Here is a 57,671-nt window from a genome sequence, read left to right as displayed (position 1 = left end):
TGATGAGTTTGCTGCCGGCGATCGGCTTAAACTCTTGTTGTAACCAGGTACAAACCGCCTCGGTGTTGGGGGTGGGGACTTCTAAGTAAAGAATTTCTTTCATTTAAATGCTCTGTGGTTGATGATTGTTTGCGGGTGAGAAATTTTTGGCCGCGATTACCGGGCTGCGGTTGACAAATTGACAAACTGGTGTATAATCCCTATACTGAATTAAAAAATTTAACAAAATTTAACAAAAATCTCAGCTTCTTCATACTTGTATATCCTCTCAACTAGCCATGAATTATCCCATTCCGACGAGTATTCAAGAAATAGTCAATCTGCGGCAAAAACCTGTGAGTGAAGAGGTGATGCTCTGCGCGATCGCTGGAACCATTAAAATATCTCGCGAAGATGGCAAATCTTTAGAGGATATCACCGCTGAAGTCTTGGCGGAAGACAATTTTCTGGATCTGAGTATGAGACGCTGGCTGAGTCAAGCGGTGACTACGGTTTGGCATTTTCTGGAATCTGATGCTGCGGACAGTAGCGATCGCCATCGCGGTCACTAAAAATATCTCTGGCCACTGGTGACTTGGTTTATTGCTGATTGGTTAACTGTTATTTTTCACGTCTGGGAAAAACCTGTGGGAAAAAATAAAAAAATAAAAAAATAAAAAATTTCTGTGCCAATCTGCAAAACTTGTGCTATAGTGGAAAACGTGCAGAATTAAAGCGGATGCGGGCATAGTTTAGTGGTAAAACTACAGCCTTCCAAGCTGTTAATGCGGGTTCGATTCCCGCTGCCCGCTTAATTTATTAATTAAACCCTTATAGGCTATGGCTTATAAGGGTTTTTAATTTTAGGGACATTTATTGATTTGCTCAATGTTCGTGAATTAGGCTTTGCGATTTCCTCCGGGTGGATCCGTTTGAGCGATCGCGCTGCTGTTGTATGTGCATTGTTTATGAATTTCAGTCAAGGGATCTGTCTGGAAATTTTGATATTTTGTCAGGTACAAGGCTTAAAATCTGTGGTTTGCCCCCCATTTTGGGGCTGGTTTACTCTAGTTCAAGGTTACAATTGAGCCTAGTCGGCGATCGGCAGATTCGACTTTTGCATAATGACTGGAATTCAGCGAAAATTTTCCGGCGATTAAAGTAAATTAAAAGCCCAAAAATTTAGTTTAGACTAAATTTTTCAGGGGATGAATTTAATTGAAAAGTTACGGAAACAAGAAAAATTGTCGGTTTTATGATCAGGTAAAACTTTAATGGTGTAACTTTGGTCTAACTTTATTGATGAGTAGGGTTTTGCCGCATATATGAAAATACTTGAATACACCTCTACAAAATTAACCATCCAGCAAAATGATCCGGATAGACGTTGGATCATTGGGATGATTTTTATCCTGATTGGCTTGGTGGCGATCGCCGGGCCAGAACAATTGACCACTTTCAAGTGCGATCGCTTAAATATGAATCAAGGCAGTTGTGAATTAGTTCATTATAGTTTAATCACATCTGATGTCAAAACATTTTCTCTAGAAAATATTCAAGAAGCAAAACTTGAAACAAACTCCAACTCTCAGGAGCAAGCTTCGCGATTGATTTTAGTAACAAGAACCGAAAAAATTCCAATTATATCTGAGTATGGCTCAAATTTTGAAAATCAAAAAAATGCCATGCAACAAATAAATTACTTTTTGAGTACATCCACACAAGCTAGTTTAGAAATTGTTGAAGATTCGCGGATTTTTAGTTATTTTTTTGGCAGCTTATTTATCATTGCCGGATTAATCGGATCGGGACTAATGAATCAACAATGTACCTGTAACTTTGATAAAACCGTTGGTGCGGTCACTTTGACCAGAAAAGGATTCTTGTGGAAGCGTTCTCAAAAAAGAACGACGAGTGAAATTCTCGGATTACAAGTTGAAACCAACAAGAAACAATCTGATAAAAAGAAATATCGCCTGACCTTAGTCTTGACATCTGGGCAAAAGCTGAATTTAGGGCAACAATATGACCTAAGTCGATCGGAAACCCAGAAGCTTATTGATTGTATTACGACATTTTTAAATGTTGGGGTGACAAATATGTGGTAAGAGATATGTGGTAATAAATATAGCAATAATTCCCGCATATAGGGAGGAGAGAGGAGAGAGGAGAGAGAATATAGTAATTTCAATTAAAATTGATACAACCATCTAGTGGCGCAATGCTTGCGCCCCTACAGCAAATCAACAAATCAACATATATTCTAGAGGCGCAATACTTGCGCCCCTGATGTTTTATCGAAATCACAATTGAAATGACTATATCTTTACTCTTTCCTATTTACTCTTTCCTATTTACTCTTTCCTATTTACTCTTTCCTCTTTCCTTTTTGACAAAATAGTGACATTATAGTGATACCACAGACACCGATTTAACAGCCCGGTATCGGGTTACAAATTCTTATCTCTAACCACTAACCACTTAGCATCAATTTATGAAAGTGATATTCTTCGGCACTCCTCAATTTGCGGTACACACCTTGGAAAAATTACTCGCTCACCCCAATATGGAAGTTTTGGGAGTGGTGACGCAACCGGATAAACGTCGAGGACGTGGGAATGAATTAATTCCTTCTCCGGTAAAAAAAATTGCTTTGGCGCATAATTTACCCGTGTGGCAACCGGCAAGAGTGAAAAAACACACCAAAACCCTGACTCAATTAAAAGCAGCGAATGCTGATGTATTCGTGGTAGTTGCTTACGGGCAAATTTTATCCTCAGAAATTCTGGAAATGCCTCGTTTGGGTTGCGTTAATGTACATGGTTCGATTTTGCCCAAATACCGAGGTGCCGCACCGATTCAATGGTGTTTGTGTGCCGGTGAAACGGAAACAGGAATTACTACGATGCAAATGGATTCAGGGATGGATAGCGGCCCAATGTTGCTAAAAGCTTATACTTCTATTGGACTTGTGGATCATGCCTACCAAATCGGGGAAAAGTTGGCTATTCAGGGGGCAGAATTATTAATCGAAACCTTGTTAAAACTCGATCGCGGTGAAGTTTCCCCTATTCCTCAGTCTGAGGAGGAAGCAACCTACGCACCATTAATCCAAAAATCTGACTATTTGCTGGATTGGTCAAATTCCGCTAAAGCATTGCACGATCGCGTCCGAGGACTTTACCCCAATTGTGTGGCTACTTTTCGCGGCAAGGCTTTAAAAATTATGGCTACGGTTCCCCTGGGGGATGCCTATTTCTCCGCATTGCCCCCAGAATATAGTGGGATACATAGCGCGATCGCAAATAATTGGTCAACTTTATCGACTCTCACCGGCAGTCCCGGAGAAGTGCTGACCGTGATTAAAAATATTGGGCCAATTGTCCAAACCGGCGATGGGTTGCTGTTGTTAAAAGAAGTCCAGCTTACCGGGAAACGAGTACAGTCTGGCTGGGACTTTGCCAATGGGACACGGTTAAAACCAGGAGAAGCGATCGAAAACGGATAAACAGTTATTAGTTGTTTGTTTTTGGTTGTTTGTTGTTTGCTGTTTGTTGGGGAAAGGGGAACAGTTATCAGGAGCCACTGCGATCTTGGGGTCTCCCCAAGTCTAGCAAGTGGCGTGGAACGGAGAAAGTTAAAAGTTAAGAGTTAAAAGTTAAGAGTTAAAAGTTAAAAGTGAAAAGTGAAAAGTTAAAAGTTAAAAAAATATCACTATTCACTATTTACTCTCTCCTGTGCTCCTGTGCTCCTGTGCTCCTCGGTCGGTGAGCGAAGCCTGTCCTGAGCGCAGCCGAAGGGCCGAACCGCTGCTCCTCTGCTCCCTGTTTGTTGGTTGTTGGTTGTTTGTTGTTGGCGATAAATAACGAATAACAAATAACCAACAACCAACAACGAATAACATTAAGTTTTTGTTGCCCTGGGGTGAGGCATGAATCTGCGGATTTTTCTTAATATTTAATTAACAATTATATTAATAAATTAATGTTAAGATTATAAGTATAAAGTAAAGAATTAATCAGTTTTTTCTGTTTGAGATAAATGGCTGGAATTCTGGGGAAATAATTGTCGCGTCCCAGAGCAAACCGGCTTAAGTATTCAGTAGGCGTAGGGTGCGTTAGCAAAGCGTAATGCACCGTTTGATAGAACCAGCCTGCATTCTGAAAAAAGCATTGACATTAGCCGCACGGAGGCGACGAAAAATGTTTTTGAAACAAAAATTAACCGGCGATCTGATTGAGATCATACGAATCGAAGATTTATATGATCCCTGCTTGAGTGAAGTCATGGGGCGTTCTCACTTAGGTGAAGAAATGCAAGATCCGGCAATTTATGAAAAGGAACAATTAATCTTCCCTTCTGGAGAAATGCTTCCTCGGTGCTGGAAAGATCCGGATTATGGAATGGTTAAACCCCCTATACCCACCCAAGCAATTTTGGTTCGATGAGTTTTAAATTGAAATGAGCGAGGACTTTAACCAGAGAGGAACAGTGCGCGATCGCTGTTCCTCTCTGGTTTTTGCCTCGATCGCCAGTTTCACTCAATTCTGGATTTCTTGTGGTTTGTGGGCAATTGGTTTGTGGCAGTGGTTCCATGAGCGATCGCCTATATCATCATGTAACCGACGATGCCAAAAGCTGAAGTTTTCCTAAAACCTGCCTTAGATTGATGCGAGTTGAGTATTTTTTGGTTAGGATAGTAATATCAACAGGGTGAATTACACCAAAAACCTAGTCAGAGCGAAGCATATAGCCTGCGGCATGGCTGCGCTTACCGCGCAGAAACCTTCCGGTTTAAACAACAATACATCTACGGGAATGCTTCGCCCGTACAGCTAAGTCTTAATGTTGATTTTTTAATAAATTTTGATAAATTTTAATTTTTGTAAATTTCTGATTCATGTCGTTTCAGGATGAATTCTGAATTGGCGCATCAATCGGTAAAATTTTAATTTTTTTTTATTTTTGGGGATTTCTGAAAAGAATTTTCCCGATTTAGCGAGCGAATTGCTGAATCCAGGTGACAGCCTTGGATTCTTATTTTCAACAATTCGCTTATTTTTGGCAATTTTTTTGATGGCTGAACTTATGGTTTTTAATTGGTTTTTGCAGATTTCTCAACTCAAGGTTTTTCCAATGGAGCAATTATTATGGATGCTAATCGAAAAATTCAACAAATTCTCGATCTCGACATAAATAAAAGTAGAATAGATCGCATCGAAGCGGTGTATCGTCGAAAAGATTTAAATCATTTAGAGCGACGGCAACAGCAACGAGCTATTAGTAATGCGATGATTTCTGTGGCTTTACTGTATGGCAAAAAACGATTTAGCCGAGGGGCGATTATTTTTACCCTGAACGATCGCAACCTAAGATGGACTCCTTACGCTAAGTTTTCTGATGTATTGCGGGGGCTGCGGGTGGTCTGTCTGAGTGGTCCACCGGATGCGAAAGTTCTCACCGCTTACTGGCACAAACATACAAAACAGAAGGTGAGAAAATAGATAAGACGATTTCATTTTTCGGCAATTCCCTGGGAAAGTCAAAATCCGCTTCTCGATTGATTGCCCAAAGATTGATTTTGGTTCGGTTGTTTCATTTACCTCAAATAGACTTATGCACTTGGTATGATCAAAAGTGAAGCTGGCAAAGCTTCACTTTTTGCGTTTTAAGGGATGCTAAACCCTTAATCCATAAACCTGAATGATTGCCAAAGCAAAGAAACCGGGTTTCTGTGGTGAATATGTAGGGGCGAATGGCCATTCATTCGCCCGTAGGAACCGAGAAAAGAAACCCGGTTTCTGAAAGGGCGATCGCTTTTTCCGAGGGTATTTTGCTCCGCGTTTTCCCAAGAGATAATTTTTAGAGATAATTTTTTTGGGATTTTTGGCATAACATCGCCGCTTTTACTTAAAATTAAGGTAATCAATCAGCGCTACAGTAGGAAGTTAACGCAATGCAGTTTATTGATTTAGCCGAACTCCAAGTCATTGGTGGCAAGGGAGGCGATGGAATTGTGGCTTTTCGCCGAGAAAAATATGTGCCTGCGGGAGGACCGTCCGGTGGAAATGGGGGAAAAGGCGGTTCGGTGATTTTTGTGGGGGATGAAAATCTGCAAACTTTGCTGGATTTTAAGTATAACCGAATTATTAAGGCGGAAAATGGGGAACGGGGGGGCCCGAATAATTGCACTGGGGCTAATGGAGGCGATCGCATTGTCAAAGTGCCTGTAGGAACAATGGTCTATGATGCGACTACGGAAGAAATTATTGGGGATATTGTCGAGACAGGGCAAACTTTAATTGTCGCCCAAGGGGGTAAGGGCGGTTTGGGGAATAAGTATTTTCTGAGTAACCGAAACCGCGCCCCAGAATATGCCCTAGAAGGGTTAGATGGAGAAGAAAAATTTCTCCGTCTAGAATTAAAGTTATTAGCAGAAGTGGGAATTATTGGGTTGCCGAATGCGGGGAAATCTACCTTAATTTCGGCGGTATCTTCTGCCCGTCCCAAAATTGCCGATTATCCTTTTACTACGTTAGTGCCAAATTTAGGCGTAGTCCGCAAACCGAACGGGGATGGGACCGTGTTTGCGGATATTCCCGGTCTGATTTCAGGGGCGCATTTAGGCATCGGATTAGGCCATGAATTTTTGCGTCATGTTGAACGGACTCGCTTGTTATTGCATCTGATTGATATTACCAGTGATGACCCGATCGCTGACTATTCTAAAATTCAAAATGAGTTAGCGGCTTATGGTCGAGGATTAAGCGATCGCCCCCAAATTGTTGCCCTAAATAAAATTGATGCCAGCGATCGCTCTGATGAAGAGATTGCTGGCATGATTTCCGAGTTAAAATCTCTGGCAAAAACCCCGGTTTTCCAAATTTCTGCCGTTACCCGTTTGGGATTAGATCCATTATTACAAGAAGTTTGGCAAATCCTGGATCGAATGTTAGTCACGGTTGACGGTTAATTGTTGTTTGTTGTTTGTTGTTTGTTGTTTGTTGGGTAGGGATTCTTTGGTGGTTGGTTGTTGAACGAACAAATTGACAACAAATAACAATCAACAATGAACAAACAACAATTAACAAACAACAATGAACAAACAACAATTAACCATCAACCAACAACAATCAACAATCAACAATTATCAATTAAGTCAAAAGTGAACCTTCAATGTTATGGGGATAATGGCTATGTTCCCACCAATTTAGAAGCAGATAAAGAGGAATCCAAGTTAAGGAAAATAAGACGAGGAATGGGGAGTGGAGGAGAAAACCTAAGACCAACCAAAAAGTTAAGTCACTGATGACTTGGGATTGATAAATACTTTCATGGTTGCCTAAGATCGTCATGGGGATGGTTTTTTCTATCAGCGAACGCCACCAATAGTAAATGGATAACAATGCGATCGCGGTAGCAATGGCGGCGGAAACCCACCAACTCCAGGGGAATACTTGGGGAATTGACAGAGGAATTGGGTAAAGAAAATAGACTATATAGTTAATTCCCACTAGAGTCATTAGCAGTTCTGCCCAGGTTTGGTATCGGATCGAGTTTAAGCTTTGACTCTGATTATTTTGGCTGTCTAAGTTTTCTGGGTTGGCACTTTTGACATAAAAATATAAACCCAGAACGGTAGCGACCATTAAAATGATGACGTTAATCCAAGCAATCATCATGCCCTCCTTGATTTCTTATTTCAGGATTTTGTAGATATTTTCATAACGAATAACAACGAATAACATAGATCCGGCGCAGGGCGGATTTATCTCGACAAAAACGGTTGCATTTTCTGGTTTGTTCCAGGCTAATTTTTTTCTGGCCAACCATGCCCAGACATTTGTAATTACTTAATGGATAATGGATAATGCTAGGGATGCAGCAGATTATTTCCAGATTGCCTGTTTCCGGATGTAAATGACGAACGTGAATCGTTAAAACTTAATCTAGACTTAATTTAATTACAGCATAATTTTAATCAAGTTCAACTTTTTTGCATCATTTCTTAACAAAGTTGCTCACATTTAGCCGAATTCCCGCTTATTTTCGTTAGATTACATTAGAGAAGAGAATTTTTTATCTGGTTATTGCTTCAGAGGAGGAGGAGTCATGGCAAAAATGCCCGAAAAACTTAACAAAGTTAACAAAAAACTTCACAAAATGTTGCAGAAGGCTTTATGGGAGAGGGAGGAGAGAGGGGAGAGAGGGGAAAATTTCTCCGATGGCGGCCCCCCTGCTCCCCTGCCGATGGCGGCCCCCCCTGCCCCCCCTGCCGATGGCGGGCATCCCTGCCGATGGCGGACCCCCCAGAACCAGCGGCGGTTAAAACTACTTTTGGCTTATTTTGCCTGGCCAATTTTGGTGGCGGGCGGGGTGCGATCGCTGCCTTATTTAGTGCCGATCCGGGCGGCTGATATTGCCCAAACGGAAGCAGCGATTATTTTTAGCGATCGCCACGGTCAACCCTTGGGGACAATCCTGACTCGCAGCCAAGAACATACGGCGATCGTGCCGTTGGATCGGGTTTCCCCCGTATTTATCCAGGGGACAATTGCCGCTGAGGATAAACGCTATTATCAACATGGGGCATTGGACTATCTGGCGATCGCCCGTGCCATCCTGGAAGCCATCCAAGCTAAAGAAATCGTCAGTGGGGCATCTACTATTACGATGCAGTTAGCGCGAATGCTGCATCCCAACCCGCGCACCTTACCCTATAAATTTCAGGAAATCTGGATTTCTTGGCGACTGACTGCGGGAATGACCAAAGACGAAATCCTCGCCGCCTATATTAACCGCCTGCCTATGGGCGGTAACATCTACGGGGTAGAAGCCGCAGCCCGCAATTATTTCGGCATTCCGGCGGCTGACCTGAACCTTGCCCAAGCCAGCATTTTGGCCGCTTTGCCCAACGACCCCACAGACCTCAATCCTTATTATCAGTGGGAACCTCTGAAACGGCGGCAAAAATATGTGCTCGATCGCATGGTGGCGGATGGATATATTACGGCGGTTGAAGGCGATCGCGCCTATCGAGAACAAGTTCAGCTACAACCGCCGAATCAAGGTATTGTCGCCGCCCCGCATTTTCTGTTTTGGTTAGCCAACCAAGTCCCGGAAGATGTTTCCCAAGTCCGCACCACCATCGATCTACCCCTGCAAAAGTTTGTGGAAGCCCAAGTCAAAGAAGTGGTCGGGGCGCTGAGTTCCTATAACGTCAATCACGGGGCGGCGATCGTTCTGGACAACAAAACTGGGGAAATCTTAGCTTATGTCGGTTCTCCCGATTATTTTTCTGACGATTATCTGGGGCGAAACGATGGAGTCCAGGCGCTACGACAACCGGGTTCGGCCCTGAAACCCTTTCTCTATCAACTCGCTTTAGAAAAAAAAGTCATTCGTCCCAATACCATTTTGGCCGATGTTCCCACTTATTACCCCATTCCCGGAGCTAAAGTTTACTCCCCGGTTGACTATAGCGAAACTTTTAAAGGCCCCGTCCGGGTGCGGGTGGCTTTGGGTAACTCCTTAAATATTCCCGCAGTGCGAGTGTTGGAAAAAGTCGGGGTCGCTACCTTTTTGGAACGCTTGCGTCAACTGGGTTTTACCCATTTGGACAAACCCCCCGAACATTATGGCCTGGGTTTAGCCCTGGGTAGCGGTGAAGTTAGTCTCTGGGAGTTGGCTCACGCTTATTTGACGTTTGCCAAACAGGGAACAGGACAGAGGAGCGGGGGAGCGGGGGAGCGGGGGAGCGGGGGGAGAGAGGGAAGAGAGGGGATTTTCTTCGATGGCGGCTTCGATGGCGGCTTCGATGGCGGCTTCCCCCACACCCCTGCCCAGATCCGTTCCCCGGAAACCGTTGCGTTAATTACCGATATCCTCAGCGATCGCCACGCGAGGGCTGCGGCATTTGGGGTGGACTCGGTGCTGAGTTTACCGTTTCCCGCAGCGGTGAAAACTGGCACTTCGTCGGATTTTCGGGATACTTGGACCGTGGGCTATACCACCGATTACACCGTGGCGACTTGGGTGGGCAATTTTAGCGGCGATCGCATGAGAAAAGTCTCTGGGGTGACGGGGGCAGCGCCATTATGGAATCGAATTATGCTGCATTTGCACCAATCGGCTTCTAAAAAGGGGCAAGAACCGGGAAAATTTGCCCCACCGCCCCTGATGGTACAACGGCCTATTTGTGCGATTACGGGTTTAAAACCGACGAAAGATTGTCCTTCGGTGGTGCTGGAATATTTTGCGATCGCCGATCTTTCTCGCTATGAAAAAGAAAACACCTTTGAATTATCCCCTGAATATAATGAATGGCTATCCCGACAAAATCAACCCCGATTAACCAAAGATGATTTAAAAATAGTCTTTCCCCAAAATGATGACTACTTTCTCATCGATCCAGCGGATGCCAACCCCAAATTGGAATTTAAATTAGCAGCAAATCCGACCGAACCTGTGGAATGGTGGCTGATTAGTAAAACTGGCAAAAGAACGTTAATTAAAAGTAAACATCGTCAGGCCATCTCTCAGGCAATATTTTGGCCGTTAGAGATTGGGGAATGGACTCTAGAGGTGAAAAGTGGGGAAAAAAGCGATCGGGTTAGTTTCCAAGTGGTCTTAGACGAATATCGAGAAACTCCCAGAGGCTTTTCTTTAGTTAAAGATGAGTAGTTGATTAAAGAAACCCGGTTTCTCCCAGAAACCGGGTTTCTCAGTTTTATTTCTGGTAGTATTTATAATCTTAAGGATATTATTAGAGATATTTGGGACTGTGAGCAAGTCTTTCTGGGGGCTGGGTTTTGTTTTTTCTTTGCGGCAAACAAAATTTAATAAAATTTCTAGAAATAAATGACCAAAAAACCTTTAAAGTAAAATAATCAAGTAAAATCAAAAAATGACCGTAAAAATATGAGTAACCACAGACAGTCAGACCAATTGACTCCCAGCTTTATTTCCCCTGTATTGCCGCCGAATTTTATGGCAGAAAATCCCCCAGCGGATGCTAAGATTAGACTGGGGATGATGGCTTCTGGAAGTGGCACTAATGTGGAGGCTATTGCAGAGGCGATCGCCTCTGGAAAATTGAATGCAGAAATTGCGGTGTTAATTTACAATAACCCTGGAGCGAAAGTCGTAGAACGAGCCAAACGCTATGGAATTCCGGCGATTTTACTCAACCACCGCGAGTATAAGAGTCGTCAAGATTTGGACGCTAAAATTGTGGAAACTTTCCGAGAATATAATGTGGAAATGGTGGTGATGGCCGGTTGGATGCGAATTATTACGGAAGTTTTATTAAACGCTTTTCCTGACAGAGTAATTAATATTCACCCCAGTTTATTACCGAGTTTTCGCGGGGCGCATGGGGTAGAAGATGCCCTAAAAGCAGGAGTGAAAATTACCGGCTGTACGGTACATATTGCGCGGGTGGAAGTAGACAATGGCCCGATTTTAATCCAGGCGGCTGTACCAATTTTGCCAGATGATACTCCAGAAACTTTACATGGGCGGATTCAGGTACAAGAGCACCAAATTTTTCCTATGGCGATCGCGATCGCGGCGGCTCAAATTAGATAATTACTAGCAACCGGGTTTCTCAGTGAAGAAACCCGGTTTCTAAAACCCAACAGGGAACAGGAAACAGGGAACAGGGAACAGGGAACAGGGAACAGGGAACAGGGAACAGGGAACAGGGAACAGGGAACAGGGAATAGTGAACAGGGAATAGTGAAAAGTGAAAAGAAGTATCACTATTCACTTTTCACTTGTACGGACGAATGGCCAGAAAGCCCCTACGACTTTTCACTTTTAACTTTTAACTTTTAACTTTTCACTGTCCCCGTTCCCCGATAACTGTTCCCCGTTCCCCAACCAACAACCAACAACAAACAACAGGGAACAGGGAACAGGGAACAGGCAACAGGGAACAGGCAACAGGGAACAGGGAACAGGCAACAGGGAACAGGCAACAGGCAACAGGGAACAGGCAACAGGGAACAGGCAACAGGCAACAGGACTGATGGCAATATTCCCCATTCCCTTGACCCGGTACTTGACCCGGTACTGATAACCGTTGCCTTTTTAATAAATCTTGACTTTTTCAATCCCTTCGCCAAAATTCAAGCCGCTCTAGTATCTATCCTGCCGATTTCAGCGATTTGGGAAAACTTGTCATCAATTAAAAATTCCTCGCCTTTTTTGCCGAATGAATTTAATATCCGCCGCGTGTATTTTCGCGCCCTGAAGACGGTTTTCAAGTCCAGCATACTGTCTCCACTTAGGCTCTCCATTTTGTTGCACAACAGCCGCGAGAAGGTCACCATAAACAGGGAGAAATTGCCGAAATTCCCGACTTGCGTCTCCTTGACGTTCATAAAGTCTTCCAGCCCCCAGTATTGTTTGGCGTCCCTGAAGTCAAACTCGATTTGGAACTGCAACGAGTAGTATTCGATCGGGGTCTCGCTAGCTAGGGACAAGTCGTCGCTGAACAGCAGCACCTTGGCCCTCCCTCCGCCCGGTCTTCAGGTTAGTCTTCACAACAACGACGACATTCATTCAGTAATGCGGGGAAGTTCCCATGCCACGCTTGCGCTTGGTATTTGCGCGGTCTGCCCTTGCTCCCATATCGGCATAGGGAAAGTGGAGCGTCGAGTCGTGGCGCAACTTGGAGATCAGGTGCAACCCCGTTTGTTTAACTGCACGGCCTTCGGCGCACTTCCCTGAACTTATTCGCACACCAGTTGCTCGGCGATCAAAGGGTAGGACTTGCGGGTTTCGACCTCAAGCAATGACAGGTTCAGAAAGCACAGGCCGGGGAGCGGCTTGTTGTAAATCGAAGAAAAAAAACGCCCAGCCCATACGTTTCCTTGCCGGTCAACAGCCAAACCCCCCTTTCTCCCCATCCAATGCTGCTTGATGAGTTGCCAGCGCGATTCATTCTACTTTCTCAGGGGCGGCCATGCTAATTTTTCGCCAAAAAAACGCTTTACCGTCCGATAGATCCCACCCCTTTAGGCCGAGCGGGACAAGCCTAGCTAGCATGGTGACGCGACCCGTCATCGCCAGCACGGCCTCGGCGATGACGGTGAGTTGGTTCAGGATGCGCGGCGTCAAGTGTTGACTCAGTGTGCTTAGGGCTGCTATGATTTCATTGATGGTCAGATTGAGATTGGATACTGGACGTTTTGATTGACTCCATATCCTACCTTTTCTGGCCACCCACCCTTCCCCCGAACCGCAAAAATCACCCTTGCCAATTGGCGAAGTATTGTAAAATCCAATTTATGTAATAATGACAATAATATATATTCAGCTTACAAAAATACAAAAATCATGGATGAGAACTTAATAATTGATGTTGGCGTTCACACAGGAGAGGACACAGAATTTTATTTAAAAAAAGGCTTTCGAGTGGTGGGGATAGAAGCCAACCCAGAAATTTATCAACTCACAAAAAACAAACTACAATCATACATCGCCAATGGTCAACTACAACTTCTCAACATTGCCATAGCTCCCCAAGATGGTGAAATCACCTTCTATTCTAACCTAGAAAAAAGTATTTGGGGAACAATCTCCCCAGACTTTGTTCATCGTGGCGAAATTCTCGGCACTAAATCAGTAGCTATTAAAGTTAAAGGAACTAGATTTGAAAATATTCTACAAGAATTTGGCATTCCTTACTATTTAAAAATTGATATTGAAGGTGCAGATATATTGTGTATAAAGGCATTAAGGAAGTTTGATAATAGGCCAAAATTCATATCCATAGAATCAGCAAAACTTTCTTGGAATGATTTACTAGAAGAATTTAAGATATTTGAAGAACTAGGTTATCAGAAATTTAAAGTTATTAACCAAGCAAAAATATCCCAACAAACTTGTCCCTATCCAGCAAAAGAAGGAAAATACGTCGAGCATGAATTTCAGTATGGTTGTAGCGGTTCATTTGGAGAAGAAACACCAGGTAATTGGTTGTCAAAAACAGCAGCCATAAATATCTACAAACGCATTTTTTGGTTTTATAAAATATTGGGTATTCAGGGAATTATTTATAAATATCCCTGGGGTAAAATGCTCATAGAAGGACTCAACCTTAAAGAGCCATGGTATGATACCCATGCCAGTCTGTAAGAGTAGATTAGGCTTCTAGCCTGATTCCTACAAGATGTCTATCGCCTTACCATATCATCAGGTCTATTTTCCAGTGCTAATTCATCAAATACCAATACCCTGATGATAATACCCTGATGATTTTTTATCTCAGTCTTAAAAAAGCAAGAATGCTAATTTTTTTAGCAAACTGTTCAGAAAACATGGTATTTTTATTGCAGTATTCTTGATATTCCTGAAAACAATGCCCAGTATCCAATTTGACCCAAAACCAGAAATTTCTGTCATTCTTACCACATATAACCGCTCAGATTATTTAAAGACTTGTATTAATAGTGTTATTGAGCAAACCTTTCAGGATTGGGAATTGGTTATAGTTGATGATGGTAGCCAAGATAACACTACAGAAGTAGTTAACTCCTATCTCCTGGAATACCGGAATATCCGTTATCTTAAACACCAAAATCGTCAAGTTGGTTATGCGAGAAATGCGGGAATACAAGCGTCATTTGGCAAATACATTACATTCATTGACAGTGATGATACTTATAAACCTCATCATTTAGAATCACGTTGGGAATTTATGCAAACCCATCCAGAAATTGATTTAATTGAAGGTGGATTTGAAATAGAAAAAGAGTTTTTTGTGAGTGATTATTTTCAATCTGGTAAAACAATTAGTATTAAAGAATGTGTTTTATGTCCCACATTTTTCGGCAAAAGATATGTATTCTTTGAATTATCAGGATTTAATAATCTTGCTTATTCAGAAGATACAGATTTTTGGGAACGGGCGGAGAAAGTTTTTAAAACTCAACACATCAAGGAACCAGAAACGTATATTTATACTAGAGCAGAAACTAGCCTATCTAAAACTTTTATAGAACAAGTACGTATAGTTAATTACTTGTAAAAATCGCCATATTTTTCATAGCAAATTTTAAAAATAATCAAATTAAAATATCACAGGAATATGATATGAACCCAACAAATCAGAAAGAAAAATTTAGCAACAACAATATTTATCAACAAACAGCAGAATGTCTAAAAATATCACACTTGACTTTTCTTGATTTAAGTGGCTATCAAATTGATTTAACTTTTGATTCTACTAAATTTTATACTCATCCACAGGATATTAGTTTTTGGATTTTACCAAAATTATCTGGTGATGACAAAACAAAACACAAAACTAGAGGTTTGGAATTACCTGGAGGGAAAATTAATCAAGAAGAAAAACCTCTACAAGCTGTATTGCGAGAAACTTGGGAATAAACAGGAGGAATTATTAATTATGTGCAACAAATAGGAGAATATATTATCAGAGAATACCAGGGTAAAGATAGAATTAAGGCTATTTATTATGGCATAATCTCTAAGTTTACTAAGTTACCAGAAGGTTTTGAAACTGATGGTTTTGAGTTATTACCTTTACCAGTAAATACCCAACAACCTGGATTTAGTCCTACGTGATGATGTATTTGATTTAACGATTAATTATTTAGAGTTACTCAATCTTCATCTCTTTGCAAATAACTAAACAAACTGCAATATTTTATTTATTGCGATCTGATTTTGATTTTGATTATGTGATAATTTAGGAGGTTATTTCTTGGAAAAAAATATTGCTCTAATTACTGGAAGTGCTACAGGTTTAGGGAAAAGAACAGCAATAGAACTAGCTAAACAAGGTATTAATATTGTTGTTAACTTTATTACTAGCTTAGAAAGTGCTAATGAATTAAAAAAATTCATTGAAAATAATTATCCTGTGGAAGTAATTGTTGTCCCAGGAGATGTGAGTTACTATAGTGAATGTGAAAAAATAGTCAAAACTGCCCAGGATAAAATTGGAAAAATTAATATTCTGGTGAATAATGCAGGTACTTATGTTTTTGAGCGCAAGGATATGATAGATTATGATTTACAGGAATGGGAAAAAGTCATTCAAGTAAATTTAAATAGTGTGTTCTATCTGAGTAAATTAATTATTCCCACAATGCGAGAAAATCGCTGGGGAAGAATTATTAATATTGGTTTTGATAGAGCAGAAAATTCTCCTGGTTGGAAATATCGTTCCGCTTTTGCTGCTGCAAAAACAGGATTAGTTTCTTTAACAAAAACACTTTCTATAGAAGAGGCTGAACATGGTATAACTGTAAATATGATTTGTCCTGGTGATATATCTGCTAATTTTAAGGAAGCAAATATTGATGATGTGCGAGAAATCAAAGATGATTATACACCTATTGGCCGTCCTGGAACAGGAGAAGATATTGCCCGGATGATTGCTTTTTTATGCGATCGATATTCAGATTTTATTACTGGTAGTATTATCCAAGTTACAGGGGGTAAGGATGTCCTCAATAAGTATAAATATCAGACATAATTACTAACATCATTACTAGGATTTCATGCGGTATTATCTATTGTTAAACCTATCAACAATACTATGGAAAATTTTTGGAGACGCTATTGTTTGGCGTCCCTGAAGTCAAACTCGATTTGGCACCGCAACGAGTAGTATTCGATCGGGGTCTCGCTAGCTAGGGACAAGTCGTCGCTGAACAGCAGCACCTTGGCCCTCCCTCCGCCCGGTCTTCAGGTTAGTCTTCACGACAACGACGACATTCATTCAGTAACGCGGGGAAGTTCCGATGCCACGCTGGCGCCTGGTAGACGCGGGTTTGAATGTCCTTTTCAACCGCATCCGATTTCAGGTTTGCATCGGTCAACGTCTCCAGGGTCAGCCTCTCGTCGTATTTGCGCGGTCTGCCCTTGCTCCCATATCGGCATAGGGAAAGTGGAGCTTGGAGTCGTGGCGCAACTTGGAGATTAGCTGCAACCCTTGCCAATTGGCGAAGGTATTGTTTTTTCCATCAACTTAACTTAGAACCCCGGTTTCTACTTTTCCACAGAGAACTAGAAATCCAATTGGCGCTGGCATGAGCTACAATGGGGACTAATAAATTGCCACTCAATAAAGCGCAGGCACCTAAAACAGCGCCGACAAAGATAGCCCACAACATATAGGGCCATTGTTCTCGACCGCTGAGATGTAAAACGCCAAAAAATACACTAGAAAACATCAGCCCGATCGCATTTAAGCCAAATGCTGGTAACATAATGCCCCGAAATAATAATTCTTCACTCATTCCGGGCAGTAATCCCAGCCAAATTAAATCTGGCCAAACTAAAGGTTTGAGGATTAATTCTAAATAGGTGTCTGCACTGCGGCGATATGCGGGCCATAGTCGATAGACGATTGCGCTGGCTAAAGTAATTGCCAACCCCACACCTAGGCCGATCGGTAAGGCGATCGGGTTCCAGGTTAAGGGGATTTGTTGCACTGAGCTTAAATAGAGCCACAGTTTAGCGATCGCCAGTAAAACCAGCGCGGTTACAGCGATCGCCACCAAAACCTGGGGTCGGGTGAGGGGTTCTATTCCTAAATCTTTGGGTTCTTGTTCTGACACAAATCTTTATTTTTATATTTGCAAAATAGAGACAATTATCTGATTCTTCGGTCTGGAGGGGTCAACTTGACCCAGAAACCGGGTTTCTTTAATGAATCCTGGCTTTTTTCCATCAACTTAGCGGAGAAACCCGGTTTCTACCACTCAAGACAACGGAGGGAAGAAATCTGCGGGCGTAGGGCTGAGGCACTAATTCCGGCCCGATGAGCTACTAATACCCCTAATGCTTCTAAATAAGAGTTGACTGTTACAGCGTTAATGCCCACTGCTTCTGGTGTTACTTGCATCAGGGTGCTATTTTCCCCAACGGCAATGATTTGCACCGATGGATATTGGCTGAAACTTAAAACCGCACCGCCACCGGCAGCGGTTGCCGGAATCACCACCGCATCTACTTGGTCTGCCCAAATATCTGCCCCCTTCGGAAGGAGAGAGGAGAGAGAAGAGAGAAAAGAGGAACTCTGCCCCTCTGCCCCTCTGCCCCTTCCGGGAGTGGAGGTAATGAATTGAGGCGATCGACTTAACCCCGCTAAGACACAAGGTAAGAAAGTATAACCTAACTCTTCCGCCGCCGCACGGGGGGATATTTGCGGATCTAGAGGCAGGGGTGACAGGGCTGGGGCGTGAGCGCAAGGGATGTGAAAGTGACGCACGATCAGATGACTGATCACCGCTTCCGCACCGGCAATGGGGTCAATGCCGGAACCTTGCCGATACTGTTGCAGTGCCGGGGAATCATGATCGTCGGGAAACCTGGCTACCACGGCGATCGCAGAGGCCCCTGCTTTGGTGATTAAAGCCGCTGCCGCCCGCAATAAGCTGTCTGGATTGCCAATCGTCCCCCAACTTGCCCCCCCAGGAACCGTGCGTAGTTCCACATTTAAGGGGCGATCGGTGACTACATAATCGGTGAGATCGAGTCCCAAGGTGGCTTTGGTGGCATCTGCCGCTTGCAACTGCCGCCAACGCAGATCCGATTCAATGGCCGCATCCAAAATCAGGCCGATCCGATTTTTGTGTACGGGTCGTAATCCCCAATTCATCGCCGCAAATTGATCCAGTCCGTACCCTTCTACATAGAAGCTATTGGCCATTGGCCAGTATAACTGCGCCCCATTCAGGACATTGGGATGGGTAATCAGGCGATCGGCTACTTGGGCGATCGCCCGTGCCACGGGCAAAGCATCTCCTGCATAGCCACCAATTGCCGCCCCGACTCCCGTCGGTACAATTAAAACAACTGTGTAAGGACGCTGAATCATAGTTATTCGTTATTGGTTAATAGTTATTCGTTATTGGTTATTCGTTATTGGTTGGTCGTTATTGGTTGGTCGTTATTGGTTGGTCGTTATTGGTTGGTCGTTATTGGTTGGTCGTTATTGGTTGGTCGTTATTGGTTGGTCGTTATTGGTTGGTCGTTATTGGTTGGTCGTTATTGGTTGGTCGTTGCTGGTTAACTGTCAACGAAAAACCGGGCAACTGGCAACCATCAATCATCAACCATTAACCATTAACCATCAACCATTAACCATCAACCATTAACTATTAACCATTAACCATTAACTATTAACTATTAACCATTAACTATTAACCATTAACCATCAACCGTCACTACTGCTTCTACCTGAACTTTTTGTTGTTCTTTGTCCACGGAAGTGACAGCCCAACGCAAGGGTTTGCCTCGTTTTTCCAGTTCTGCTTCAATTTCTTGTTGTAATTTTACGGGAGACTCTTGAAGGTCAATTTCTGCGGTAATAAAATGTGTGGTCATGGGATTTTTTGTTTCTGGTTTCTGGTAAAATTCAAGTGAGCAATTTTCTGCGCTCGTGACGATGGGAGATTTGATCTGAGAAAAGATTGGGGAAATTACTCCCGCCCAAATTGGCGATCGTAAACTTCGTCTTCTTTCTCGGTTTCAATCTTCAGATCCGATCGCGGATAGGCGACGCAAAGTAACACATAGCCTTCTTTTTGCAGTTCTGGACTCAAGCCCATGCCCTCGGACTGTTCTACAGAGCCTTCACCGATAATCTTGCCCGCACAAGTGGTGCAAACCCCGGCATTACATGAATTAGGCAAGTGGAGTCCTGATGCCTCAGCCACTTCTATAATTTTTTGATCTTCTGCCACTGTTAAAGTGTGGGTTTCACCTTGATGGTGAATTTCAACGGTATAAGTTTTAGCCATACTCCTCGCGCTTGCTGAAGCTAACGATAAATTTATAACTTGCTCATTTTACCTTTTATGAGACAGGACTTATGCATTACCGCGACAAGTCAGGAGAAATTGATCAATTGCCTTGACTGAAATGAAATAGAGGCGATCTAGGGGCGATCGCCCCTAGATCGCCCTAAATTCTGTAGCTTGGCTTCCGTAAGCAATCCATCGGGGAATCCCGGTGACAGTCAAAAGACTAAGACTAAAGACTAAGACTATAGATAAATCGCCCTCACCGAAAAACTTGCCCACCTGGGGGCGCATACCGGCAACCGGACTAGAAATTGCGGCGATTTTCTGCCGTTTCAACTGAATTTGACTAAAATTTGACTAATCGGCGATCGCGGGATTTCAAATCGGATATTTAAAATTAATCCGCCAATATCACCCGATCTTCGCCAAATTCATCGTCAAGGTCAATTTCATCAGGACTGAATTCTAAGGCATCTAGGCGATCGCTTTCCTGCATAATAATCCCATCAATCAAACTATCCATCGGAATTGAAGTAATTTCTAAATCATCCTCACTTTCTAAAATTAAACCCGTCCCCGCTTCTCCTTTTAAAGCACTTAAAAGTTGAGCAATAATTCGGCCATTAGTATCGCGATTTTCTGGCTTTAATGTCCACAAAATATTATTAGGATTACACTCACCGGACTCAGCGGCACAAATTACCGGCATTCCATGCACCACTCCTTCACTTAATGGGGGTACGGTCGGTTGAGTGCTTTGCCGCAAAAAATGCTGATTAAACCTCGTTGTCACAGCGCGGCAACGGTCTGAAGCGGTCAAATTTCCGCCAAACTCTTGGGCGCCTTCTTCAGTCCATTGAATTAGTTGGCGTTCTCCAGCCCGATGCCAAGAAACCCTGCTACTGCTGCGGCTGCGGGTTCCTTTATATAATGCCAGAATGGTTTGGTTGCCGCTGTTGCATTCAAACCGATATCTCACGTCCCGACGGCGACTGCGACCAGTTTCTTGCGGTTGATTCTGGCTGGGATTGCTCTCACTGTTTGGAGTAGTTTCTTGGGCTAAAAACGTGCGTGATGGCAGTGTAGTTTTGGCATTAGAGATAAAGTTTATTTGGGTAATTTGAACCGCAATCATTCCTCCAATTATAAATAAAAAGATTTGTTTTAAATTCATAGTTAACATCCCCTGACTTTCCAGTCGATCTATTCTTATTTTATCTTTTTCCTTTAAGGTGTATATACTTATCACCCCAGGATGTAACAAATCTTTAAGAAAAAATCCCGGTGGCGATCGCGCCCAGGGGTATCGGTTGCCTCGCATTGCCGGTGGGCTTTTGTTTTGGGCATATATTTAGCTTCAGATATTAAATATGATTAGTAAAAAAAGAGAATAGGAAATCATCTGGTAAACGGAAATTTCTCTCTCCTACGAATTCCCCTGCTTGCCCTGCTTGCCCTGCTTGCCCTGCTTGCCCCGCTTGCCCCGCTTGCCCCGCTTCCCCCGTTTCCCCCGCTTCCCCCGCTTCCCCTATTATGGCGCTTCGCGCGGGGAGCAGGGCTAGAAAGGAAGTTTGAACAACCCTTTGTGTATTTCCAGGTTTATTTATTGATTAAATTTGTCAACATACCTGCGCGAATATAACCCATAATAACAATATACGTAGCTTCCTCTAAACCCATGCAAATAATTGTTGAAGGCTGGCGCTTTATTCCTCATTCTTATGCGATCGCGAATCATTTTCAACTTTTGGAAATGTTGAAACGACCGGAGTTGAAAATTTTTCATCGAGATATGCCCTTCCTACAGGATAGCTGGAAACCTGTAAAAGGATTATTAGACCCTGCCGCAGAAAGAATCTTAAATTCACTGCCCAATCCCCCAGAAAACTTTGAGGCAGATGTTACTTTTCGGATCTACTGTCCGTTTAACCTCGCATCCGCAAAAACCCCAAGGACTGTAATGTTTGGCTGCACCGAATGGGGTATGGTGCCTCCGAGTATTCTCAAGGGAATGAAAGTAGCATCTTTCTCACAAGCTCATGCTAATTCTAATACGACGATTGTTACTTCTTCTCATTGGTCAAGAGATGGTTTTATCTATAGTGGGGCTGACCCAGACCGGGTAGTGGTTGTACCCCTGGGGGTCGAGCCAAATATTTATAAACCATTACCTTTAGAAGAACGCCGTCAACTCAGAAAAAAATTAGGGTGGGATGACTATTTTATTTTCTTTAATAGTGGGGTGATGTGGAATAAACGCCAAGGAATTGATGGATTATTAAAAGCATTTGCTCAAGTGGTAAATGGCCATCCAGAAGCTAGATTAGTGTTAAAAGGGCGCGATTATATTTTTCCTTCCCGTCAGGAACTGTTTCAGGCAAAAAATGTTTTAACCGCAAGGGAATTTGAACAAATAAAGCCGCGAGTGATGTATCAGGGGGAAAATCTTTCTTCTAAGCAAATGGCAGAACTTTATCAGGCTGCTGATGTCTATGTTTCTCCTTATTTAGCGGAAGGTTTTAATTTGCCGGTTTTGGAAGCTGCCGCTTGTGGCTTGCCGGTGATTTGTACCCAAGGTGGGTCAACGGATGATTTCACTCATCCTGATTTTAATTGGGGTATTTCCAGTCAGGTAAAGTCGGTGAACATGGAAGAAAATACAGTATTTTATCTAGAGCCAAATATCGATCACTTAATTACATTAATGACGGAAATTATTGATCGCAATGCAGAATGCGATCGCGCCAGAAAAGCTGGGCCAAAATGGGTACATAGTCGCTTCACTTGGCAAGACACTATTGATAAATTATTGCCAGTGTTAACGGATGAAATTTCACCGCATCCCCTCTGCCCCTCTGCCTCACCCGCCACACCCCAATATAAAAAGTATAAAATATTAGTAGAAGGATGGAGAAATATTCCCCATTCTTATGCAATGGTCAACCAGTTTCAACTTTTAGAAATGTGCGATCGCCCAGAAGTAGAAATATTCCACCGGGATATTCCTTACTTACGTTCCCACTGGCAACCTGTTGCCGAATTATTTGAACCTGTTGCCGCCCAAAAAATACAGCAAATTCCTCCACCGCCCCCAGAAACCGTGGACGCGATTTTGCGGATAGCCATTCCCTATAATTTAAAACCGGGCAACGCCAAAAAAACCTGTGTATTTTGTACCACGGAAGCAGGCATTGTCACCAAATCCATGTTATCAGGAATTTGTGCTAATTCTATCACAGAAGCATTAGAAAATTCTGATGTAACAATTATTACCCCATCTCATTGGTCAAGACAAGGTTTTTTACGCAGTGGAGTTGAGGCAAACCGAGTTGTAGTCGTTCCCCACGGGGTAGATAATAATTTGTATAAACCACTACCAGAAGATCAACGAAAGGCTTTACGGCAGCAATTAAGCATTGCGGATAAATTTGTGTTTTTGAATATCGGTATTTTATCGGACAATAAAGGCATTAGACTCTTGTTAAAAGCCTTTGCCACAGTGGTTGACAAGTATCCTCAAGCAAGGCTAGTCTTAAAAGGGGCAGATAGCTTATTTGCATCTAGGCAATTTTTTACTGACTCTGCCAAAGCTGTACTCACCGAAGCTGAAGCGGCAAAAGTTGAATCTCGGTTGGCTTATATTGACAAAACTCTCTCGATTTCCGAAATGATTCGACTCTATCAAGCGGCGGATATTTATCTTTCTCCTTATTTAGCGGAAGGCTTTAATTTGCCAGTTTTGGAGGCCGCTGCTTGTGGTTTGCCAGTCTTATGTACTCAGGGAGGCCCGACCGATGATTTTACTCGGCCTGAATTTGCATTAGGAATTAGCAGTCACCTTCAACCAATCAACGTTGGTGAGGAAACCGTATTTTTACTGGTGCCAAATTTAGATCATTTAATTGAACAAATGGCATGGGCGATCGCGCATCCAGAATTTAGAATTAATGCCCGTAAATTTGCGGAGAAATTTATTGGAGAACATTTCACCTGGAACCGGGTAGTCGATCGACTACTAAATGTATTAACTGGGGATTAATTGGGGATTAACTGGGTATCTGATAAAATAGAAAACACACCTCTTGCTTTCATACCGGGATGGTGGATCCCCCGAACCTCCCTTAAAAAGGGGGGCTTTTATCGATTTTCGCTGATGATTACAGGGATGACCAAAGAACCATGAACCTACCAAACTCCCGTATCGCTTCCTTAAAGTTAGAAGCCATTACCGATCCTTATCCTCTGACCGTAACACCAGATACCCTCCTGATACAGTTGGTGAATCTGATGCACCAGCAACGCGCCGAAGCCAGTGAGGTACTGGCTGCCACTGGAGTCCCGGAAGCCCGAGCCAGTTGCGTTCTGGTGCGAGAGGGAACCAAGGTTATTGGTCTATTTACGGAGCGGGATCTGGTTAAGTTAGCGGTTCAAGGGGTCAATCTGGAAGCGGTGACTATTGCAGAAGTAATGACCCAGCAACCCATTACCTTGAAAAAATCCGACTATCGCGATATTTTCAGCATTTTGAGCCAATTTCAAAGGCATCGAATTCGCCATTTACCGATTGTGAACGATTCTGGGGATTTGCTGGGCTTAACTTCAACCACTTTGATCTGCCAACGACTACGCCAGATAGAACTGCTTAAGTTGCGACGAGTGGGAGAGGTGATGAACCGAGAAGTGATCCAAGCCCCGCCAACCGCTTCGTTGTTGGAGTTAGCCCAGACAATGGTGCAGCATCAGGTAAGCTCTGTGGTGATTTCCCAGCCTTTGCCCGGTTCGGAAAGCCTGAAGGTTCCCTTGGGCATTATTACCGAGCGAGATGTTGTTCAGTTTCATAAGCTCAAGCTAGATTTTGCCACGACTCCAGCGGAAATGGTAATTAGTACGCCGTTGCAGACGGTAAGTGCAGATGCTAGTTTGTTTGATGCGAACCAAGTGCTACAGCAAAAACCGATTCGCCGGTTGGTGGTTACGGGTTCTCAGGGGGAGTTGTTAGGTATTGTGACGCAAACGACGATTTTGCGACTGCTAGAACCGGCTGAGTTGACGGAAATTTTAGCTGTGTTGCAATTTCAAGAAAACGATGGTTCAGTTGCCAAAACTCAAACTCTTGTCAAGCATCAAACAGCCGTCTCGCGGGATACTGTCCAGAAAAGCCCTGGGCAAAGACGAGAACTCACATCGGTGCTATTACTGGAAGACGATATCACTTATAGGATGATCGTTAAGCGCCAATTGCAGCGATCGCTCCTCGTTGCGGATGCAATATCGCCCCAGGGGCGGATAGAACTGACCATTGCCGGAACCCTGGGTGAAGCCCTGGGCTGTCTGGAGCAAAATACCTTTGACGCTATCTTGCTGGATCTGAACTTGCCGGACAGTCGCGGGGTTAACACTTTGCAGGCGATCCAACAGTCGGCACCGAATACCGCTATTGTGGTTTTGACCAGTACGGACAATGAAGAATTGGCCTTGGAACTAATCCATCTGGGCGCCCAGGATTACCTGGTTAAGCAACAAGTCAACGATCATTTGCTGATTCGCAGTATTACATACTCTATTAGCCGGAAACAGATCGAGATCGAGATCCAGGGGAAGAATTTAGAGTTAGCTGCCGCCAATGAAGCCCTGGAACGGAACACCGCTAAACTTGCCCAGAAAAATCAAGCACTGGAAGAGGAAATCACGCAGCGTCAACAAGTTGAAGAAGCTTTGCAACAACTGGCGGTAGATTTGGAACACCGAGTAGCGGAACGCACGGTTAAGCTGGTTTCCAGCAATCAACGGCTGAAACGAGAAATTGAAGAACGCCTCTCAGCAGAAGCCCGGTTAGAGTCCGCTGCTGAATATCAACGGCTGCTAAATCAAACCGCTTTGCAAATTCGCCAATCTTTGAATGTAGATGAAATCCTCAACACTACCGTGGAACAAGTGCGCCACTTGCTCAACTGCGATCGCGTGCTGGTCTATCAGTTTGATGCGGATTTAAATGGCACCATTGTTGCCGAGTCCGTGGCCACTGGTTGGCTGGTGAGTCTGGGGATGAATATTGAAGATACTTTTTTTAAGTCTGGGGGGAAACAGCATAATCAACAAGGGATCAAGACTGCCTTGGATGATATTGATCGGTCAAACCTAAGCAGTTGCCATTACGAGTTATTGACTCGATTTCAGGTGAAAGCCTATCTGGGGGTGCCGATTTTGTTGCCGACGCGATCGCCCCAACCCCTCTTATCCGAGGCAGATCAAGGCACGATTTCGCCAAATCCCCTGTGGGGCTTATTGATTGCCCATCAATGTTCTGCTCCCCGTCACTGGCAGACTGATGAGTTGGAACTGCTGGATGAGTTGGCGGTGCAGTTGGCGATCGCCATTCAACAGGCAGAACTTTACCAGCAAGCCCAAATGGAACTACAACAGCGCCGTCAAGTGGAGGATGCCCTGCGGCAACTGAATCAAAACTTAGAACAACAGGTTTTACAGCGCACCACGGAGTTAAGAGAAACTAACCGCAACCTGTTGGCAGAAGTTGCCCAACGGCAACAAGCCCAAGCGAAACTGGAGCAGCAATATATTAAATCCAGCTTATTTGGGGAAATTACCCAAAAAATTCGCCAATCCCTGCGTTTAGAAGAAATTCTCCAAACTACTGTTGAAGAAATCCAAAAAATTCTTCAGTGCGATCGGGTCCTGATTTACCAAGTATTTGACAGTGGGGTTGGGCGGGTGGTCGCGGAAACCGTGAAACCGCCGTATCCCAAGCTCCTGGACATAGAATTTCCTGAAGAAACCTTTCCCCGGGAATGCCAGGACAGATATCGTGATGGAACCATCGTCGCCATCACGGATGTTTACCAAGCTTATGGGGAACACTGGCCTTGTCTGCGGGAATTCTTGCAATCTTGGCAAATCCAAGCCAAATTAGTCGTGCCAATCTATCAACCCCAGAATGTTCAGGAACTCTGGGGGTTTATCATCGCCCACCATTGTCGCGCCCCTCACCTGTGGACGGATTTTGAAAAAGAGCTTACCGGACAACTGGCCTTGTCTGTTGCCGTTGCGGTCTATCAGGGGAATTTGATGGCTTCTCAACAAAATACCCTGCAAGCTTTAGCTGATAGCCAAGAGCAATTGCAAGACTTGTTTGATAGTACCAATGACCTGATTCAAAGCGTGGCCCTGAGCAACGGTCACTTCATCTATGTGAATCAAGCATGGCTGGAAACCTTGGGATATACCCTGGAAAAAATTCCCCAGCTTTTTTATCTAGATGTGATCGCCCCGGAATATCACGACCAGTGCCGAGAGATGTGGGATGCCTTAAGCAGTGGTCAACGGGATCGCTATAATGCGGTAGAACTTTCCTTTATTAGCAAAGATGGTCGCACGGTGATCTTGGAAGGAGATATCACCTGTCGTTATCGGGAGGGTAAGCCCGCCGCCGCCCAAGCGATTTTCCGGGATGTCACCGAACGGCGCAAAACCCAAGGCCAATTGCACCAAGCGCTTCAGGAATTAGCCTACCAGAAGCAGGCTTTAGATGAAATGGCGATTGTCACCATGACCGATCCCCAGGGGATCATTACTTATGTCAATGACAAATTCTGTGAAATTTCTCAGTACGAGCGATCAGAGGCGATCGGGCAAACCCACCGGATTGTCAATTCTGGCTATCATCCCCCCAGTTTCTTTCAGGAAATGTGGTCAACGATTACCCGTGGGCAAATTTGGCGCGGCGAAGTCAAAAATCGCTCCAAAGATGGCGGGTTTTACTGGATGGATACCACCATCGTCCCCTTTTTGAACGAAGCGGGCAAGCCGTTACAACATCTGGCCATTCGGATTGATATCACCGATCGCAAAGCCGCCGAAGAAGTTCTGCGGCAACAGTTAGCGGCCATCGAAGCCGCCATTGATGGCATTGGCATTCTGCATAACAATCGGTATGTCTTTCTCAACCAAGCCCATGCCCAATTGTTTGGCTTCCCTAGTGCAGCGGATTTACTCGGCCAAACCTGGCATATCCTTTACGATCCTGATGAATTCGATCGCATTGAACGGGAAGTTTTCCCCATTTTAACCCAGCAGAAACATTGGCAGGGAGAAGTGATCGGTAAACGAGTCGATGGCAGCACCTTTCCCCAGGAACTTTCCTTAACTCTGAACGATGATGGCGACTTAATTTGTGTTTGCCGAGATATCAGCGATCGCAAAAAAGCCGAACAACAACTTCGCAAAGCCCTCGCCAAAGCCGAAGAAGTCAACGAACTCAAATCGCGGTTTATCACCATGACTTCCCACGAATTCCGCACCCCCTTAACCACAATTTTAGGAGCCGCCGAAATCCTCAAATACTACGGTCATAAATGGGACGAAGATAAAAAAATGAAATATCTCGATCGCATTTACAGCACCGTCAAACACATGACTGGACTCTTAGATGATGTCCTATTATTAGGGCGAATGGAATCCGGCAGACTAGAACTAAGCCCAGCGCCAATCAACATATGGGAATTTTGTCAATCCTTAGTCGAAGAATTAAAACTAGGCATCGGCAAACAACATCAAATTACTCTAAGTTGCGGCATAAATTGTGAACCAGCCAGTGCTACTTATAACTTAGACGAAAAACTTCTGCGGCATATTCTGATTAACTTGCTCACCAATGCCATCAAATACTCTCCCGAAGGCAGTACCGTAAATTTCCAGGTATCAACCAAACAAAAAGACCAGGTGAAATTGCAAATTCAAGACCAAGGAATTGGCATTCCCCTAGAAGACCAAAAGCATTTATTTGAATCATTCCACCGCGCCCAAAATGTCGGCAACATTCCAGGCACCGGCTTAGGTCTATCTATTGTCAAAAAATCCGTAGATTTACACCAGGGAGAAATCGTCTGTCACAGTCAAATGGACAAAGGCAGTACCTTTATTGTCACTTTGCCATCAATTTACACTTATTAGTTTATTTGGCTTGGCATTATTTGGCATTTTCAACACAAAATCAAATAAATATTCCTAATTAATAGATAGCGATCGAGGTAGTTTATGTATGGCTAAATTGAAAATAATCAAAAAATTATTCAAAAAATATTTTTTTGATAGTAAGTAGGGATGTTAAATACTATAATATAGTAAGTAGGAATATAGTAGCAACCATCATCCAATCTATCAAAACCATTATTTTCCTAACAAAACATCATGCTAGAAAATCAAAAAATATTAATTATTGAAGATGACTTTATGATTCGGGAAGTCATCACCACCATGTTAGAATGTGAACAATTTGAAGTAATCGAAGCCGAAGAAGGCTATGATGGAATCACCTTAGCCAAACAATGTCTCCCGGATTTAATACTCTGTGACATTATGATGCCCAACCTCAGTGGCTATGATGTGTTAAAACGGCTAGGGGAAACCGAAAAAACAGCCACCATCCCATTTATTTTCATTTCGGCTAAAGCCCAGAAAAATGATGTCCGCTTCGGTATGGAACTCGGCGCCGATGATTATATCAGCAAACCTTTTACCAGGGATGAATTAGTATCCGCTGTAAAAACTCGGCTGAAAAAACAAGCATACCGACAACATTACTACGATCAAAGAATCGATCAAATAGAGGATAAACTGCATGAATTAGAAGAGAGATTAAATAAATTATTTTATGCTGATTCAGAACAGATTTTTACTCCCACCCAGGGGTGGCAAGGCCGGTTTGAACAAGTGATAATGACCGCTGACAAAATTATCACCATGACTGGCGAAATAACTCAAGCTTTAGAACGAGAAGAATTTCAGCTATACTATCAACCTCAAGTTGATATCCGCACTGGACAAATTATCGGATTAGAAGCATTGCTACGGTGGCAGCATCATAAAAAAGGCATGATTTATCCTGTTGAATTTATTCCCATAGCGGAAGCAAAAGGCTTAATTATACCCCTGGGGGACTGGGTACTCAAAACCGTATGTAAAGACGCCAAAAAATGGCATAACATGGGTTACTCTTTACGGCGAGTTGCCGCGAATATCTCAGCCAAACAATTGCAGCAATCAGATTTTGGTTCTAGACTACTAGAAATTATCGGGGATACCGGGTTGTCTCCTCAATATTTAGAACTAGAACTTACTGAAAGTATGGTTGTTCAAAACATAGAACTGGCAACCCAGATTTTTAAGCAAATTAAAAATATGGGTGTGCAAATTGGTATTGATGACTTTGGCACAGGATATTCATCGTTAAGCTATTTGAACAACTTTGATTTTGATACATTAAAAATAGATCGCTCTTTTTTGCACCAACTGGACAAGCATCCTAAAAAACAGGCGATGGTTCAGTTAATGATTGAACTGGGGCATACGTTAAATCTAAAAGTATTGGCAGAAGGAGTAGAAACCGAAGCCGAACTCAGTATTCTCAAAGAACTGCACTGTGATGAATTCCAAGGCTACCTGTTCAGTCCGCCTTTACCTGTATCAGAAATAGAGGCTTTACTTCAGGAGTACCAGAAACCGGGTTTCTGAGACAAACCCGGTTTCTTAAGGGTTTGCACGCCAGTTGCTCTACTTGGGGTTTCCCGAAGACCGCACAGGCTCCTGAATGAGGATTCATTCCTCAGAAAAATCTCAGCCTGGGTTAGATTTTTGGGTTAACCGTCTCAGACCAAACCATGTAAGATGACTATGAGCCAAAATATGAGCCAAAATATGAGCCAAAATATGAGCCAAAATATGAGCCAAAATATGAGCCAAACAAGCAAAATCTTGGTAATTGAAGATGAAGACCATATCCGAGAAATCATTGTAGAAATCCTCGATGCCGAGGATTTCGCAATAATAGAAGCCAACAATGGTCAAGTGGGGGTGAAACTGGCAGTAGCAGAACTGCCAGATTTAATTATTTGCGATGTGATGATGCCAGCATTGGATGGCTACGGGACGATCACCCGCTTAAGAAATGACCCAGTTACTCAACATATTCCGGTGATCTTTCTCACCGCCAAAGCCACCAAAGGAGATATGCGCCAAGGGATGAATTTGGGGGCGGATGATTATCTGACCAAACCCTTTACTCGCGATGAACTAATGGATGCGGTTAATGCTCGTTTAGCGCGAGTTGCCCAGCAAAATCAAAAACTGGCGGAAGTCTCGCAAAAACTGGAACAATTAGAACAGTTTGATAGTCTGACTGGCTTACCAAATCAGTTAGTTTTAGGGGATTATTTCCAGCAGGCACTCCAGCAAGGCCAAGTCGATAATAACAGCCCGCATAGCAGCCAACAAACCCTAATCCCATTTCTGCTTTTAGGTCTAGATCGCTTTACTCAGATTAATGATACGATTGGCTATGAAAATGGGGATTTAATCTTAAAAACTCTAGCTCAAAGATTGACAGATTTTATCCAGACCTTTGAAGCGGTGGGAGTCGTGCGTTTGCCCGGAGATGAATTTGCCCTAATCCTTGCTCCGGTCAGCCACGAGGATCAAGCATTGGTTCTGGCGGAAAACCTTTTAAAAATAATCGCCCAGCCATACAACGTGAACCATAAAATGATTCCGGTTACTGGTACGATTGGTATTTCCTTTTATCCCGAATCCAGCACTCTGGAGACCCTACGGCAACAAGCGAGTATGGCCATGAGTCAAGCAAAGAAAGAAGGGGGCAACCGTTGTAAAATTTATGTTCGGCCTTTGTTTGGGGTAGATACCCCTAAGGATTTGCAAATGGCGGGATATTTTCAAACCGCATGGCAGCGTAAAATGCTCAAAGTGTTTTACCAGCCCCGAATTAATATTAGAACGAGAAAAATTGTCGGAGCCGAGGCGGTAGTATATTGGCAGGATCCAACGGGAACTGTGGTTTCTCCAAGAAATATTGCGACCCTGGCAGATAAAACTGGACTGAGACAGGCGATCGCTGAATGGGTACTATCTGTCGCTTGCGAGCAAGCCAAACAGTGGCAACAATCTCGGAAAAAACTGCGAATGGCGGTGAATTTGCCCTTACAATTGTTCATGTCCCCGTCTTTGTTGGATACGATCGCCCAGCGGATCGAAGCCGTTTCATTAGACCCAAGCTATTTGGAATTAGAAATCTCGGCTGACATCATTACTCATGCCACTAATTTAAATCAGGTTGCCTCGAAATTATTAGGGCTGCAACGGATGGGAATTCAAACCACCATTACCGATTTTGGTTTAATCCATAGTTCGGGTCCTTTTGCCGATCTGGGATTATTAGCCTTAGATAATTTAAAGTTAGATAGTGGTTTGGTGCGTAATTTGCCGCAAAACGAACCGGCGATCTCTGCCTTGCTGCAAATTGCTCGCGGCATGAAATTAAAGCCGATCGCCAATGGCGTAGAAACCGAAGCTCAAATTAAAACCTTAAATAAACATAAATGTGATGAAATTCAACAAAACATTTCTTTGGCTCCCGCCGAATTATTAAAATTCTTTTGACTTACTGTCCTGACACTTTGCTATTGGTTATTAGTTCTTGTTGACTTACCCGAAAATCCTTTCTCCGGCAGCAGCATACTTTCTCTTTTACAAGACCAATAACCAATAATCAACAACTTTTACTTGGCAAACAATAGGCAAACAATAGCCAAACAATAAGCCAATATTAGACAAACAATAAGCCAATATAGCAATCCTACTCAATCAATGGAGAAATAAGCCCTCACCCCCAACCGACGGCTGCCCATGGGAGAGGGGAATCTGAAAAATTCACAAATCCTGCACGGATAGCTATATTAGACAAACAATAAGCCAATACAGCACTTGGCGATCTTATGAGGTACAATCAAGAGCAAGTGAAAAACAGATAATCGTGAAAGCTTATGAAATCCTATTCCGTTGACCTCCGATCAAAAATAGTAGAAGCGCACTTGAGCCAAAAAATATCCATCAGAAAACTAGCCCAAATATTTGCTGTTAGTAAAACTTTTGTGCAAAAAATAGTTAAGCAACAACGAACCGAAAGAAATGTGTTTCCCAAAAACCGGGGTAAACATCGATTCAGTCAGTTGATTTCCTCTGAATAAACAGTCCGATCCTTAATCGCTGAATATCTCCAGGCGACTTTGGCATAATTCTGTGAATTATGAGGACAAAAAACCGGCAAATGGGTGAGTGAGACCGCCGGAATGTCGTTACTTTAAAAAGCGCGGAATCACTCGTAAAAAAAACAAGTTACAGTAGTCAAGCTGAAACAGAAAGATTACAAAAATTAAGACTATTGGCAGCAAATTAAATATATTGAGGCTAAAAAATAGTATTTATAGATGAAAGCGGGATTATGCTAGGGTTAGATAGAACTCATCCCGGTAATCAATCGGGACAAGAGTCCGAAAAATTAAGCTCTTTTATCGAGGGTCAAAAGTCACGATTGTCGGATATATTACGCTGGAAAAATTCTTGGCTTTTATGAGAATATATAACTCAATGGATGGGTCGGTATTTGCTGTATGAAGATTTCAAAGTTTTTAATCCTTCAATTGTGGCGGGTATCCGTAGTCGTGATGGATAATTTATCCGCCCATAAAATGACCTTAATTGAACCGATGATTTCCAGGGTCTGTGCAAGAGTCATTTATTTATCTCCCTACTCTCCACATTTTAATCCCATTGAAATGTGGTGGTTACAACTTAAATCTTTTTTACGGAGCTTTACTCCCAAAAATCCAGCAATGATTGATCGACTCATATCAATTGCCCTAAATTTGATTAATCCTCAGCATTTAAATGGTTAACTCATTGTTGCTATTGTACTTCATAACATCGCCAAAAGCTGTATTAGATAAACAATAAATAATTATGACTAAAATTTTAGCGATTGAAGATGACAATCACGTCAGAGAAATTATTTGGGAAATTCTGGAAGCTGAAGACTTTCATGTCATCGAAGCTGAAAATGGCTTAATCGGCTTAGAAATGGCCATCCAAGAACAGCCAGACTTAGTTATCTGCGACGTAATGATGCCCGGAATGGATGGGTTGACCGTGTTGAAAAATTTAAGAGAAAACCCAGTCACCCAAACAGTTCCCTTTATCTTTCTCACCGCTAAAGTCACCAAATATGACATGAGGGAAGGCATGGATTTAGGTGCAGATGATTATCTCACCAAACCTTTTACTCGCGATGAGTTATTGGGATCCGTCAGTAGTAGACTGAAAAAATCTGCTGCCGCGCAACAACATTCTGAAGAAAAGTTAAATGAATTGCGGAATAATCTCACCCGAACATTACCCCATGAACTGCTGACGCCATTAAATGGAATTCTGGGTTTTACAAGTTTTCTGATTGACGAATATCAAGAAATGGAACCCACAGAAATTCGCCAAGTGCTGCAAGATGTTAAGTATTCTGGTGAACGACTATATCAGTTAATTCAAAATTTTTTACTGTATGCCCAACTAGAACTGGTGGGCAAAGACCCTGACAGATTAAAAGTATTTTTGCAGGGAGAAACCCTTTCCTCCCACCTAACAATTAATGCCGTCAGTTACGAGAAAGCAGTGTGGTTCAATCGAGTGGATGATTTACATTTAAAATTGGTAGATACTGAATTGTCTATCGATGAGCATTGGTTTAGTAAAATTGTCAGTGAACTGGTAGAAAATGCGTTTAAGTTTTCTGAAGCCGGACAACCCGTCAAGATTTCGAGTTTTCTAGAAGATGGACAATTTATCTTATCAGTGTGCGATCGCGGTCGGGGGATGACCCCAGAGCAAATTTCCGCCGTAGGAGCTTATGTTCAATTTGAACGAAAACTTTATGAACAGCAAGGATCCGGCTTAGGACTAGCAATTAGCCAGCGACTGACTCAATTAAATCAAGGACAGTTGAAAATTGAGAGTATTCCTGGGGAAGAAACCACCGTCACAGTAAGCTTCCCTTTGAGGTCTTGAACGAGCATCTGGACAAGAAACCAGGTTTATGACCCCAGGGACAAGAAACCTGGTTTCTATGAGATTTGTTGGTTGGTGGCAGAATTTTGCGTCAATTAACCGGTTTCTAACCTCTCCCGGTTTATGACCCCAAAGACAAGAAACCGGGTTTCTATGAGATTTGTTGGTTGGTGGCAGAATTTTGCGTCAATTAACCGGTTTCTAACCTCTCCGGGTTTCTCGCCTCTGAGTATTGAGATTACTTCACCGTTTCTAAGCCTCTGGTTTGGTTAGTTAAACGGCTGATAAATAACTGTAAAACAGTGCGCTTGCCAATCTTAATCTTAGCTTGTACCGCCATCCCCGAATGTAGACGAACTTGTAACCCATTATCGAGAATAAACTTATCACTATCCAGTTCAATCGTGGCGGGAAAGGCATAAAAATTCTGACCTTTTTGGGGATCTGGTTCCAACACATCTGAGCCAATGCTGGTTAAAATGCCATTGACTGTACCAAATTCTGTAGCGGGAAATGCTTCGACCATTACTTCAACAGGAACGCCTTTTTTCCCTTCCGTTTGATTTTTCCGTAAAGCATCTAAGACTAAAGCAATATCCTGGTTTTGAATCAGTACAGAGGCTTCTAATTTAGCATCACGAACTAATTTTAACAGGGGTTCAGTTTCTCTCACCACAAAACCCGGAGCATTCGGTTGTAAATCAAACACTTCACCGGCTACGGGAGCGCGTAATTCTTGATATTGCAATTCCAATTGCGCCCGGGCTAATTGACCGTCAATTTGGGAAATCCGTTTTTGATTTTCCAGGAGCGATTTGCTAAATTGCGAGTCAATATCAGAGATGCGTTTTTGATTGTCAGCGATTTTAGTTCTAATATCTTTTTGAGACACAAATTGGGTATTTTCCAACTGTTGTTCAGACCTTCCGATCGCCGCATCAAGTCGCTGCACCTCATTTTGCAGCCGAGTCAGTTCTGCTTCCCTAGTCACCACCTCTTCCCGACGCCTGTCCAGTTCCGCTTGTCTGGCCAAAATTTCATTTTGCCGGTTGAGTACCTCAGTTTCCAGGGCAGAAATTTCATTTTGCCGATTTAACAGTTCGGCTTCTAGGGCAGAAATTTCATTTTGCCGATTTAACAGTTCGGCTTCTAGGGCAGAAATTTCATTTTGACGGGAGAGCAGTTCCGCTTCCCGGTTGGAAACTTGGGCTTCCTGGTTTAAAACTTCTTGCTCCTGCCGTTGTTTTTGCAATTCCGACAAAGCTCCTTGATCGACTAAAGGCTCAATCCGGGAAAGAATATCCTCATTTAGCGCCAATGCTTGTTCGGCTGTTTCCAACTGGGCTTTGGCGGTAGGAATTTGGCGGCGAGCGGTTTCGACTCGCGCTTGGGCGGTGGGAATTTGACGACGAGCGATTTCGATTCGCGCTTGGGCGGTAGGAATTTGGCGACGAGCGGTTTCTAACCGAGATTGCACCGTAGGCAATTGTCGCTTTGCAGTTTCTAAACTCGCTTGGGCGGTAGTTTCTTGTTCCCTGGCAATGTTTAACTGATTTCTCACGCTGGGGATTTGTTGTTGCGTTTGACTCAGTTGAGCTTGGAGTTCTTGAACTTGGAACCCCGCCGCCGCCACACGAGTATCATATTCTGAACGGCTGGCTCTTAACAGTTGTTCTTGGTTGGCATCAAAAGCCCCACTCCCCCCTAAACTGGCAACGCCATTCGCCGATGCTTCCAAGAACTGATTTTCTGAGATCAAATCCGATCGCAGCTTCACCAGTGCTTGCAACTCGGCACTAGCGCCAGGCACCGGGTTGCCATTCATAGCCGCCTGGTAAAACTGATTTTCTCGCATCAGAGACTCTCGTAACTGCCGCAAGGACTCAACATCCGCTTCCGGGGCTGTCGGGTCAAAGGTAATCAACAAATCCCCTTGTTTGACTAAATCTCCACCTTTAACATGAATCTCGCGGACTACCCCCCCAGTCGGGGCTTTTACTTCCACACCGCCGCCTGCGGGTTCCAGTTTTCCGGCACTAGCAACTGACTGGTCGATTTCCGCCCAGGCAGCCCAAGCCACGCCAAAAACTGTCATGCCCATAATTGTCCAGACAAAAATACTCGACCAAAACGGGCGACGTTCTAAGATTACAGGTTGATCGAAAATTGGGGTAGATTTTATTGTGTCATTGGTCATAGGTCAATTTTTTGTTATTTGTTATTCGTTATTTGTTATTCGTTATTTGTTATTAGAGCGAACGAATAACCAATAACAAATAACCAGGGATTACATTTGTGATTCTTGCTGTTGATAGAGACAGTAGTAGAAGCCTTTGAGAGCCATTAATTCATCATGTTTGCCCTGTTCAACCACAGACCCCTGATCCATCATTAGGATAACATCTGCTTCTTTAACGGTTTGCAGGCGGTGGGTGATGAAAAAGACTGTCCGACCTTTGAAGGCTTTTCTTAAGTTGTCACAAACTTCTCTTTCGGAGCGATAATCCAGGGCACTGGTGGCTTCGTCCAAAATCAGCAGGTGAGGATTTTGCAATATTGTGCGGGCGATCGCAATCCGTTGTCGTTGACCCCCAGACAAAGATGAACCCCGTTCACCGACAATGGTGTTATAACCATTAGGCAAACTCATAATAAAATCGTGAGCCACCGCAGTTTTTGCCGCTGCCACCACTTCATCGGTGGTGGCATCGGGATTAGTTAGGGCAATATTGTCCTGTACCGAGCCATTAAACAGCAAAGTATCTTGAAGGACGACCCCAATTTGCCGCCGCAGAGAATACAACTCTACCTTAGCAATATCGTAACTATCAATAAAAATCCGTCCACTGGCCGGTTCATAAAGACGCTGCACCAGCTTCATCAAGGTACTTTTGCCGGAACCACTCTGACCGACAATTCCCACAAACTGACCCGCTTCAAAGTCCAGATTCACGTTGACCAAGTTTAATGGGCCATTTTTGGTAAAACGGAAAGAAATATCCTCAAATCTCACCGCCCCATGAATTTCTGGCAGAGGGATATTGTGGCGATCGGCTTCATCGGCTTCTGGGTGGGCTTCTAGAATATCTCGCAGTCGTTCCACGGACATGGCGGTTTCTTGGAAAGTCTGCCACACCTGGACAAATCGCAACAAAGATCCAGTCACGTTAGAGGCAATAATGCGGAAAGCGATCAACTCACCCAAGGTCATGTCGTTATTTAACACCAAGGTTGCCCCCACCCACAGCAGCAACAAACTAGAAAGCTTGTTCAAAAAGCCACTAATAGAACCAGCAGTGGTTTGGGTTTTCACCGTATCAAATCCCGCACTCACATACCGAGCATAGCGCTCGTACCAACTCCAGCGAGAACTTAACTCAATGGTTTGGGCTTTCACGGTTTGAATCCCTGATAGCACCTCCACCAAATAGGACTGAGCATCGGCATAACGCTCGGCGCGATAGCGCAATAAACGCTGCACCAGGGGAGAAACCAGCAGGATTAAGACGGTAAATAATGGCACCGTCACCAGAGCAACGGCGGTCATTAATAAGCTATAGGAAAGCATTACGGCGATATAAATCACCGAGAATACCGCATCGAGTACCACGGTTAAAGCGGTGCCGGTCATAAATTGGCGAATTCTTTCCAGTTCTCCCACCCGACCGGCGAGTTCGCCGACTCGTCGTTTGTCGAAATAATCTAACGGCAGTCGCAATAAATGATCGATGACCTGAGAACTGAGACTTAGGTCAATGCGGTTGGTGGTATCGACAAATAAGTAGGTGCGTAATCCGGTCAGCAAGCCTTCAAACAACGCCACCCCGACCATTAACACCCCCAAGACATTCAGGGTGTCTAAACTTCTTTGACCGATGACCTTATCAATAATGACCTGGGTCAGCAGTGGGTTAGCCAAACCCATCAACTGCACGAAAAATGAGGCCAAAAAGACTTGGAATAAGGTGCCTTTGTATTTGGCTAATTCTGGTAAAAACCACCAGAAGTTGAATTTTTCTTTGTTTTCCGTATCCAGTTTTTGCAATAGCAATACTTGGATTTGGCCGTTTTCAGCGTCACATTCTTCGGCAAATTTTTCGGGTTTTTTGCGGACGATGCCTTTTTCGGGAATGGCCATCACCAGTTCCCGCTGATTAATGTCAAATAACAGGGCAAAGCTATCTTTCCAGCGAATCATCGCTGGGGCTTTGAGTCTGCCGATTAAGTTGGGCGGAATGCCTACCAGTTGCGGATTCAAGCCCATGCTGGCGGCAACACCTCCACAAGCTTGCAGGGTTAAACGTCCGGTGGTGGCCAGTTGATCTTTGAGGACGCGGCGTAATAAATCTTTACGGATGCGGAGGCCGGATTGTTTGGCCAGCATTTCAAAGCAAGCTAAGGGCGCGTCAATTTTGCCACTGCCCCGGACAAAGGGATATTTCGGGCGCGGGGCGTTGGGGTCAAATTCCGGTTCCGGGGGTCGGTCTGGAGCGTAAGGAATTTCTACAGGGCGATCTACAGGAGCAAAAGCCCCTCCCGCTTGGTCTGTCACCTCTGAGTCGGTAATTTCCGCCACCTCTGGGGTTAAGGATTGGGAAATCAGCGCAAATGGCACGCCAATCAACCGAACCCCACCATTACTGGGGAGTTTTTTTTGCTGAGTGCGATCGCATAACAGTAGCTTACCGGCGTTAAAGTCTCCCAGGTTGCCTTGACTGACGAACCACAGGTATTCTGGATCGAGTTTGGCTAGATCCACATTGCCGTTGGGGAAATTCACTGCTGTGGCTTCTGGAGTCAGTTTGAGGGTTAAATCTTTTAAATTCGTGAGACTATCCGCTCGTCGCTGTAATTCCAGCGCCAGCAGTTCAAAGACTTCGGTTTCTGATATGTGGGTTTGAAAATAGTCCCTCACCGTTGAGTGAGATTTGACAAAATCTAAAAACTCATCTGCTGGTAGGGTGATGGCGATCGTGTCCGTAGAAGCGATGATGGTATCTGAGGCCACGCCGCGAATTAAGGAAACCCAGCCCAGGATTTCTCCTGAACTCACCAAACGCAAGCTGACCAGGGATTGTTTTCGTTGGTCGTAGGCTAACTGTCTTGCTTTGCCCTCGTAGATAATCACTATTTGAGTGGGCATTTTTTCCCGTTCAAAGACTGGTTGACCAGGGCGATAGCGTAATAGCTGGCATTTGGAAGCTAGGGTATTTAATTGATTCTGGTTGAGTCGCTCAAACGGCGTCGTTTGCGCTAGGAAGTCAGGAATTTGGGATTGTGAAATGGTTGTGGTCATGATCCGGAAGTAGCTGAGGGCTGGACAGACTGCAAGGAGATGACTTTTTGCACCTCTTCTTTGAGCCATGTTTCAAATAATTCATCGATTAACCGCCGACGCATGGCGTCGTCGAGTTGCGCTGGCATAAATTTTTCTAATCTAATAATTACAAACCATTCGGCGAGAACTTGCGGAGGCCAGAGTTGACCCGGTTGACTAATGGATAAGAGTTTACCAATCCGAGGATGAGGTTGACTGACCGGAACTGGGCCAAGTAATCCTCCGGTACGACTTTCCGGCCCTTTTGAGTATTCCCGAGCAAGGTCGGCAAATTTGGCTTCCCCTTCTTGAATCCGAAAATACAGTTCGTAGGCTAGTCCTTGGTCTTGAACCCGGATTAAGGAGTAGATTACTTGGTCAAGGAACATTTTCCGTTCCATAAAATAGGATTCAACTTTTGATGACCAAGTGGTTTGCTTAAATTTTTCTACTCGCACCGGATGGGTGGCTAAATCTTCCATTTCTGCGGGAGTTAGCCCTTGACTTTTTAGCCAAGCTTGTCTGGCTTCCGGTGATGTGAGTTTTTGCTGGACGGCCAGGTCTTCGATCGCCCTTATGCGTTCTTCTTCCGTCAGGGGGATATCGGCGATCGCTGTATCTAGCACTATGCCACGCAAAAATTGCGGCATCAATTGATACCGCTTTAACAACATGGGGATTTGCTCCCCCTGAATCACTCGATTGCCAACTTGGAACAGGTCAGTCATATCACTCCTATAATAACCTCACCAATGGTATTTGGTTTTGGCAGGTAGTCACTCCATATCCGTTAGACAGCTTGTCACTATCTTGAGATTTTATAACTTACGATATAAGTGAGACCATCTCTACTAGACTGAAAACCCAAAAACCGGGTTGCTTCAATAAATATTTGCTTTCTTACTTCAAGTTAACCCAGAAAACCGATTTCTGAAAACCCAGAAACCGGGTTGTGAAATCAATCTTTGCTTTCTTGCTTCAAGTTAACCCAGAAACCCGGTTTCTATTGCAAACGTCTGGAAAAATGAACTTTCAGAGGTTTGCCCGGTGAGCGATTCGAGTAGCAATTCGGAGCTTCGCTTCACGGGCTGATTAATTGGCTACAGACCCATAAGTGTTGCCTCTTTGCTCCGTCGTGTACATCAGTAGCGAAGAGGGTGCGAAATCGCGATCGGCGGCGGCTTCAGGATTTCATAAAACAACCCGGTTAATTAAATCAACCGGGTTTTTGCCTTTAATTAATCGACTTTTATCAGGAATTTTTCTAGATAAAAAACCCCTGTTTTAATACTTTTTGATCTGGGCTTAATGGCTTTCTAACCAAGCGGATAAATCATCCAGACTGCTAAAATCTAATAACGCCTCGCTTAAATCTTCCAACACCGATAGGGGTAGATTGGAAATGCGATTTGTCATCCCATCCGATAAATTTCCCAAACGACGCCGCAACTGACGCCGAACTAGATTAGCCGCTTCCTGTTGTTGTCCCTCTTGGCGACCTTCTTGGCGACCTTCTTGGCGACCTTCTTGGCGACCTTGAACCAGTCCTTGAAGAATTCCTTCTTCTTTGGCTTCGCGATAAACTTGGGTTTCTTCTAATCGCAGTCCGAGCATGGCTTCTACCTCCCGCCGACTTAATTTAGTGAATTTATAGACCATGATGGTCGCGATCGTATCTATGATGTCGCGACTTGTTTCTGCTGAGGCAACTTCGGTTTTTACTCGTTCTAACAAATATCTGGCTTCAACGGGTGCTTGTTCTTCTTTTAAGATCGTCAACACCATTAAAGCAATTCCTAACGGTGATTGTCGAATATCACCGAGTTCATTTAGGAGCCAGTGCGGTCTTGGGGTTTCCCCAAGTAGAGCAACTGGCGTGTAAACTCGATGCACTTGGTGCGAGTTGAGCAGTGCTTGATAGGGCTGAATATCACTCTGTTCAATACTGCGTGATGGATAAATCACTACCGCTTGCCAGTTGGAGTAGCGATCGCGATTTCGATAGAAATACAGAAACGCTTCCCCGAATAGACGCTCGTATAACCGTTCATCTTTCTGAAATTGTACCTCGCAAAAATAAATCATGCCCGGATTGCCATCCGGGGGCAGAAATACCCCATCAATTTCAAATTTTGGTTCTTTGACCGCTACGGAGTCAAAGCGGTAGGCACTGGCATTTTCCGGGGGATTTGCCAGGAGGTCAAATAACAGGCTGGGGGCTTGTTGGAATATTTTGTAAAATATGGAGTCTCGCCGCATGGAATTTTTTTCGCGGATGGAGCAATTTTTATTTTACTACACCGGGGCGATCGCTATTTTCTAGCGGCTGTTCTTCCCCTTCTGTCAAATTATAGATAAGGTGGAAAGCAAATAGAGTAAGTTTAGGAGTAGAAATGGTTGTTCATAAGTTGTCCATGAATTCCTCTACAAAAAATTGCCCACACCCAATTAGGGTGGGGCGATACAAACTAGGAATTAGATTCGTTGGTTTGTCCGGCAATTTGGCGAACTGTTTCTATGGGTAAATCTAAAATATGGGCGATCGACTCTACGCTAATTCCTGCCGAAATCATATTGGGAACCGCTTCGAGTTTGCCTTCGAGTTTGCCTTCGAGTTTGCCTTCGATTTTACCTTCGCTAAAGACCTCTTGATAGAATCTGGTTTGTTTTAAGTCACTTAATCCAAGCATGGCTGCAATTTCCTCCCGACTTTTTTGCGGTAACTTGTACACAATAATTGTCTCGATTAAATTGATGAAGTCTCGGCGCATATCTGCCGATGTGATTTGAGATTGGCTGCCAGATATTAACTGTTTGGCGCGATTGGCGGCTTTATTTTCTGTCGGTTCGATGACCAGTTTCAAGATTTGAATTCCCAAGGATTCGTCTGAGTCATCTAACTCATCGAGATAAATCCGCGAAACCCGACTTAATTCTAGCATTTCCGCAAACTGAAAGTCTTGTTCGCGTTCGATTCGGCGGTTGGGATAAATCACCACCACTCGCCAAGGATAGGGAGGTTGATTCTGTCTTAAATATAGAAACAGTTCTCCAAAAACGCGATAATATAAACTATCATCCGGTTGAAATTGAACTTCTACTAGGTAAAAAGGTTGGTTGGACTGTTCCTGTTTGGGCAGAAAAACCCCATCAATCCGAAAAGCCAGTTGTTTGAGTTCGACGGAAGTAAATTGATAAGCCGTTGCTTCACTAGCAGGGCGGTTGATCAGTTCAAAGAAACTGGCGGGGAACTGTTGAAATATTTGGTAAAAGATGCTGTCGGTTTTCATCGGTTTGTCGGCGGTGCAGTTGGGGTTTTGGCTGGGAAACTTTCCTGAATGACAGTGCCTCTATTTTACTAAAAGTCTTCCTGAGATATCTTTGTTCGGTTTTACCGAGGTGCAGATTTTCCGTCCATACCTGTAATTTTTCTTTGGTACTGTTTGGCAACCTGTTTAGGAAAATCTATATATAGTGTTTATTTTTTTGTGACACTATATATAAAGTATTTTCTCAGTAAAAGCCTTATTTTGTTCTCTATTGAGAATATTTTTTGCCCTCGTTAGGGTCGGATGAGGAAATTTTGCGATCGCACTTGACAAACCCTGAAAAGTGTGCTATAGTAATTAAGGCAACTCAATAGAGAAACGCAAGCACTAAGCTTGGGTTCTCGTCTCATGAGCAGCACCCTTGAACCTTGAATCATTAATAAAGTTCTTGGCCTGGTCTAGCATCAATTTCAGCCAGACCTTCAGATAAGAGGTATGAAAATTTGTTGCGGTGAATGGTTTTATTCCAGTCATTCATTTCAACTGCTTTTCATGTCTCTTATCTGAGAGTCTGTCTGAAGTTGATACTAGATCCCGTTAAGAACTCTATGATGATTCAGGGAACGAGGGTCCTGCAAGGTTTGAGACGGCAACCGATTCAACAGTTCCAGAATGGATCTGGATTTTTGCTGTTTGCATATAAAGCTATCTTTTGAGACTGCCTCAATTTATTACTTATTGAAATAACAAATGTTAAATCATGTAGCTATCTACTGGGATTTGCAGAATGTCCGCCTTAAATCCCAAGGTAAATCCAGAGATCAAGTAGCTATCTACTGGGATTGGCAGAATGTTCACTTTAAATCCCAAGGTAAATTCAGAGATAAAGTTATAGCTTTAGTGGAATTTGCTAAAAAACTTGGGTCAGTGAAGGTTATGAATGTCTACGCACATTGGCGTAAAGAAACTCCTCTAGTCGAGGACACTTTCGACGATTTGGATTTTAAATGTCGTAACGTTCCTGCTAGTAAAGCTAAAAAAAATAATGCTGACAAAAAATTAATAAAGGATTGCCAGGAAGATATTAGCAGTAATCCACACATATCAACGGTTATTTTGCTTTCAAAAGATGGTGATTTCGTTCCATTAGTGCGGGAGCTAAAAGCGGCTGGTAAAAAAGTAATTCTGATATCTGATTCAGACAAAACTACAAACCAAAAGCTCAAAAACATGGTCGATGAATTTTACACTTTAAGTAAAAGTGAAGCCGGGTTTAGCCCTTTAAACGTGGCAGCCTAAAGTATGCCATGAGCAAAAACGTAGTAGTTTTCCAGCACTTTTCTATTGCCTGAATCACAAATACTGGGTTAGGGCGAAGCATGACCGGATTAAATTTATGGTTTTCAGAAACCGGGTTTATTGTAGGGGCGATTCGCGAAATTGTAGGGGCGATTCGCGAATCGCCCCTACTCGGTATGAAGCATAGATTGTTGCAGAAACCCGGTTTCTCCTGCGGTCATGCTTCGCCCCTACAGATTTGTTTTTTTCTGTAAAAAACGCTGTAACATTGAGCGATTATGGGCGATGTTACAGCGGTTATTTGTGGTAAAATACCTAATAAATGATATAATTTACATGGGAAACAAGTCAGGAGAACTATTCAAATGCATGAATTGTTAAATTTTAAAGATGAAAAGCTCTTGCGACAGGCTTTGACTCATCGTTCTTATACTAATGAAAGTTTTGGGGAACTACATAATGAACGCCTAGAGTTTTTAGGGGATGCTCTATTAACCTTTATTAGTGGCGAGTATCTCTACTGTCGTTATCCGGAAATGGCAGAAGATGAAATGACTCGACGGCGATCGGCATTAGTTGATGAAAAACAACTCGCTAAGTTTGCGATGGAAGTAGGGTTAGACTTTAGAATGCGTCTCGGAAGAGGCATGATTCAAAATGGGGGATTTCAAAGTCCTAATTTATTGAGTAGCACTTTTGAGGCAGTGGTTGGAGCCTATTATTTAGATCACGATCGCAAGATGGAGGTACTTCGTCCAATTATCGAAGAGTTATTTGATTCTGTACCTGCCACCACTGTTGAAATCCGTTCTAACATCGATTCCAAAAATAGATTTCAAGAGTGGGTACAAACAACCTTTGGATCTGTACTGCCCAAATATGTCACCGAACGAATTGGCGGACCCGATCATGCCCCCGAATACCTGTCTACAGTTTTTGTCAATGATAAATCCTATGGAAAAGGCAAAGCTTGTGGCAAGAAAGAAGCGGAAAAAAAAGCCGCTGAAAATGCTCTATCTGAGCTTAAAAAACAAGGGTTGATTTAATAGTCAACTTGAGGGTTTGAGAAACCGGGTTTCTTTCCTTAATTAATATCGGTATTGTTGTCTTGTCTCAGAAACCCGGTTTCTTGAATTTGGGGTAGGGGCGCGATCGCTGTTCATAAACCGGGTTTTTTTCCTTGATTAATATCAGTATTATTCCATTGTCTCAGAAACCCGGTTTATTGGCTCCGAGATAAAAATAATTTTGCTAACAATTTCCCCATAGCTGCTGCATAAACCCGACTATCCAAAAATGGAGGTAATTGACAGAATTTATCCTGTAGATGCTGTTTTAAACCCTGTCGTTTTACCCGATCTTTAGCCAATGCAATGGCTAACTGAATATAAGACGCTTCACTGTTAGTAATTAATTCAGGATGTCCCATTTCTTGTAATATTGCCGCCCCACGGCGCGATCGCAAAATATCTCCTTCTCGCACCACCACCGGCAAACCCACTTGTAACGGTGCTAATAATGATAAAGCCCCGGTATAAGGATAGGCATCCAGATAAATATCTGCTAACTGCAAACAAGCATTAACATCCGCTTGACTGGGCAAATTGCCATACAAAAAAACTCGATCTGAATCAAGGCCATATTGCTCAAAAACCTGTGCCATTTGTTTAGCAAAAGAGCGCTTGGGATATGCTTTCGCCCAATTTGCCCCAAAAGGATATAAGACTAAAATAGAATTCGGTACTGCCTGGAGAATCTTTGCCCAAGTTTCTCTTAATTCGGGAATAATTTTATAAAAATTAGCGCCGGAAATAAAAACGACGCTTTCTGAATTTACTCCCCAGTCGCTACGCTGAAATTTTAACTGTGGTTCCGGTAACGTTAAAGGATATTTAAAGCAGAAACCTGAACCGGGCAAATTGACTAATTTTTCGGTATAATATTGCTGGGATGCGGGCAATGGTGCGGTTAAGTTTCCGGCTATATAATAGTCTATATGCCGCATCCCCGTGGTAATTAAAGAAACGCTATTAATTACCTGGATTTTAGCCAGTCGATGTATGGCTAAAAGTTCAATGCTTTTATTGCGTCCGGTGGCATTACTGCCAATCAATAAAATATCGAGGTGATCGCGCCGAATTGTGTTCACTGCTGCTGCCAAACCTTCCGGTAAATGCACCAATCGATTAACTGGACTAGCGCAATAACTTTCTATAGGGTCAACTGACTTTTCAACTGCATATAATATGACATCAAATTCCTCCTGGTTCAGAAATTCAAAAATAGGCAAATTAGCCAAAGTTTCTGAGTTGTAACCAAAGTTGCTTTGCAGAATTCCTAAGCGAATTTTTCCAGAATGGGGGGCATTGTCAAACCGATAATCAACTTGATGGCTGGTTGTAATCAGCGCAAATTCAATTATTTCAGTTTGTTTAATCACTAAATCACGAAAGTTCTTTTCGGCAAAAGATAAAGGTATTCGATAGGCAATATTCGACAGTTTAATTGCTATATCTTTCCATTGAATTTCACGATTTACTGAAAATGCGGTGAATATTTTATAATGAATCTGATTAATTAAGTCTTGAATATACTGGGAATATTTTTCAATATCGCCAATTTGGGTAAAATATCTGGGAGCAGCAAAGATAAATTCTAGGAAATACTCAAAAAACCAGTCAGGAATTTCCGCCCATTGTTCTATTTGAATTACCCAGGAAAATTGGTAACTCCGACGGTACAGCATTGCTGCTAGAAAATACTGAAGATTAGAGGGATTTATTCCTGTGGCAAATTTGGGCGTAATTTGATCCAATATTTTTTGTTCTGTTGGACTTAAGGGTTCATCTTGGGTTGCCAGTTTGAGGACATTTTTATGGTCAGTTCCCACCCCTCCCAAGTAAGTCATTTTTATCTGGTCAATGGTGGTTAAACTCAGCCAGCGATCGCATATTTGTTGCCGAATTGTGTGCAAATCACCTGACTCAAAAGCGGCAACCTTGACATCCCGAAAAATTGGCTCACTATGCCACGGATCAAAGGTAATTAACTTTTGACTAGGTAAGTGGGGACGCACAAATAGTTTACTCCTTTGATTCAGCATACAAGCGGCAAAGGAAAAGGTACTATTAGAAATAGCCACGAGATCGCCTTGACTCAGAATATAAAAATCAACATAAAAATCGGCATTAAAATCAGCTTCGGGTAATTCTATAGGTAAATCTTTAGCCGTAACGGGATGATATGCCGAAAAATGATGCAAAACCGTTTCCGGTTCATCGGTAGCAATATATAATATGGGATTTTCTAAACTTGGCCATAGCTCATTTAACCAGTCTACATACCATGCAAATGGCGGAATAAAAAAATAAGAGAATCCATAGTCTTTGAGGCGAATATGCAAGCATACAACAGTTTTTTGACTTAAACCTAATTTGTGCCAAGCTTGCTGGATTTTTTGCTCAATTTCGGCTCGCGGTTTAAATAAATCACAAAAATAATCTTTATATTGGGCATAATAACTGGTATGATATTGAAAGTATCCCCAAATATCGATATTTTGTAAGGGCGGATTAGCTGTGATAATTTCACTTTCAGCAATTTCTTGGCTAGATTCCCGGATTTGCGGTAAAATTTGGCTAATTTCTGGATCCTGATGGCCAAAGAGATATTCTCCGATTGGCCATCGGGGAATTTGCACCTGTAAGTCATGTTCTTTGGCGTAAATTTTCAGAAAAGCATATTGGAAAATTTGATTGCCAAATCTGCCATTTGTGCCAAAGGTGGACATTGTAATTAGATGTTTTGTCATGTTTTTTTAAATTAACAAAAATTACTGCACAATATATATATATAATACTTGAAAATATAAAATTTAAATCAACAATTTTTCCTCTTTCCTCTTTCCTCTTTCCTCTTTCCTCTTTCCTCTTTCCTCTTTCCTCTTTCCTCTTTCCTCTTTCCTCTTTCCTCTTTCCTCTTTCCTCTTTCCTCTTTCCTCTCTCCTCTCTTCCTAATTAGCAATGACAAATAGTTATGAAAATTATCGTTGCGATCGCCCATTTTTTTAATCCTCAAGGTCAAGGAGATTATGGCTGCCTAAAAGCCGGGGCAGAATCTCGGATTTCCGCATTAAGGGAACAAATCACCTCTTTTCATCAATTATTTGGTAAATTTCAGGAGTCTACCGACTATGGGGAACAACGAATTTTACCGGCAAATCGATGTGAAACTCGTGAAGTCACGATGGTGATTTGCACCACCCAAGATTACCATGTTTTACCTCAATTGTCTCTGGGGGCAAAACTTTGGCATCATTATGGGACAAATGTTCAACCGATGCTGTTGGGTTTTGAATGTCAAAGGATTCTCAGAGAAAGTTTAGGGGCTTATGATTATTATTGTTTTATGGAGGATGATTTAATCTTACATGACCCGGATTTTTTTACAAAACTGAAATGGTTTAATCAACAAGTCGGCGATCGCTATCTTCTGCAACCCAACCGCTATGAAATTTCTGTCAACGACTACATTAAAAAAACCTACATCGATCCCGAATTAGCCGAAAAGCTGACCGCCCGGTTTCAGAATATTCGCGAACAACCCCAATTAACGGGTACAGTGATGGGCAACCCCGTTACTTTTCGCAGAACGGGCAACCCTCATGCCGGTTGCTATTTTTTGAATGCTCAACAAATGGCTTATTGGGCGCAACAACCCTATTTTGGCGATCGCGATACCAGCTTTATTGGCCCGTTGGAAAGTGCCGCCACTTTAGGAATTATGCGAACCTTTAAAACTTACAAGCCTGCTCCCCAAAATGCTAATTTCCTAGAAATTCAACATTTTGGCAACCTCTGGAGTCAAAAAATTCTCCACTTAATCCCTAGAACAAATTCTTGATATAGCAATCCTAAAGTGATGCGAAAAGTTTTGTAGGGGCAATTCCTTAAGGCGGTGGCTGCCCCTAGACGCGCAGGGGCAACCACCGCCATCGGATTGCCCCTACAAAAATATTACGATTGAAAAAGGTAATACATTCGTTGGCGCGATCGCGAAGCGGCGCGGTGTACTATCGCCCAAAAAAGTTTTCTGCTATGGATTTTAAATCTCTCGATCAACTATTAAAGAATGTGGCGGGTCTACCGATCGCCCAAAAAATCAAAGAACATCAACAATTACTTCAAGCTTGGCAGCAAGCGGTTGGCTTTAGCGTCGCCAAAGTCACTCGTCCGATCGCCATTGACCGAGACATTTTACAAATTGCCACCGCGTCAGCAGTCTTAGCCCAAGACCTCACCTTTAAACGGCGACAAATTTTAGTCAAATTAAATCCCCACCTCCCCACTCCGGTTCGGGATATTCGCTTTTCTGCCCAAAAGTGGACTGAAGCACAAACCAGTAATGGGCGATCTGGCTCCGCACCGCTGTCGCGATCGCCTCTCACTCAACCGCAAACTTTATTACCGCAACATCCCAGTCGGATCAATCCCCCCACGGAGCAAATCATCTCCGATCAAAATACCCCAACCGCAACCCCCCAGCAAGCCTTTCAAGCCTGGGCAACTCGGATCCAGAACCAATCAAAAAATTGGCCTCTTTGTCCCCAATGCCAATGTCCCACCCCACCGGGAGAGATCGAACGTTGGACAGTTTGTGGCATTTGTGCGGTCAAACAGATGAAACTATAGTTCATTCTGCCCCTGGGTCGGGATTTTGTCTGACTGAATTGCATAGACAATTTTTCAGCAAAAAGCTTTCCGCCAGATATTTTCCGCCATATCAGATATCTAGATCCTGGGGCTAACTGAATCAATCAATCAAACCCCGATCCTCACCGCTCCCAAATCACCCTTGATACCGGATAGCTTTTGAGCTTCTTTTGTATTGAATCGGTGGAATCTGCCTGTCACCAAATTGTGAAAATAGATCCCTAAATTATTAAGAAAAGGTAAAGCAGCGATATTGCATCCGCAACGCAACGCGCCTTCGGCAATCAGGGTGGATCTTCCCCGCAAGTTCCAGAAAGCCATAAAGGTTTTACAAACAGATCAAAAAAACCCCGCCTAGCGGATCCTCACCACGACAAAAAAATCAAAATCGCGATTTTCTCCAATTGACTTTGTGCATCATTGAATTGGATCCCCACTCCGTGAATTTTTCCAGGAGCAGTAATTTTTGGATCCCTAAATTTGGGCATCGATCTGGACTGAAAATACCACAAAATTTAAAGGTTTTAGTTGATCCCCATTTGCTTTAGCCCCAAAATTCGTCTATATTATCTGACCAAAGCATATTCCAGAAAAAAGTAATGTATCAATTTATCACAAAAATATAAAGAAAAAATTAAGGTTTATTTGCCAGCGGGGATCGCTAAAAACTACATGGCATAATAGATTTTAATCTGCTATATGCTATCCAGCATTGGTTCACAATTAATTCAAAAAGTTTTGGAAGATAACCCTTATGGCCAAATCAAATTGCTTGGCATCTACCTGTGAATCCTGTCGCTATTGTCGCTACTTCACTCCTGAAGGTCGTCGGGGTGGGTATTGTGAGCAACTGGGTGTGCCAGTCCAAAGCAAATGGAAAGCGTGTATGCTGGCTTTGCCTCCGTTTGCACCTTCTTGGGAAACTCTAGAACAAAGTATTACTTGGCAACCAAAACCATTTATGGTTGAAGAAGAACTCACCTTGGCAAAAACCTGGAATGCTGCTGAGTTCAAAAATGTAGATTCTCTTCGTCCCTCTTATCGGCATCAATCAAATGTTCGCGAAATCTCAGTATAACCTGTTGGGACTTGAAGAATAGAAAAACCATTTGTGAATCAAAGGCAACATTGACTGTTGATCCATGAGTAAATGGCCTACTGAATTTTAAGATTTCTAAAGGTTATAAAACTTAACATTTTTTTCAGAGACAAATTAAAACCAATTTTTAGCTAAAACCGCACCGAGTTAGATCACTCGGTGCGGTTTCTATGGGCGGAAATTTTCAGCGGCATCTGGGCATCAAGGCATTAGGGCAACCAGGGAAAAGACCGAAAATCCGGGGGGCGTTTTTCCAGGAATGCTTGTTTTCCTTCTCGACCTTCTTCGGTCATGTAATAAAGTAAGGTGGCATTGCCTGCTAATTCTTGGAGTCCCGCTTGACCGTCGCAGTCCGCATTAAAAGCCGCTTTCAGACAACGAATGGCGATCGGGCTTTTTTGCAGAATTTCCGTAGCCCACTGAATGCCTTCCGCTTCTAGCCGATCTACGGGGACCACACAGTTGACCAAACCCATTTGTAACGCTTGGTCAGCATCATATTGACGACACAAAAACCAGATTTCCCGGGCTTTTTTCTGGCCGACGATGCGGGCTAAATAACTCGAACCAAATCCGCCATCAAAGCTGCCGACTTTTGGCCCGGTCTGACCAAAAATGGCATTATCGGCAGCAATGGTTAAATCACAAATCATATGCAGCACATGACCGCCGCCGATCGCATAACCCGCAACCAAAGCAATCACCACTTTGGGCATGGAACGAATTAGCCGTTGTAAATCCAGCACATTCAGCCGGGGAACTCCCGCATCATCGATATAACCGGCTTCTCCCCGGACACTTTGATCGCCACCGGAACAAAAGGCATATTTGCCATCGGTGTGCGGCCCTGCCCCGGTAAACAGAACCACGCCGATTTTGGAGTCTTCGCGGGCATCGCAAAAAGCATCGTATAACTCAAAGACGGTTTTCGGGCGAAAAGCATTCCGTTTTTCGGGACGATTAATCGTGATTTTAGCCATGCCGTCAAACTTGTGATAGAGGATGTCTTCGTAAGTTTTGACGGTTTGCCATTGGACTGTTTGCATGGTGAATGGGATGGTTAATGGTTAGTTTTTTTCAGGACTTACGCATAAACTCTATCAGTAGGGTGTTGTTCCGAGCGGTAACGCACCAATACTCTATATATAGATTAATTGCGTAAGTCCTATTATTGATGGGTGGTTAGTTTTCTTGAGCAAACCCGGTTTTTATCTTCCCATTCCCGGTAATCGGGCCACGCAAAAATTTAATCAATCAACAGTCACTCGACAGTAAATAAGTATAATTATTGACTCATGGGCGGTTAAGGCAGGCGGAAAACCAGCAGTCAAGAGTTAAAACCATGAAATCGCCCCAAAATTAATAATTCTTCACAACAATCTAGATTTCACCAGGAGTAGCTAATCATAGCCAAGGATCCGTTGATGTCAGATCGGATTTCACATCAACCAGACTCTATGACCAAATAGCTAGGCAAAGTCATTTTGACTTTGGGTATCAGTCTATAGTCAGCAGGGGTGAGTAATTTGGCTGAATCGGATCCATTGTATTTTGGCTCTGGGCTCTCTTGGCTTTATTTTGTTTATTGTTTCTATTTTTTATATTGTTTTATCTAAAAAATTATTTTTTAGGATAAATAGCTAAATTCATGGATTCATGCGAAGGTTAATCCGCATTGATTTTCCAGAAATTTTATCGCGGCGATTTAAGCTCCAAGTTAGTCCAGGGAGGGCTTTACTTCCATAAGGCGATCGCACCATAATGCCAACAACAGGGCAACCAAAAACCACCGTGGACCACAGGCTCATCACCAGAACCCAGAGAAACCACGGTTTACAGATAAAAAATCTCAAAAATACGCAAAAATCAGGAGAATAACAAAGTGAAACTCGCAGTTTACGGAAAAGGTGGCATCGGCAAATCTACAACAAGCTGTAATATCTCCGTCGCCCTCGCCAAACGGGGTAAAAAAGTGCTGCAAATTGGCTGTGACCCGAAACATGACAGCACCTTCACCCTCACGGGATATCTCATCCCCACCATTATTGACACCCTTCAAGAAAAAGACTTTCACTATGAAGACATCTGGCCGGAAGATGTGATCTATAAAGGCTATGGTGGCGTAGACTGCGTAGAAGCCGGTGGCCCGCCCGCTGGTGCCGGTTGCGGTGGCTATGTGGTCGGGGAAACCGTCAAACTGCTCAAAGAACTCAACGCCTTTGATGAATATGATGTGATCTTATTTGATGTGCTCGGTGACGTGGTATGTGGTGGCTTTGCTGCACCTCTGAACTATGCAGACTACTGCTTAATCGTCACGGACAATGGCTTTGACGCTTTGTTTGCCGCTAACCGCATTGCCGCCTCGGTGCGGGAAAAAGCCCGGACTCACCCCCTGCGACTGGCTGGACTGATTGGCAACCGCACTTCTAAGCGTGATTTAATTGACAAATATGTGGAATCTGTCCCCATGCCTGTGTTGGAAATTTTGCCTCTGATTGAAGATATCCGCGTGTCGCGAGTCAAAGGCAAGACCTTGTTTGAAATGGCAGACGCGGACCCATCCTTAGATTATGTTTGTGACTATTACCTGAATATTGCCGATCAAATCTTGGCGCTGCCAGAGGGTGTGGTGCCTAATGATTCTCCCGATCGCGAATTATTCTCTTTATTGTCAGATTTTTACCTCAACCCCACCAAAGGGGCGATCGCGGCAGAGGAAGAACTAGACTTGATGATGGTCTAGAAATCACCACGATTCATTCTCAGATTTCAAGTGGTTGACTGAGAAAGCAGTTATGATTCAGTACAAGACTTTGTTAGGTCTTGAAAGAATAAATTTAGATGTGATTTCAGCAACCCTTGGGAGAAGTATATGGCTTTTTTTGAAGATTTCACTCTCGTCTTAAAACAAAAGTGGTTGCAGTATTACCAAGATAATAAGCATTGGCTGGTACTGCATATGAAGGTGGCAGCGGTGAAAACCCCCGATGGGGGAATGCGACCTCCTGCCTACTTCATTCTGGGAGTGATGAGTACATTAGAACCGAAGTTAGCGCAGTTGATGCTACCTTTTTCCCAGCTAAATCCTGATGCCGAGAGACTGATTGAGGTTTTAGGTCTCAACTTTAACCCAGACAGTAGTGATGCAATTGCCGCAACCGATAAGGCATCGGATCATGGATTAGCGCCAACCCCAACGGAAAAACCAAAACCAGAACCAAAACCAGAACCTGCCGCAGTTGCGCCAACACCCACCCCTAAAACTCCGCCAACTCCCCTCGCTGTCCAGGAAGTGCTAGAAGAGTCTGCCCCTGTAGTCATCATGGCCGAATCCGAACCGGACGCAACTTTTGACACCGAAGATGCAGCAGTGGCGACCGCAGCGGCAGTTTTTGGTGCGGAAGCCCTCGATGACGAGGAAGAAGATTCCCTGAAACAAGACGTTTGGGGGGAGGAATCCGAGTCCCTCACCGAGGAAAGCACCACTAATGAATTAGAGGGATTTTCTGAATCCGCCGATGATGACCTCGGTGGCATGGGACTCGATGCCTTGGAAGATGAATCCGCCGATGATGACCTCGGTGGCATGGGACTCGATGCCTTGGAGGAAGAATCCGCCGATGATGACCTCGGTGGCATGGGACTCGATGCCTTGGAAGATGAATCCAGCGATGATGAACTCGGTGGCATGGGACTCGAAGGTCTGGGGGATGCTTCTGGAGAGGATGATGACCTGGGCGGCATGGATCTCGAAGGTCTAGGAGATGCTTCTGGAGAGGATGATGACCTGGGCGGCATGGATCTCGAAGGTCTGGAAGCTGATTCCAGCGATGATGACCTGGGGGATCTCGATCTCGGTGGTCTGGAAGCTGATTCCAGCGATGATGACCTGGGGGATCTCGATCTCGGTGGTCTGGATGATGACGCCGATGATGACCTGGGGGATCTTGATCTCGGTGGTCTGGATCATGATGCCGACAATGATGGTCTTGGGGATCTCGATCTAGATGATTTAGGTGGGGATATGGACTCAGATGATGATGCTTCGGATCTTTTGAAGGGTTTGTAATTAATTTTCCGCAGCAAAATTTAAATAAAGGAGAATTGTTTCATGGCTGTTGCTCAACCTGAAGCACTGAACTTTGAGTGTGAAACTGGAAATTACCATACGTTTTGTCCGATTAGTTGCGTGGCGTGGCTTTACCAAAAAATTGAAGATAGTTTCTTTTTGGTGATTGGCACGAAAACTTGTGGTTATTTCCTGCAAAATGCAATGGGCGTGATGATCTTCGCGGAGCCCCGCTATGCGATGGCTGAGTTGGAAGAAGGTGATATTTCCGCTCAGTTGAATGATTATAATGAGCTCAAGCGCCTGTGTTTGCAGATTAAGCGCGATCGCAACCCCAGTGTGATTGTTTGGATCGGCACCTGCACCACAGAAATCATCAAAATGGACTTAGAAGGTCTAGCGCCAAAACTAGAAGCGGAAATTGGCATTCCCATTGTCACTGCTCGTGCCAATGGTTTAGACTACGCTTTCACTCAAGGGGAAGATACCGTCCTCGCGGCAATGGTGAATCGTTGCCCCAGCAAAGTGGTCGAAGCGGAGAAACACGAACGCAACGCGATTCAAAAACTTCTCAGCTTTGGTCGCAAAACGGAAGTAGAAACAACTCACGAGTCTGAGTATGTGGATCACCCGCCATTGGTGCTGTTTGGCTCCCTGCCTGACCCCGTGGTGACTCAGTTAAGCTTGGAGTTGAAGAAACAAGGGATTAAGGTTTCAGGTTGGCTGCCAGCGAAACGATACAGTGAACTGCCAGTCATTGAAGAAGGCTATTATGTGGCGGGGGTAAACCCATTCCTCAGCCGCACCGCCACAAACCTGATGCGGCGCCGCAAGTGCAAGCTGATTGGGGCGCCGTTCCCCATTGGACCCGATGGCACCCGCGCTTGGATTGAGAAAATCTGCTCGGTGTTGGGAGTGGAACCGAAAGGGCTGGCAGAACGGGAAGCCCAAATTTGGGCAAATCTGGAAGATTATATTCAACTGATTCGGGGCAAGTCGGTCTTTTTTATGGGTGACAACTTGCTAGAAGTGTCCTTGGCTCGCTTTTTAATTCGCTGCGGGATGACTTGCCCGGAAATCGGTATTCCCTATATGGATAAGCGCTATCAAGCGGCTGAGTTGCAGTTGCTAGAACAAACTTGTCACGAAATGGGCGTCCCAACTCCGAAGATTGTGGAAAAACCGGATAATTACAATCAGGTTCAGCGGATTTATGAGTTAAAACCGGATTTGGTGATTACCGGGATGGCCCATGCTAATCCTCTGGAAGCTCGCGGGATTAATACGAAGTGGTCGGTAGAGTTTACTTTTGCTCAAATTCACGGATTTACTAATGCTCGTGACATTTTAGAGTTAGTCACTCGTCCCCTACGTCGGAATAATTCTCTGAAGGATTTGGGCTGGGATAAGTTGGTGAAAGAAGAAGCCAAAGTTTAATTTTTTCGTTGGTTAATTAGAGGCGATCGCGCCTAGGAAATAGCTCGCCAATGCGGGCTATTTTTTTTACAATTTGTCAAAACCGCTTTCACCGGAATCCCCAGCAATTTGTCAAAACCGCTTTCACGGGAATCTATTTTTAAACCTGTCATTCCCGCGAAGGCGGGAATCCACCGACAAACATTAAATCACCAAACTGTCAAAACCGCTTTCACGGGAATCTATTTTTAAACCTGTCATTCCCGCGCAGGCGAGAATCCACCGACAAACATTGAATCCCCACCAATTTGTTACTCCCGCTTTCACGGGAATCTATTTTTAAACCTGTCATTCCCGCGCGGGAGTCCACACCAATTTGTCATTCCCGCCTTCGCGGGAATCCACTTTCACACATTGAAAATCCATGAAAAACTATTTTATCTACATCCTAGCCAGTAAATACAATGGAACCTTATATATAGGAGTCACCAATGATTTACTCAAACGAGTGTACGAACATAAAAATAATTTCGTGGATGGATTCACGAAACAATATGGAGTTCATCGATTAGTCTATTACGAAGTGTTTAATAGTATCGAATCGGCAATAAATCGTGAAAAACAGATTAAGAAGTGGCGCCGGGAATGGAAGATTAATTTAATTGAAAAGGATAATCCCAAGTGGGATGATTTGTATGATTCTCTGTTTTGATATAGCGGAACTCTTGAAGGCATAGACAGTGTATGGATTCCCGCCTTCGCGGGAATGACAGTGGGGGGCGCGGGAATGACAGTGGGGG

General features: G+C 43.6%; 53 protein-coding genes and 1 tRNA gene (1 of these 54 running past the window's edge). 34 read left to right on the top strand and 20 right to left on the bottom strand.

Annotation, left to right across the window (positions count from 1 at the left end):
* A protein-coding gene (locus AM228_RS15115; protein ID WP_054466931.1) for an NAD(P)/FAD-dependent oxidoreductase crosses the window boundary here: on the bottom strand, positions 1–103 show its 5' end (the start). The gene continues 1,925 nt to the left of window position 1, outside the view; the window shows 103 of its 2,028 coding nt (coding positions 1–103); the start codon lies at positions 101–103; the stop codon falls past the left edge of the window.
* 175 nt (positions 104–278) lie between these two features.
* On the opposite strand from AM228_RS15115, the gene AM228_RS15110 reads away from it, so the two are divergent.
* The 7 genes from AM228_RS15110 (at position 279) to AM228_RS15085 (ending at position 5,483) form a co-directional block, all read left to right on the top strand.
* Positions 279–551 (top strand): hypothetical protein, encoded by a 273-nt coding sequence (locus AM228_RS15110; protein ID WP_054466930.1) that lies wholly within the window; start codon positions 279–281, stop codon positions 549–551.
* A gap of 169 nt (positions 552–720) precedes the next feature.
* Positions 721–791, top strand: a tRNA-Gly gene (locus AM228_RS15105).
* Between the two features lie 513 nt (positions 792–1,304).
* Positions 1,305–2,087, top strand: coding sequence for a hypothetical protein (locus tag AM228_RS15100; RefSeq protein WP_054466929.1), 783 nt, complete (start codon positions 1,305–1,307; stop codon positions 2,085–2,087).
* Between the two features lie 386 nt (positions 2,088–2,473).
* On the top strand, positions 2,474–3,487 hold the full coding sequence (gene fmt, locus AM228_RS15095) for a methionyl-tRNA formyltransferase (protein WP_054466928.1): 1,014 nt from the start codon (positions 2,474–2,476) through the stop codon (positions 3,485–3,487).
* 694 nt (positions 3,488–4,181) lie between these two features.
* Positions 4,182–4,427 (top strand): hypothetical protein, encoded by a 246-nt coding sequence (locus AM228_RS15090; RefSeq protein WP_054466950.1) that lies wholly within the window; start codon positions 4,182–4,184, stop codon positions 4,425–4,427.
* A 13-nt stretch (positions 4,428–4,440) separates the two neighbouring features.
* Positions 4,441–4,632 carry a hypothetical protein gene (locus AM228_RS32775; protein WP_156331814.1) on the top strand — a complete coding sequence of 64 codons (192 nt, stop codon included), beginning with the start codon at positions 4,441–4,443 and terminating at the stop codon, positions 4,630–4,632.
* Positions 4,633–5,129: 497 nt separating this feature from the next.
* The gene (locus AM228_RS15085) at positions 5,130–5,483 is read left to right on the top strand and encodes a hypothetical protein (RefSeq protein ID WP_054466927.1); all 354 of its coding nucleotides are present in this window, start codon (positions 5,130–5,132) and stop codon (positions 5,481–5,483) included.
* A 182-nt stretch (positions 5,484–5,665) separates the two neighbouring features.
* Here the strand turns inward: AM228_RS15085 and AM228_RS32770 are convergent, their stop codons facing one another.
* The gene (locus AM228_RS32770) at positions 5,666–5,872 is read right to left on the bottom strand and encodes a hypothetical protein (protein ID WP_156331813.1); all 207 of its coding nucleotides are present in this window, start codon (positions 5,870–5,872) and stop codon (positions 5,666–5,668) included.
* Between the two features lie 63 nt (positions 5,873–5,935).
* On the opposite strand from AM228_RS32770, the gene obgE reads away from it, so the two are divergent.
* Positions 5,936–6,952, top strand: coding sequence for a GTPase ObgE (gene obgE / locus AM228_RS15080; protein ID WP_054466926.1), 1,017 nt, complete (start codon positions 5,936–5,938; stop codon positions 6,950–6,952).
* A 181-nt stretch (positions 6,953–7,133) separates the two neighbouring features.
* On the opposite strand, the gene AM228_RS15075 is transcribed toward obgE, so the two are convergent.
* Positions 7,134–7,661, bottom strand: a complete 528-nt coding sequence (locus AM228_RS15075; protein ID WP_054466925.1) for a hypothetical protein — start codon at positions 7,659–7,661, stop codon at positions 7,134–7,136.
* Positions 7,662–8,091: 430 nt separating this feature from the next.
* On the opposite strand from AM228_RS15075, the gene pbpC reads away from it, so the two are divergent.
* The 3 genes from pbpC (at position 8,092) to purN (ending at position 11,568) form a co-directional block, all read left to right on the top strand.
* Positions 8,092–10,662, top strand: a complete 2,571-nt coding sequence (gene pbpC, locus AM228_RS15070; protein WP_231636808.1) for a penicillin-binding protein 1C — start codon at positions 8,092–8,094, stop codon at positions 10,660–10,662.
* Positions 10,663–10,821 carry a hypothetical protein gene (locus AM228_RS32765; protein WP_156331812.1) on the top strand — a complete coding sequence of 53 codons (159 nt, stop codon included), beginning with the start codon at positions 10,663–10,665 and terminating at the stop codon, positions 10,819–10,821. It begins immediately after the preceding gene.
* Positions 10,822–10,899: 78 nt separating this feature from the next.
* On the top strand, positions 10,900–11,568 hold the full coding sequence (gene purN, locus AM228_RS15065) for a phosphoribosylglycinamide formyltransferase (RefSeq protein WP_054466924.1): 669 nt from the start codon (positions 10,900–10,902) through the stop codon (positions 11,566–11,568).
* Positions 11,569–12,110: 542 nt separating this feature from the next.
* On the opposite strand, the gene AM228_RS36810 is transcribed toward purN, so the two are convergent.
* Together AM228_RS36810 and AM228_RS15055 are read right to left on the bottom strand one after the other, a co-directional pair.
* On the bottom strand, positions 12,111–12,488 hold the full coding sequence (locus tag AM228_RS36810; protein ID WP_054466923.1) for a hypothetical protein: 378 nt from the start codon (positions 12,486–12,488) through the stop codon (positions 12,111–12,113).
* 436 nt (positions 12,489–12,924) lie between these two features.
* Entirely contained in the window at positions 12,925–13,209 is a 285-nt protein-coding gene (locus AM228_RS15055; RefSeq protein ID WP_054466922.1) for a hypothetical protein, read from the bottom strand.
* A gap of 114 nt (positions 13,210–13,323) precedes the next feature.
* On the opposite strand from AM228_RS15055, the gene AM228_RS15050 reads away from it, so the two are divergent.
* The 5 genes from AM228_RS15050 (at position 13,324) to AM228_RS32760 (ending at position 16,901) form a co-directional block, all read left to right on the top strand.
* A complete protein-coding gene (locus tag AM228_RS15050) occupies positions 13,324–14,124 on the top strand; it encodes an FkbM family methyltransferase (RefSeq protein WP_054466921.1) in 801 nt (266 codons plus the stop codon).
* Between the two features lie 223 nt (positions 14,125–14,347).
* Positions 14,348–15,016: a glycosyltransferase family 2 protein gene (locus tag AM228_RS15045; protein ID WP_054466920.1), complete on the top strand. Its 669-nt coding sequence runs from the start codon at positions 14,348–14,350 to the stop codon at positions 15,014–15,016.
* Between the two features lie 65 nt (positions 15,017–15,081).
* Entirely contained in the window at positions 15,082–15,378 is a 297-nt protein-coding gene (locus AM228_RS15040; RefSeq protein WP_054466919.1) for an NUDIX domain-containing protein, read from the top strand.
* A gap of 337 nt (positions 15,379–15,715) precedes the next feature.
* Positions 15,716–16,492 carry an SDR family oxidoreductase gene (locus AM228_RS15035; RefSeq protein ID WP_054466918.1) on the top strand — a complete coding sequence of 259 codons (777 nt, stop codon included), beginning with the start codon at positions 15,716–15,718 and terminating at the stop codon, positions 16,490–16,492.
* 268 nt (positions 16,493–16,760) lie between these two features.
* Complete coding sequence (locus tag AM228_RS32760) at positions 16,761–16,901, top strand: hypothetical protein (RefSeq protein WP_156331811.1); 141 nt, start codon at positions 16,761–16,763, stop codon at positions 16,899–16,901.
* An 81-nt stretch (positions 16,902–16,982) separates the two neighbouring features.
* Here AM228_RS32760 and AM228_RS15030 read toward each other — a convergent pair whose 3' ends face one another.
* The gene (locus AM228_RS15030; protein ID WP_054466917.1) at positions 16,983–17,579 is read right to left on the bottom strand and encodes a CPBP family intramembrane glutamic endopeptidase; all 597 of its coding nucleotides are present in this window, start codon (positions 17,577–17,579) and stop codon (positions 16,983–16,985) included.
* A 137-nt stretch (positions 17,580–17,716) separates the two neighbouring features.
* Complete coding sequence (locus tag AM228_RS15025) at positions 17,717–18,841, bottom strand: DUF3326 domain-containing protein (RefSeq protein WP_054466916.1); 1,125 nt, start codon at positions 18,839–18,841, stop codon at positions 17,717–17,719.
* A 61-nt stretch (positions 18,842–18,902) separates the two neighbouring features.
* On the opposite strand from AM228_RS15025, the gene AM228_RS31015 reads away from it, so the two are divergent.
* Positions 18,903–19,121, top strand: coding sequence for a hypothetical protein (locus AM228_RS31015; protein WP_231636807.1), 219 nt, complete (start codon positions 18,903–18,905; stop codon positions 19,119–19,121).
* 52 nt (positions 19,122–19,173) lie between these two features.
* On the opposite strand, the gene AM228_RS34275 is transcribed toward AM228_RS31015, so the two are convergent.
* The 4 genes from AM228_RS34275 to AM228_RS15005 form a co-directional block, all read right to left on the bottom strand.
* Complete coding sequence (locus AM228_RS34275) at positions 19,174–19,350, bottom strand: hypothetical protein (RefSeq protein WP_190879235.1); 177 nt, start codon at positions 19,348–19,350, stop codon at positions 19,174–19,176.
* A gap of 95 nt (positions 19,351–19,445) precedes the next feature.
* Positions 19,446–19,766 carry a 2Fe-2S iron-sulfur cluster-binding protein gene (locus AM228_RS15015; protein ID WP_054466915.1) on the bottom strand — a complete coding sequence of 107 codons (321 nt, stop codon included), beginning with the start codon at positions 19,764–19,766 and terminating at the stop codon, positions 19,446–19,448.
* 153 nt (positions 19,767–19,919) lie between these two features.
* Positions 19,920–20,105: a hypothetical protein gene (locus AM228_RS15010; protein ID WP_054466914.1), complete on the bottom strand. Its 186-nt coding sequence runs from the start codon at positions 20,103–20,105 to the stop codon at positions 19,920–19,922.
* Between the two features lie 61 nt (positions 20,106–20,166).
* Positions 20,167–21,090, bottom strand: a complete 924-nt coding sequence (locus AM228_RS15005; RefSeq protein ID WP_082348887.1) for a COP23 domain-containing protein — start codon at positions 21,088–21,090, stop codon at positions 20,167–20,169.
* Between the two features lie 357 nt (positions 21,091–21,447).
* On the opposite strand from AM228_RS15005, the gene AM228_RS35285 reads away from it, so the two are divergent.
* From AM228_RS35285 to AM228_RS14970, 7 genes are all read left to right on the top strand, one after another.
* A complete protein-coding gene (locus AM228_RS35285) occupies positions 21,448–23,808 on the top strand; it encodes a glycosyltransferase (RefSeq protein WP_072160783.1) in 2,361 nt (786 codons plus the stop codon).
* A gap of 140 nt (positions 23,809–23,948) precedes the next feature.
* Positions 23,949–28,736 (top strand): PAS domain S-box protein, encoded by a 4,788-nt coding sequence (locus AM228_RS14995; RefSeq protein WP_054466912.1) that lies wholly within the window; start codon positions 23,949–23,951, stop codon positions 28,734–28,736.
* 237 nt (positions 28,737–28,973) lie between these two features.
* Positions 28,974–30,296: an EAL domain-containing response regulator gene (locus tag AM228_RS14990; protein WP_054466911.1), complete on the top strand. Its 1,323-nt coding sequence runs from the start codon at positions 28,974–28,976 to the stop codon at positions 30,294–30,296.
* 159 nt (positions 30,297–30,455) lie between these two features.
* Positions 30,456–32,234, top strand: a complete 1,779-nt coding sequence (locus AM228_RS14985) for a bifunctional diguanylate cyclase/phosphodiesterase (protein WP_231636806.1) — start codon at positions 30,456–30,458, stop codon at positions 32,232–32,234.
* Positions 32,235–32,617: 383 nt separating this feature from the next.
* A complete protein-coding gene (locus AM228_RS35280) occupies positions 32,618–32,821 on the top strand; it encodes a hypothetical protein (protein WP_054466910.1) in 204 nt (67 codons plus the stop codon).
* Positions 32,822–33,322: 501 nt separating this feature from the next.
* The gene (locus tag AM228_RS36805) at positions 33,323–33,529 is read left to right on the top strand and encodes a transposase (protein WP_369817734.1); all 207 of its coding nucleotides are present in this window, start codon (positions 33,323–33,325) and stop codon (positions 33,527–33,529) included.
* Positions 33,530–33,593: 64 nt separating this feature from the next.
* Positions 33,594–34,688: a response regulator gene (locus AM228_RS14970; RefSeq protein WP_054466909.1), complete on the top strand. Its 1,095-nt coding sequence runs from the start codon at positions 33,594–33,596 to the stop codon at positions 34,686–34,688.
* Positions 34,689–34,926: 238 nt separating this feature from the next.
* Here the strand turns inward: AM228_RS14970 and AM228_RS14965 are convergent, their stop codons facing one another.
* The 5 genes from AM228_RS14965 to AM228_RS14945 form a co-directional block, all read right to left on the bottom strand.
* Complete coding sequence (locus AM228_RS14965) at positions 34,927–36,885, bottom strand: HlyD family efflux transporter periplasmic adaptor subunit (protein ID WP_054466908.1); 1,959 nt, start codon at positions 36,883–36,885, stop codon at positions 34,927–34,929.
* A gap of 90 nt (positions 36,886–36,975) precedes the next feature.
* On the bottom strand, positions 36,976–39,984 hold the full coding sequence (locus tag AM228_RS14960) for a type I secretion system permease/ATPase (protein WP_199317403.1): 3,009 nt from the start codon (positions 39,982–39,984) through the stop codon (positions 36,976–36,978).
* Complete coding sequence (locus tag AM228_RS14955) at positions 39,981–40,733, bottom strand: peptidylprolyl isomerase (RefSeq protein ID WP_054466907.1); 753 nt, start codon at positions 40,731–40,733, stop codon at positions 39,981–39,983. The genes AM228_RS14960 and AM228_RS14955 overlap by 4 nt, the downstream gene beginning before the upstream one ends.
* Before the next feature lie 577 nt (positions 40,734–41,310).
* On the bottom strand, positions 41,311–42,264 hold the full coding sequence (locus tag AM228_RS14950) for an Rpn family recombination-promoting nuclease/putative transposase (protein WP_054466906.1): 954 nt from the start codon (positions 42,262–42,264) through the stop codon (positions 41,311–41,313).
* 209 nt (positions 42,265–42,473) lie between these two features.
* Positions 42,474–43,295 carry an Rpn family recombination-promoting nuclease/putative transposase gene (locus AM228_RS14945; RefSeq protein WP_054466905.1) on the bottom strand — a complete coding sequence of 274 codons (822 nt, stop codon included), beginning with the start codon at positions 43,293–43,295 and terminating at the stop codon, positions 42,474–42,476.
* 729 nt (positions 43,296–44,024) lie between these two features.
* Here AM228_RS14945 and AM228_RS14940 point away from each other — a divergent pair.
* From AM228_RS14940 to rnc, 3 genes are all read left to right on the top strand, one after another.
* Positions 44,025–44,573: an NYN domain-containing protein gene (locus tag AM228_RS14940; protein WP_054466904.1), complete on the top strand. Its 549-nt coding sequence runs from the start codon at positions 44,025–44,027 to the stop codon at positions 44,571–44,573.
* 80 nt (positions 44,574–44,653) lie between these two features.
* Entirely contained in the window at positions 44,654–44,827 is a 174-nt protein-coding gene (locus AM228_RS32755) for a hypothetical protein (RefSeq protein ID WP_156331809.1), read from the top strand.
* A gap of 111 nt (positions 44,828–44,938) precedes the next feature.
* The gene (gene rnc, locus AM228_RS14935; RefSeq protein ID WP_054466903.1) at positions 44,939–45,619 is read left to right on the top strand and encodes a ribonuclease III; all 681 of its coding nucleotides are present in this window, start codon (positions 44,939–44,941) and stop codon (positions 45,617–45,619) included.
* A gap of 176 nt (positions 45,620–45,795) precedes the next feature.
* Here rnc and AM228_RS14930 read toward each other — a convergent pair whose 3' ends face one another.
* Together AM228_RS14930 and AM228_RS35275 are read right to left on the bottom strand one after the other, a co-directional pair.
* Complete coding sequence (locus AM228_RS14930) at positions 45,796–48,384, bottom strand: hypothetical protein (protein ID WP_082348886.1); 2,589 nt, start codon at positions 48,382–48,384, stop codon at positions 45,796–45,798.
* Between the two features lie 68 nt (positions 48,385–48,452).
* Complete coding sequence (locus AM228_RS35275; RefSeq protein ID WP_231636805.1) at positions 48,453–48,602, bottom strand: hypothetical protein; 150 nt, start codon at positions 48,600–48,602, stop codon at positions 48,453–48,455.
* A gap of 6 nt (positions 48,603–48,608) precedes the next feature.
* Between AM228_RS35275 and AM228_RS14920 the strand changes: the two genes are divergently transcribed.
* The 3 genes from AM228_RS14920 to AM228_RS29720 all read left to right on the top strand — a co-directional run bounded on the left by AM228_RS14920 (position 48,609) and on the right by AM228_RS29720 (position 51,362).
* The gene (locus AM228_RS14920) at positions 48,609–49,475 is read left to right on the top strand and encodes a hypothetical protein (RefSeq protein ID WP_054466900.1); all 867 of its coding nucleotides are present in this window, start codon (positions 48,609–48,611) and stop codon (positions 49,473–49,475) included.
* A gap of 119 nt (positions 49,476–49,594) precedes the next feature.
* Positions 49,595–50,263, top strand: coding sequence for a DciA family protein (locus AM228_RS14915; protein ID WP_197285309.1), 669 nt, complete (start codon positions 49,595–49,597; stop codon positions 50,261–50,263).
* 775 nt (positions 50,264–51,038) lie between these two features.
* Positions 51,039–51,362, top strand: coding sequence for a hypothetical protein (locus tag AM228_RS29720; protein WP_072160782.1), 324 nt, complete (start codon positions 51,039–51,041; stop codon positions 51,360–51,362).
* Positions 51,363–51,592: 230 nt separating this feature from the next.
* Here AM228_RS29720 and menB read toward each other — a convergent pair whose 3' ends face one another.
* Positions 51,593–52,429 carry a 1,4-dihydroxy-2-naphthoyl-CoA synthase gene (gene menB, locus AM228_RS14900; protein ID WP_054466896.1) on the bottom strand — a complete coding sequence of 279 codons (837 nt, stop codon included), beginning with the start codon at positions 52,427–52,429 and terminating at the stop codon, positions 51,593–51,595.
* Positions 52,430–53,029: 600 nt separating this feature from the next.
* Complete coding sequence (locus AM228_RS32750) at positions 53,030–53,191, bottom strand: hypothetical protein (RefSeq protein WP_156331808.1); 162 nt, start codon at positions 53,189–53,191, stop codon at positions 53,030–53,032.
* A gap of 74 nt (positions 53,192–53,265) precedes the next feature.
* Here AM228_RS32750 and bchL point away from each other — a divergent pair, with 74 nt between their 5' ends.
* The 4 genes from bchL to AM228_RS14880 all read left to right on the top strand — a co-directional run bounded on the left by bchL (position 53,266) and on the right by AM228_RS14880 (position 57,583).
* Positions 53,266–54,129: a ferredoxin:protochlorophyllide reductase (ATP-dependent) iron-sulfur ATP-binding protein gene (bchL, locus tag AM228_RS14895; RefSeq protein WP_054466895.1), complete on the top strand. Its 864-nt coding sequence runs from the start codon at positions 53,266–53,268 to the stop codon at positions 54,127–54,129.
* A 129-nt stretch (positions 54,130–54,258) separates the two neighbouring features.
* Positions 54,259–55,455, top strand: coding sequence for a DUF5331 domain-containing protein (locus AM228_RS34265; protein WP_197285308.1), 1,197 nt, complete (start codon positions 54,259–54,261; stop codon positions 55,453–55,455).
* 42 nt (positions 55,456–55,497) lie between these two features.
* Complete coding sequence (locus AM228_RS14885) at positions 55,498–56,892, top strand: ferredoxin:protochlorophyllide reductase (ATP-dependent) subunit N (protein ID WP_054466894.1); 1,395 nt, start codon at positions 55,498–55,500, stop codon at positions 56,890–56,892.
* Between the two features lie 403 nt (positions 56,893–57,295).
* Positions 57,296–57,583, top strand: a complete 288-nt coding sequence (locus tag AM228_RS14880; RefSeq protein ID WP_054466893.1) for a GIY-YIG nuclease family protein — start codon at positions 57,296–57,298, stop codon at positions 57,581–57,583.
* Positions 57,584–57,671 lie beyond the last annotated feature (88 nt).

Origin of the sequence: Planktothricoides sp. SR001 (assembly GCF_001276715.1) — a bacterium.
GTDB classification, from domain to species: Bacteria; Cyanobacteriota; Cyanobacteriia; order Cyanobacteriales; family Laspinemataceae; genus Planktothricoides; species Planktothricoides raciborskii.
Note: the sequence above shows the minus strand (reverse complement) of the source record. Positions and strands in the feature narration are given on the sequence as shown.

What these genes read in the sequence shown, in the direction of transcription:
- AM228_RS15110 (WP_054466930.1), top strand. Translation starts at nt 279, where the DNA reads ATGAATTATCCCATTCCGACGAGTATTCAAGAAATAGTCAATCTGCGG.
- AM228_RS15100 (WP_054466929.1), top strand. Translation starts at nt 1,305, where the DNA reads ATGAAAATACTTGAATACACCTCTACAAAATTAACCATCCAGCAAAAT.
- fmt (WP_054466928.1), top strand. Translation starts at nt 2,474, where the DNA reads ATGAAAGTGATATTCTTCGGCACTCCTCAATTTGCGGTACACACCTTG.
- AM228_RS15090 (WP_054466950.1), top strand. Translation starts at nt 4,182, where the DNA reads ATGTTTTTGAAACAAAAATTAACCGGCGATCTGATTGAGATCATACGA.
- AM228_RS32775 (WP_156331814.1), top strand. Translation starts at nt 4,441, where the DNA reads ATGAGCGAGGACTTTAACCAGAGAGGAACAGTGCGCGATCGCTGTTCC.
- AM228_RS15085 (WP_054466927.1), top strand. Translation starts at nt 5,130, where the DNA reads ATGGATGCTAATCGAAAAATTCAACAAATTCTCGATCTCGACATAAAT.
- AM228_RS32770 (WP_156331813.1), bottom strand. Translation starts at nt 5,872, where the DNA reads ATGCCAAAAATCCCAAAAAAATTATCTCTAAAAATTATCTCTTGGGAA.
- obgE (WP_054466926.1), top strand. Translation starts at nt 5,936, where the DNA reads ATGCAGTTTATTGATTTAGCCGAACTCCAAGTCATTGGTGGCAAGGGA.
- AM228_RS15075 (WP_054466925.1), bottom strand. Translation starts at nt 7,661, where the DNA reads ATGATGATTGCTTGGATTAACGTCATCATTTTAATGGTCGCTACCGTT.
- pbpC (WP_231636808.1), top strand. Translation starts at nt 8,092, where the DNA reads ATGGCAAAAATGCCCGAAAAACTTAACAAAGTTAACAAAAAACTTCAC.
- purN (WP_054466924.1), top strand. Translation starts at nt 10,900, where the DNA reads ATGAGTAACCACAGACAGTCAGACCAATTGACTCCCAGCTTTATTTCC.
- AM228_RS15050 (WP_054466921.1), top strand. Translation starts at nt 13,324, where the DNA reads ATGGATGAGAACTTAATAATTGATGTTGGCGTTCACACAGGAGAGGAC.
- AM228_RS15045 (WP_054466920.1), top strand. Translation starts at nt 14,348, where the DNA reads ATGCCCAGTATCCAATTTGACCCAAAACCAGAAATTTCTGTCATTCTT.
- AM228_RS15040 (WP_054466919.1), top strand. Translation starts at nt 15,082, where the DNA reads ATGAACCCAACAAATCAGAAAGAAAAATTTAGCAACAACAATATTTAT.
- AM228_RS32760 (WP_156331811.1), top strand. Translation starts at nt 16,761, where the DNA reads ATGCCACGCTGGCGCCTGGTAGACGCGGGTTTGAATGTCCTTTTCAAC.
- AM228_RS15025 (WP_054466916.1), bottom strand. Translation starts at nt 18,841, where the DNA reads ATGATTCAGCGTCCTTACACAGTTGTTTTAATTGTACCGACGGGAGTC.
- AM228_RS34275 (WP_190879235.1), bottom strand. Translation starts at nt 19,350, where the DNA reads ATGACCACACATTTTATTACCGCAGAAATTGACCTTCAAGAGTCTCCC.
- AM228_RS15015 (WP_054466915.1), bottom strand. Translation starts at nt 19,766, where the DNA reads ATGGCTAAAACTTATACCGTTGAAATTCACCATCAAGGTGAAACCCAC.
- AM228_RS15005 (WP_082348887.1), bottom strand. Translation starts at nt 21,090, where the DNA reads ATGCGAGGCAACCGATACCCCTGGGCGCGATCGCCACCGGGATTTTTT.
- AM228_RS35285 (WP_072160783.1), top strand. Translation starts at nt 21,448, where the DNA reads ATGCAAATAATTGTTGAAGGCTGGCGCTTTATTCCTCATTCTTATGCG.
- AM228_RS14995 (WP_054466912.1), top strand. Translation starts at nt 23,949, where the DNA reads ATGAACCTACCAAACTCCCGTATCGCTTCCTTAAAGTTAGAAGCCATT.
- AM228_RS14990 (WP_054466911.1), top strand. Translation starts at nt 28,974, where the DNA reads ATGCTAGAAAATCAAAAAATATTAATTATTGAAGATGACTTTATGATT.
- AM228_RS14985 (WP_231636806.1), top strand. Translation starts at nt 30,456, where the DNA reads ATGAGCCAAAATATGAGCCAAAATATGAGCCAAAATATGAGCCAAAAT.
- AM228_RS35280 (WP_054466910.1), top strand. Translation starts at nt 32,618, where the DNA reads ATGAAATCCTATTCCGTTGACCTCCGATCAAAAATAGTAGAAGCGCAC.
- AM228_RS36805 (WP_369817734.1), top strand. Translation starts at nt 33,323, where the DNA reads ATGACCTTAATTGAACCGATGATTTCCAGGGTCTGTGCAAGAGTCATT.
- AM228_RS14970 (WP_054466909.1), top strand. Translation starts at nt 33,594, where the DNA reads ATGACTAAAATTTTAGCGATTGAAGATGACAATCACGTCAGAGAAATT.
- AM228_RS14965 (WP_054466908.1), bottom strand. Translation starts at nt 36,885, where the DNA reads ATGACCAATGACACAATAAAATCTACCCCAATTTTCGATCAACCTGTA.
- AM228_RS14960 (WP_199317403.1), bottom strand. Translation starts at nt 39,984, where the DNA reads ATGACCACAACCATTTCACAATCCCAAATTCCTGACTTCCTAGCGCAA.
- AM228_RS14955 (WP_054466907.1), bottom strand. Translation starts at nt 40,733, where the DNA reads ATGACTGACCTGTTCCAAGTTGGCAATCGAGTGATTCAGGGGGAGCAA.
- AM228_RS14950 (WP_054466906.1), bottom strand. Translation starts at nt 42,264, where the DNA reads ATGCGGCGAGACTCCATATTTTACAAAATATTCCAACAAGCCCCCAGC.
- AM228_RS14945 (WP_054466905.1), bottom strand. Translation starts at nt 43,295, where the DNA reads ATGAAAACCGACAGCATCTTTTACCAAATATTTCAACAGTTCCCCGCC.
- AM228_RS14940 (WP_054466904.1), top strand. Translation starts at nt 44,025, where the DNA reads ATGTTAAATCATGTAGCTATCTACTGGGATTTGCAGAATGTCCGCCTT.
- AM228_RS32755 (WP_156331809.1), top strand. Translation starts at nt 44,654, where the DNA reads ATGACCGGATTAAATTTATGGTTTTCAGAAACCGGGTTTATTGTAGGG.
- rnc (WP_054466903.1), top strand. Translation starts at nt 44,939, where the DNA reads ATGCATGAATTGTTAAATTTTAAAGATGAAAAGCTCTTGCGACAGGCT.
- AM228_RS14930 (WP_082348886.1), bottom strand. Translation starts at nt 48,384, where the DNA reads ATGACAAAACATCTAATTACAATGTCCACCTTTGGCACAAATGGCAGA.
- AM228_RS14920 (WP_054466900.1), top strand. Translation starts at nt 48,609, where the DNA reads ATGAAAATTATCGTTGCGATCGCCCATTTTTTTAATCCTCAAGGTCAA.
- AM228_RS29720 (WP_072160782.1), top strand. Translation starts at nt 51,039, where the DNA reads ATGGCCAAATCAAATTGCTTGGCATCTACCTGTGAATCCTGTCGCTAT.
- menB (WP_054466896.1), bottom strand. Translation starts at nt 52,429, where the DNA reads ATGCAAACAGTCCAATGGCAAACCGTCAAAACTTACGAAGACATCCTC.
- AM228_RS32750 (WP_156331808.1), bottom strand. Translation starts at nt 53,191, where the DNA reads ATGAGCCTGTGGTCCACGGTGGTTTTTGGTTGCCCTGTTGTTGGCATT.
- AM228_RS34265 (WP_197285308.1), top strand. Translation starts at nt 54,259, where the DNA reads ATGGCTTTTTTTGAAGATTTCACTCTCGTCTTAAAACAAAAGTGGTTG.
- AM228_RS14885 (WP_054466894.1), top strand. Translation starts at nt 55,498, where the DNA reads ATGGCTGTTGCTCAACCTGAAGCACTGAACTTTGAGTGTGAAACTGGA.
- AM228_RS14880 (WP_054466893.1), top strand. Translation starts at nt 57,296, where the DNA reads ATGAAAAACTATTTTATCTACATCCTAGCCAGTAAATACAATGGAACC.